Genomic DNA, 57,043 nt, shown 5'->3' with positions numbered 1-57,043 from the left:
CCGTCCGGCGCCGCTCCTGACGAGCGTTCAAGCAAGACGAAGGATTTCATGAAACGTTTCGCCATTTCCTCTCGCGCCATCCAGATGTCGGTGGTGGCGCTGGCGCTGGGCGCGCTCGCCGGCTGCGATACGCTGAACGACTACCTGGCCCCCGACCGGGTCAACTACAAGAACACCGGTTCGGCGCCGCCGCTCGCGGTGCCGAGCGACCTGAAGCCGGTGCCGACGACCCAGCAGTTCGTCGCGCCGCCGACCAACGCCGGGCTCGGCACGCTGCCGCCGCGGGCTACGACGCAGGCCGGCAACGCAACCGACGGCATCCCGAGCGCGCAGGATCCGCTCGGCATGCACATCGAGCGCGACGGCGATCGCCGCTGGCTCGTCGTCGATGGCCGGACGCCCGAGCAGTTGTGGCCGATCCTGAAGGAGTTTTGGCAGGAGAACGGTTTCTCGCTGAAGACCGACGCGCCGTCGACGGGCATCATGGCCACCGACTGGGCCGAGAACCGCGCGAACATTCCCGACGACTGGTTCCGCCGCACGATCGGCAAGGTCATCGATTTCGCGTATTCGTCCGGCACGCGCGACCGTTTCCGTACGCTCGTGAACCGCACGTCGGACGGCAACACCGACATCTCGATCACGCATAGCGCGATGGAAGAAATGATGGTCGGCCCGCAGGGCGGCACGTCGTCGCGCTGGGAAGAGCGTCCGCGCAACCCGGTGCTCGAAGCCGTGTTCCTGTCGAAGCTGATGCAGAAGTTCGGCCTGACCGACGCGCAGGCGAAGCAACTGCTGACCGATGCGCATCCCGCGACGGCACCCGCGCAGGTGAGCGACACGAGCAATGGCGCCGCGACGCTGCAACTGGCCGAGTCGTTCGACCGTGCGTGGCTGCGCGTGGGCCTTGCGCTCGACCGTACCAACTTCACGGTCGACAATCGCGACCGCGAGAAGGGCATGTACACCGTGCGATTTGCGAATTCGATGGAAGAGCTCAAGCGCGACGGCCTGTTCGGCAAGCTGTTCTACGGCGGTCCGGCAGCGGCGAAGCCGGGCAAGGAGTTCCTGGTCAACGTGCGTGCGCAAGGCAACGGCGGCACGCAGGTCGCGGTGGTCGGCGCAAACGGCCAGGTCGACAATTCGTCGGACGCGCAGCGGATCATTTCGCTGCTGCACGCGCAGTTGAACTGAGCGCGTGCGATTCGCCAGCCTCGGAAGCGGCAGCGAAGGCAACGCGCTGGTCGTCGAGGCCTCGAGCGGCACGACGACCACCCGCGTGCTGCTCGACTGCGGCTTTTCTGCCAAGGAGGTCGAGCGCCGGCTCGGCCGACTGAATCTCGGCATCGATGATCTCGATGCGATCCTCATCACCCATGAACACAGCGACCACGTCGGCAGTGCGCTGACGCTCGCCCGGCGCGCGTCGCTGCCGCTCTACATGAGTTGGGGCACCGCGCGCGCGGTAGGCGCGGACGAGGCCGATGTCGATCTCCACGTGCTGTGGGGCGATGAGACGGCCGCGATACGCGATCTGGCCGTCATGCCCTATACGGTCCCTCACGATGCGCGCGAGCCGCTCCAGTTCGTCTTTATGGACGGGGGCAGCCGGCTCGGCGTGCTGACGGACGTCGGCATGGCCACGCCGCACATCACGGCCGTCCTGAGCGGCTGTGATGCGCTGGTGCTCGAATCCAACCACGACACCGCGATGCTGGCCGCGAGCCGCTATCCGCAGTCGCTGAAGGCGCGGATCGGCGGCAACCACGGTCACCTGAGCAACGACGCGGCGGCCGACATCCTCGCGTCGCTCGAACGCAGCCGCCTCCAGCACCTGGTCGCGGCGCACCTGAGCCAGCAGAACAACCTGCCGGAACTGGCCCGTCAGGCGTTTGCCGGCGTGCTGGGGACGAGCGGAGAGGACGTGGTCGTGGCCACGCAGGACGCGGGGTTCGACTGGCTGATGCTCGGCTGAGCAGGGCGGGGCCGCGGTGGCGGCCCGGTGCGGTTGCCGGGTGATCGATCCGGAAAACGCAGACGTAAAAAAACCGGCCCTCGGGCCGGTTTTTTTTCAGCTGACGCTGAGGCTTACTGGCTTGCGCCCGAAGCCGGAGCAGCCGTCGCTGCCGAAGCAGCCGACGCCACTGCAGCAGCAGCGTCGCTCGCAGCAGCCGTTGCCGACGAAGCAGCGGCCGAAGCGTCGCTCGCTGCACCAGCAACTGCCGAAGCAGCCGTCGAAGCAGCAGCAGCCGCGTCGCTTGCAGCCGACGAAGCAGCTTGATCAGCGCTCTTGTTGCAAGCAGCCAGTGCAACAGCAGCCAACAGGGAAGCTACGAGGAGGGATTTCTTCATGATCACGTCCTTTTATGGTTAAAGGTAAGCAACAGCGCGAAACAATACCGGTAATGTGCTCCAACACCGACCTGGGCCGCTGGTGGAGATGCACTTCTAGAGCGTGAATCTTCCCTACGGCTTGGGCGGAAATTATATGCACTTTCCTATCGACCGTCGACAAATGCGGGGTCAATACGTTGTCTTTCCCATACAGAATTTGATCCGTACGGGCATACGGGGCGACTCACACTAATCCCGGCCTCCGACCCGTATCCAGCCCGCACAATACCACTCGTGCAACAAGGCTGTCATCGAGGGAGCCCGGGATAGTGTTACAAACCGTTTCGCCTCCATCTGACGTTGATTGGCCAGTTCGGGCAGCCATTCGCCGGCCTGCTCGAGCGGTCCTTCCTCGCCATTAATGAAGTACGAGCGCGCGTTATACATCAATGCGGCCCTTCTGTCGAGACTCACGCCACGGCGCGAGGCGTGCGCGACGAACGCGGCCTCGGACAGCGGACGCGCCGGCGGGTCGAATACGACGTTCGGCTTGGGCTCGCTCAGGTAGCAACCGAGGAATTCGGCGACGTCGCGCTTGCGCCAGCGGATGGCGTCGACGATCTCGGCGACGCGCTCGACCATCGCCGGAGGCAATTGCGCGGGCGTGTCGACGGCCGGCTGCTTCGGATCGCGGTAGAGGTCGTCGCCGCCGCCGTCGCGCAGGCCGCCGCGCTCCGCGAGATAGTACAGGAACTGGGCGCCCAGTTCGCCCGAGGACGGGGCCCGGAAGCCGATCGAGCAGGTCATGCATTCGCCTTCGGCGACGCCGTCGTGCGCGATGTGGGGCGGCAGGTACAGCATGTCGCCGGGCTCCAGCACCCATTCGTCGCTCGGCTCGAAGTTCTCGAGGATCTTCAGCGGCACGTTCGGCTGCAGCGACAGGTCCTTCTGTGCACCGACGCGCCAGCGGCGCCGGCCTTCGACCTGCAGCAGGAATACGTCATACGAATCGAAATGCGGGCCGACGCCGCCGCCGTCGGTCGCATACGAGATCATCAGGTCGTCCAGCCGCGCGTCGGGGATGAAGCGGAAGCGGTCGAGCAGCGCGCGCGCCGCATCGACGTGCAGGTCGAGCCCCTGCACGAGCAGGGTCCAGGACTTGCGCGTGACGGCAGGCAGCGAGTCGGGCTCGAACGGACCGTGCGACAGTTGCCACTTGTTACGAAAATGGGTGATCAGTCGCGATTCCGCGTCATAGTCGGATGCCAGCTCGAACAGCGCATCGCGCGTGACCGGCGACGCAACGCCGGGGATTGCCTGGCGGATCAGGAGCGGCTTCTTCTGCCAGTAACCGCGCATGAATTGCGCCGGCGTGAGACCGCCGAGCAGCGGTGTGGGAAGATCGGAAGGCGGCGCGCCGAGCGGGGCGTCAGCGGCATCCCGCGGTTCGGCTTGAGACCGGTTGCGCATCGTATAATGAGACTTGTATTTGGGAGAATTGGATGAAAATCGCAAAAAACACCGTCGTGTCGGTCACTTACAAGCTGTCGGATGCACAGGGCAATCTGATCGAGGAAAGCGACGAGCCGATGGTCTATCTGCACGGCGGCTATGATGGCACGTTCCCCAAGATCGAGGAACAGCTCGACGGTCAGGAGCCGGGCTACCAGGCACAGATTCAGCTCGAGCCGCAGGACGCGTTCGGCGACTACGATCCCGAACTCGTGAAGATCGAGCCGCGCGATCGTTTTCCCGAGCCGCTCGAAGTGGGCATGCAGTTCGAAGGCACGCCGGAAGACGGCGACGAGGAAGTCGATTCGCTGATCTATACGGTCACCGACGTCGCCGAAGACAAGGTCGTGCTCGACGGCAATCACCCGCTGGCAGGCATGGCGCTGCGTTTCGCACTCACGGTGAAGGACGTTCGCGAAGCCACCGAAGACGAAATCGAGCATGAGCATGCGCATGGCGCGGAAGGGCTCGAGATCGTCGACGAGGACGAAGACGAAGACGGCGAAGCGCCGTCAGGGCGCACCCTGCACTGAGCTCGCAGGCAGGCCGGGCGCCGGCCCCGATGCAGGGGGCGGTGCCGGCCACGACGCGCCGCCTGGTGCGGCGCCGTCACCCTGCAGCGGCGGCGCGACCGACGACGAGTCGGGCAGCGCCGGCAACGCGGGGATTTCCGGCATCTGCGGCAGCGGGACATCGTCGTGCGGTACGAGCGGCAGCGCGGGCGGCACGGGCAGGTTCTTCGGCACCTCCTGCAGGCTCACGTTGAAGATCGTCTGCCGCGCTGGCGACACACTCACCTTCACCCACTGATTCGCCGGATGGCGCGGTCCGATCGCGACGCGCGTCACGTTTCCTACCAGTTCACCATCGTCGGCCCGTAGCGGACGATCGATCAGAAAGCCGTTAGCAAGCGGTTCGCCGCTCGCGTGCATCACCAGTATCGGGCCGCGGAACGTCGCCGCCGCCTTCACCAGCGTTCGTTTCAACTCGCGGAAGCCGTCACGCACGCGCGGCCGGTTGAAACGCAGCCATGCGAACCGTTCCGAGCGTTCATAGCGTTCGAATTGCGGATCGCCTTCGAAAATCACCACCATCGCACGCGCCTCGCGCCGCTTCGCGTATTCGGCCGCGTGGTCGATCCAGAAACCGTTCGCGATGACGCGGTCCTCGAATTCGCCATTGCGGCCGCCGGCCGTCAGGAAGTGGTTGTTCGGCGCCGGTGCGTTGAGTGCGACGTAGACGATGTCGTCGCGCATCCAGCGTGCGTTTTCGCGATACGGCCGGAACCGCGCGATTTCGCTTTCCCGCGTGATCTGCAGTGCGCCGGGGTCGGGCAGCGCCGAATCGGCGAGCAGCGTCTGCCGCAGGAAGTCGAGCCGCTCGACCGGATCGTAGCCGCCGCCGGCCACCGTGTTGCACGACACCCAGTCGCCATGGCCGGGGATGAATACGAGCGGCACGCGTGCGGCGTCCAGGATCGCGCCGCGCTGCGAATACAGCGCATCGCGGCACGCTTCCTTCGAGCTCTTGAGATCGCCCGCATAGACGACGAAGGCCAGGTTGCGCTCGCGCGCGATCGAATCGAGCAGCCGCTGGGTCGCCGGTTCGTCTGCCGGTACGTTGATGACGCCCGACACGACTGCGAACGAGTAGGGCGCGGTGGCACGCTTCGGCGGCGCCGCCAGCGCGCCGGCCTGCGCGAGCGCGAGTACCGCTGCGCCGAGCGCGGCGGCGGCGCGCGCCGGCAGGCGCCGCGAGATGCGCTTACGCGTGCCCGTCGGCATCGTGCGACCGGACCAGCGTGCGCAGCTCGTACAGCAGGTCGAGCGCCTCGCGCGGCTTGAGATCGTCGGGATCGATGTCGCGCAGCTTCTCGAGCGCCGGATGCGGCGTGTCGGGCAGCGCAGGCGCGTCCGCGCATTCGAGATCGTCTGCGATGACCGGCTGCGCGCTGAACAGGTCGAGTTGCGGCGTGTGCTGTACCGCCGACTGCTGTTCGAGATAGGCGAGGTGCTTGCGCGCGGCGCGGATCACGGGCGCCGGGACGCCCGCGAGCTGCGCGACCTGCAGGCCGTAGCTCTGGTTCGCCGGACCTTCGTTGACCGCGTGCAGGAATACGATGCCGTGGCCGTGCTCGACGGCCGACAGATGGACGTTGGCCGCTTGCGGGAATTCGGCCGGCAGTTGCGTCAGCTCGAAGTAGTGCGTCGCGAACAGCGTGTAGCAGGCGTTGTGCGCCAGCAGGTGGCGCGCGATGGCCCACGCGAGCGCGAGGCCGTCGAACGTCGACGTGCCACGGCCGATCTCGTCCATCAACACGAGGCTTTGCGGGGTCGCGTCGTTGAGGATCGCCGCGGCCTCGGTCATCTCGACCATGAACGTCGAGCGGCCGCCCGCGAGATCGTCGGCGGCGCCGATGCGCGTGAAGATCCGGTCGATCGGACCGAAGCATGCCGACTTCGCCGGCACGTAGCTGCCGACGTATGCCATCAGCGCGATCAGCGCGGTCTGCCGCATGAACGTCGACTTACCGCCCATGTTCGGACCGGTGATCAGCAGCAGCTTGCGCTCGGTGCCGAACCGGCAGTCGTTCGCGATGAACTGCTCGACCTGCGCTTCGACGACCGGGTGACGGCCCTGTTCGATTTCGATGCCGATCTCGTCGGTGAAGGTCGGCGCGACCCAGTCGAGCGCGCGGGCGCGTTCGGCGAATGCGGCGAGCAGGTCGAGCTCGGCGAGTGCCGATGCGACGCGCTGGCACTCGGGGATGAACGGCAGCAGCGCCTGCAGCACCGCGTCGTACAGCGCGCGCTCGCGCGCCAGCGCGCGTTCCTGCGCGGACAGCGCCTTATCCTCGAAGGTCTTCAGTTCGGGCGTGATGTAGCGTTCGGCGTTCTTCAGCGTCTGGCGGCGGCGGTAATCGTCGGGCACCTTGTCGGTCTGGCCGCGCGTGACCTCGATGTAGAAGCCGTGCACCTTGTTGTATTCGACGCGCAGGTTCGCGATGCCGGTGCGCGTGCGTTCGCGCGCTTCGAGATCGATCAGGAACTGCCCGCAGTTCTCCGAGATGTCGCGCAGTTCGTCGAGCTCGGCATCGTAGCCGCGCGCGATCACGCCGCCGTCGCGCACCATGGCGGCCGGCTCGGGCGCGATCGCGCTCGTCAGCAGGTCGAGGCATTCGGCGGGCGGCGCGAGTGCAGCGTCGACACGGGTGAGTGCGTCCGCATTCGCGACGATCGCGCTGATGCGTTCGCGCAGGGCCGGCAGCGCGGCGAACGTGTCGCGCAGGCTCGACAGGTCGCGCGGACGCGCGGACAGCAGCGCGAGACGCCCGGTGATCCGTTCGACGTCGGCGATCTGGCGCAACGCGCTGCGCAGCGCGTCGAGGCTTGCATTCGCCGGCGCATCGAGTAGCGCGCCGATCGCCTGCTGGCGCGACTGCGCGGCGATCGACGCGCGCGGCGGGTGATGCAGCCAGTGACGCAGCAGACGGCTGCCCATCGTCGTGCAGCAGGTGTCGAGCAGCGAATACAGCGTCGGCGACTCGGTGCCGCGCAGCGTCTCGGTCAGTTCGAGGTTGCGGCGCGTGGCCGGATCGAGCCCGATGTATTCGGTTTCGTTCTCGACCTTCAGGCTGCGCACGTGCCGCAGTTGCTGGCCTTGCGTGGCCGCTGCGTAGAGCAGCAGCGCGCCCGCGGCGCCGCAGGCGCTCGTCAACGAATGCGCGCCGAAACCGTCGAGGCTCGCGACATCGAGCTGGTCGCACAGGCGTTGCGTGCCCGATGCGATGTCGAAGTGCCACGCCGGCACGCGCTTGGTTGCGCCCGTGCCTGCCGGTACGGCGTCGGTTGCGCCGTCCGCCGTCAGGATTTCGGCGGGCCGGATGCGCTCGAGCGCGGCGCCGAGCTGCTCGGGTTCGATTTCGGCGAGCCGAAGCGCACCGCTTGCGAGGTTGAGCCACGCGAGGCCGATGTTGACCGCGACGCCGCGCTTGTTGTGGCCCGTGCACATCGCGAGCAGGTAGACGTCGTTCTTGTCGGACAGCAGCGCGGCATCGGTCAGCGTGCCGGGCGTGACGACGCGCACGACCTTGCGCTCGACGGGGCCTTTCGACGTGGCCGGATCGCCGATCTGCTCGCAGATCGCGACCGATTCGCCCATCTTCACGAGCTTCGCCAGATACTGCTCGACCGCGTGATGCGGCACGCCGGCCATCTTGATCGGCGTGCCGGCTGTGGCGCCGCGCTGCGTGAGGGTCAGGTCGAGCAGGCGCGAGGCCTTTTCCGCATCTTCGAAAAACAGCTCGTAGAAGTCGCCCATCCGGTAGAAGACGAGCGTGTCGGGGTGGTCGGCCTTGATGCGGAGGTACTGCTGCATCATCGGGGTGTGGCCGGCAAAGGCCTCGGGCGACAGCGTGGTCATAGGTCAGGCATCAAGTTGTTGCTTTGGTTGCCCGAGTTTACCAGTGCGACTGGTGTTCAGGCCTGATCCTGGCCGTTTGGCTGGCTCACGTCGGGTACTCGAGGGTTGCGGATCGGCAGCACTCGATGAGTCGACGTCCACCTTCTGAGCCGACACAATCGATCACCGGATTGACCACGAAAGCGCAACCGTGAAACGGCTTTTGGCCAGCGCAGAAGCATTTTTCATGGCTGGGTAGGGAAGCATGCGACGAACTCGCGCCACGCGTGATTGACATGCTCGTCCCATTTGTCCGGGGCGATCTCACGAATTTTGTTGTCGGCAATGCCCATGAACTCGAAACCGCGGCGAGCGAATTCCGAAATGGCAGTCGTCGCGGCGGCTTCGTGATTCGTTCCAGGTCCGTTGGCGCGACGGACAAAAGAAAGGCCCGCGACGTGCGGGCCTGCCATCAACAGTTGCCTTTCTTGGCTTGTCCGGGTGGGCAGAAGCCGTTCCCCGGGCCACCTTGCGGCGCCACCACAACCGGTGCACCGGGAACGTATGCGACGCACCCGCCGAGCACGCCAACCATGCTTGCCGCTGCGAGCAGCGCGATAACCCCTTTCTTCACTTCGTTCTCCCGTTAGAAGAGAAGGAAAGGGCCGTTCGACCCTTTCCGTTATGCCGTTGGACCGTCAGAAATTGAAATTGACGTTTGTCTGGCTCGTCGTTGCGTTGACGTTCGTCGATTGCGTTGCACCCGACGCTGCGTCCGCTTCGATCGTATATTGGCCTGCCGCCGCCGGCGCGGCAGCCAGCGCGACAGGCAGCGAGCCCGAATACGTGCCGACGATCGGCGCGGCTGTCGGCAACGACAGCGCGTACGCGCCCGTGTCCATGTTTGCGTTGATCGACGTGATTTCGTATGCGTTCGCATCGATTGTCTGCAGCGCACGCACCAGCGCGTTCGCGCTCGCCGTCGCCGTGCCGCTGATCGTGCTCGTCGTCGAGGCAGGCAGCGTGATCGGCACGTTCGACGTCGACACGGCCGTGCTCGTGTTCACGACAACCGGCACCGAGCGGACGACACCCGACGCGACGTTGTTCTGCACGATCACGACGTCGTAATTGCCCTGCGTCGCGCTTTGGATCAGCGGCGACAGCACGAACTTGCCGGTGCTGTCGGCTACCGTGCCGCGCACGACCTTGCCGCCCTGTTCCGCATAGACCGTTGCACCCGCTTCGGCCTGCGCGACGTAGCCCGAAATCGCGCCGCTGACGATTGTCGGTGTTGCCGTCACGACGGGCTTGAGCCCGTAGGTGCCGTTTCCGCGCTGCACGATCGACTTGCACGCATTGAAATCGAGCACAAGGTCGACGAGCGTGTTTGGCTGGACCGTGAACGGCGTGATGATCTTGTAACCGCTTTGCGTCGCGCTCGGCGTCGCGAGCGCCTGCTCGGTGCCGCCCGTCGGCACGACCGAGTTTGCAAGCGTGTTGCCCTGGTTCTGCGCGAGCACGAGCCGGACCTGCTGGTACTGGCCGGCTGGCAGTGCGGTCTGGCCGAGGTCGGCGAGGGTGCCGTTGGTCAGCGACAGCAGGTCGATCTTCTGCGGCGTCGGCAGCGTGATCGTCGACCAGCCCGCGTCGTTGTCGCCCGCGTTCGAACTGGCGTTCACGCGCACCTGCGACACGGTGACGAACACATGATCGAAGCCGCACGACGGTGCATCGGTCATCGCGACGTGCAGCGTGCCGTTCTGCACGCTGCTGCTGCTGCCGCCGTCTCCGCCGCCGCAACCGGCGAGAACGAAGGGCACGAATGCAGCGCAAAGGGCACTTTTAATATAGGTATTCATATGTCACCCCCCATGGGCGTTATTGTTGGTGACCGAAGAATAGCGCCGCGTCAGCTTACTATTTGGGCATCTTTGAAACGAACGGTAACTCTTGGTTCGGTCGGTAAATTGTGTTCGAGATTGAAGCTGCTTCAGGAGGGGCGAAGCGGAACAGGGTGACGATTGCTGCGTCGGCGTGCGCAATGCGGGCTCGTGGGGCGCAGCGACTGCGACGCGAAAATAGTGCGAATGCGGCAGATGCCGCACGGCGATCGATCAGACCGGAGGTCTTTCGTCGGTGATGCGGCGTAGCTTCCGCGTAGGTTGTCTTCCGATGCCTTATGCCGCCGCCCGCAGGCGCTGCTGCATCATTGGAGCGTGGCCTGAAAGGGCCTCGGGCGACGGCGTGGCCGTGGATCGGGCATGAAGTTGTTGCTTTGATCGCCCGAGGTTTTTACCAGCGCCCCCGACGTGCAAGCTCGAAGGTCGCCGTTCGGCCAGTCACCGGAGATCACGACCGGCGGCTGTCGACCCTGTACGGTTATCCGACCTTGCTCTCAGGCGGGCATTCGACAGTCGGCTTCACTCGGCTCATCGAGCTTCGCGCGCCGATCCTGTCCGCACCTCAGGACGCCTGTGCCGACGTCATGCTGAGTGCCACCGCTTGCGCAACTTCGATGCCGTCGATGGCCGCCGAATAGATGCCACCTGCATACCCCGCGCCTTCGCCGGCCGGATACAGGCCTTCGACGTTCATGCTTTGATAATCGTCCTTGCGTCGAATCCGGATCGGCGACGAAGTGCGCGTCTCCACGCCGGTGAGCACCGCATCGTGCATCGCGAAGCCCGCGATCTTCTTGTCGATCTGCGGCAATGCTTCACGGATGGCTTCGATCACGTAGTCCGGCAGCGCGGTGCTGAGGTCGGTCGGATTCACGCCCGGCTTGTACGACGGCTCCACCGAGCCCAGCGACGTCGACGGCCGGCCCGCGATGAAATCGCCGACCAGCTGGCCCGGCGCACGGTAATCGCCGCCGCCGAGTTCGAATGCGCGCTCTTCCCATTTGCGCTGGAACGCGATGCCCGCCAGCGGGCCGCCGGGATAGTCTTCCGGCGTGATGCCGACGACGATGCCCGCATTCGCGTTGCGCTCTGCCCGCGAGTACTGGCTCATGCCATTGGTGACCACGCGGCCCGGCTCGGAGGTCGCCGCGACCACCGTGCCCCCGGGGCACATGCAGAAGCTGTAGACCGCCCGTCCATTGCTGCAGTGGTGGACCACCTTGTAGTCGGCCGCACCGAGTTGCTTGTGGCCTGCAAACTTGCCGAAGCGGCTGCGATCGATCAGCCCCTGCGGATGTTCGATGCGAAAACCCAGCGAAAACGGCTTGGCTTCGATATAGACACCGCGATCGTGCAACATCTGGAAGGTATCGCGCGCGCTGTGGCCCACGGCCAGCACCACGTGGTCGCACCGGAGCGTTTCCCCGTTCGAGAGCGTGAGCGAGCGCACCTTGCCCTGGTCGATTTCGATGTCGTCGACCCGGGTTTCGAAGCGCACTTCACCACCCAGTTCGTGGATGGAAGCGCGCATTTTTTCCACCATGCTGACGAGCCGGAACGTGCCGATGTGCGGCCGGCTCAGATACAGGATGTCTTCCGGCGCGCCCGCCTTGACGAATTCGTCCAGCACCTTGCGTCCATAGTGGTTGGGATCCTTGATCTGGCTATACAGCTTGCCGTCGGAGAACGTCCCGGCGCCGCCTTCGCCGAACTGCACGTTGGATTCGGGGTTGAGTACACTCTTGCGCCACAGGCCGAAGGTGTCCTTGGTGCGCTCGCGCACGGCCTTGCCGCGTTCGAGGATGATGGGGCGAAATCCCATCTGCGCGAGGATCAGTCCTGCGAACAGGCCGCATGGCCCCATGCCGATGACGACCGGGCGCAGGAAATCGGTGTGCTCCGGGGCCTTTGCGACGAAGTGGTAAGCCATGTCGGGCGTGGCGCCGCAATGCGGCTTACCGGCGAGTCGCTTCAGCACGGCCGCTTCGTCCTTGACTTCGACATCGACGATATACGTCAGCTTGATGTCGGAGCGCTTGCGTGCATCGTGCGCACGGCGGAACACGGTGTATCGGAGGAGCCCGTCTGCCGCCACGCCAAGCTCCTCGAGGCGCGCGCGAATCGCGGCTTCGAGAGCGCTTTCGGGATGGTCGAGGGGGAGTTTAACTTCGCTTAGCCGTAACATGGGTACTCGGATGCGGTTGCCACGGAGCCGAGCCGTGGCAGTGTTGAGACGGGCGGAGGCCGGCATGCGGGGGGGCGGCGTTGTTCGCTGCGCGGGTATCCCGGATGCAAACCGTTCATCGCTGGATCAAGCTGTGCAGGGGGCTGCGCACTGACCAGGCCGGACAACTCGGGCAACGCCAGGATCGGAGCGTGAAGCGACCGTTGCGAGGGGAGGATTGCCCATCCCCGAACAATTGGGCGGCGAAAGTCGCTCCATCGTGGCGGCGCCGGCGAGCGGCTGGTGCGAAAGCCGCGCCAGGCGGGCGCAAGCGTCCGTGTCGTTCATGCTGGCCAACATAGCACATCGATATCAATGCCACGCGGAAATGCGGCCGTCAGAGGAACAGTGCAGTAGCGACTTGCTGCGCAAGCAGCATGCGTTGCCGACGGCCCGTGTCGCATGAGGCGGACCCGGGCCGTCGAAGCGCGCCGCACAGGCGGGCGCGGCCGGCGTTATTCCGCCGCCGGATGCACGCGGGTGTAGCGATTCAGGATCGGGATCATCTGCGCGTAGATCTTCGGGTTCGCGGCGACGATCTCGTGGCGATGCAGGAAATCGGCGTCGCCTGTGTAGTTGCCGACGAGGCCGCCGGCCTCGGTGATCAGCAGGCTGCCCGCCGCCATGTCCCACACGTTGATGCCCTGTTCGAAGAACGCGTCGAGGCGGCCGGCCGCGACGTTCGCGAGATCGAGTGCCGCCGCGCCCGGGCGGCGCAGGCCCGTGCAGGCCTGCGTCATTTCGGTGAAGAGGCGCGCGTACGCGTCGAGGCCGTCCTTCTCGCGGAACGGGAAGCCCGTGCCGACCAGTGCGTCCGACAGGCGGTCGCGGCGGCCGACGCGGATGCGGCGATCGTTCAGGTACGCGCCGCGGCCACGCGTGGCCGTGAACAGGTCGTTCTTGTTCGGATCGTAGACGACGGCCTGCGTGACGACGCCCTTGTGCTCGAGCGCGATCGATACGCAGTAGTACGGGAAGCCGTGGATGAAGTTGGTCGTGCCGTCGAGCGGATCGATGATCCACTTGAACTCGGATTCGTTCTCCGACTCGCCCGATTCTTCCGCGAGGATCGCGTGGTCGGGGTAGGCGGTCTTCAGCGTCTCGATGATCGCCTCTTCGGCGGCCTTGTCCACTTCGGTGACGAAGTCGTTCTGCTGCTTCTTGCGGATCTCGATCAGGTCGAGATCGAGGGACGCGCGATTGATGATCTGTCCGGCGCGGCGCGCAGCCTTGACAGCAATATTGAGCATGGGATGCATGAGCCTGGATCCTGTAGCCGGCGGCACGGGCCGCCACGAAGTGGAACAACCGTCCGGAACGGCGCAAGCGTGCCGGGCGAGGTGAGACGCGAATTGACAAAGAGCGGGGTACGACCCGCGCCGCACGGAGCGCGACGCGTAAAGGCATGATTTTACCCGATTTTTGGCGGTTTCAGGCGACCGGAATGCGGGGAAACCCCCACCGTCCGTCCGGACGAGTGGGTTTGCCGGGGCGATGGCGCTACCATACGGCCATTCTGATGAACCGAGTCGCATCGTAGTGGAAACCCCGCAGAACACCGCCGCGCCGTCCGAGTCGGGCGCGGCCACGTCCCGGCCGCCCTCCGGCGGCTTTACGTCCACCCGCTTCGTGCTCGTCGAGCCGAGCCATCCCGGCAATGTCGGGGCGGCTGCCCGCGCGCTGAAGACGATGGGCTTCTCGCGTCTCGTGCTGGTCGCGCCGCGCGTGCCGCACGTGCAGAGCGACCCCGAGGCGATCGCGATGGCCAGCGGCGCGGACGACGTCCTCGCGTCCGCGCATGTCGTGCCGACGCTAGGCGACGCGCTGTCCGGCGTCCACTGGTCGATCGCGCTGACCGCGCGCACGCGCGAATACGGGCCGCCGCGCCTTGCGCCGCGCGCGGCCGCCACGCAGGCGTGCGCGCAGGTCGGCGCGGGCGACATCGCGCTCGTGTTCGGCAACGAGCGCACGGGCCTCGCGAACGAGCATGTCGAGCAGTGCAGCGCGCTTGCGCACATCCCGGCGAACCCTGCATACAGCTCGTTGAACCTCGCACAGGCCGTGCAGGTGCTCGCGTACGAGCTGCGCGTCGCGTTTCTCGAGCAGGCGAGCGAGCCTTCGCCGCAACCGTCGGCCGAGTCCGGCACGCTCGCGCAGAGCGACGAGATCGAGCGGATGTACGTGCACCTCGAGAACGCGCTCATTGCGCTCGATTTCCTCGACCCGCGCAATCCGAAGAAGCTGATGCCGCGGCTGCGGCGTCTGTTCGCGCGCACGGGCCTCGAGCGCGAGGAGGTCAATATCCTGCGCGGTGTCGCGAAGCACATCCTGCTGAAATCGGGCAAGCCCGACGGCGACGCGTAAGCGGCCGGCGCGCCGGCAACCGGGCGTTCGGGTGCCGCGTCACGGCCCGGTGGGCGCTTTGTCTGCCTTCGGAAGCGCCGGGCCTGGAGCGTTTCCGGCCGGCCGAACATTCCGCAAACACCGCGACAGCAAGCCTCCCGCCCGAATACCCGCGCCGGCGGCGGGGTGAACGCGCGGCCTCGTGCGGCCGTGTGCGACTGGCCCTACAATCGCCGGACGTCATAAGCAAATTACCCGGCGCGATAACGGCCGGTCATCGCCGGCGGTGCGCGCCGGCCTTTTCCCCGATCAGATCATGTTTACGAGACTGCGCGAAGACGTTGCAACGATTCGCGAGCGGGATCCCGCCGCTCGCAGTGCCTGGGAAGTGCTGACCTGTTATCCGGGGCTGCACGCGCTCGTGCTGCACCGTTTCGCGCATGCCTGCTGGCGCGCGAAGCGCTACTGGCTTGCACGTTTCGCGTCGCAGGCCGGGCGGTTCCTGACGGGCATCGAGATCCACCCCGGCGCGACGATCGGCCGGCGCGTGTTCATCGATCACGGAATGGGTGTCGTGATCGGCGAGACGGCGATCGTCGGCGACGACTGCACGATCTATCAGGGCGTGACACTGGGCGGCACGTCGCTCACGCGCGGCGCGAAGCGCCACCCGACGCTCGAGGCCGGCGTGATCGTCGGCGCGGGCGCGAAGGTGCTGGGCGGTTTCACGGTCGGCGCGGGCGCGAAGATCGGCTCGAACGCGGTCGTCGTGAAGCCGGTGCCGGCGGGCGGCACGGCGGTCGGCAATCCTGCACGCATCGTGATGCCGGCGCAGCCGAAGCAGCAGCCGGAACGCGCAGCGTTCTGCGCATACGGGATCACGCCGAACGCCGACGATCCGATGTCGCTCGCGATTCACGGCCTGATCGATCACGCAGCGAAGGAAAGCCGCCGTGTCGACGAGATCGTCGCGGCGCTCGAACGGCTCGGCACGCATCTGGAAACGCTGCAGGGCGCCGACGCGGCGCGCCTCGACCTGCGCCGGCTGTCGGCGGTGCTGGAAGGAAAGACGGTCGAGCGCCAGGCGTAATGCGAGGTATGCCGCCGGCTGCCGGTCGGTACGACGGCAGCGGCGGGCGGCGTCAGTCGAGCGGCATCGCGTGGATGCCTTCCGCGTCGACGCGCAGGTAGCCGCCGCGCGGCTTGCCGTGGTCGAGATCCCAGTCGGGCAGCACCCAGCGTATGCCGCCCGGTTCGGCGTGGCTCGCCGGACGGTGCGTATGGCCGTGAATGATCACGGCCGCGCGGCTCTTTCGGAACAGTGCGGCCACGCCTTCGCGCGTGACATCGTAGATCGCCGAAGCGGGGCGCATCCGGCCTGCTTCGCTGTTCGAGCGCATGCGTTGCGCGAGCGCGCGGCGCCAGCGCAACGGCCACGCGAGAAACAGCCATTGCGCAACGCGGTTGCGTGCGAAGCGGCGGAACACCTGGTAGCCGCGATCCGCCGTGCATTGCGCGTCGCCGTGCGCGAGCACGATGCGCTGGCCGAACGCCATGATCAGCGAAGGGTCGGGCAGCAGCATCGCGCCGGCAGCCTTCATGAAGCGCCTGCCGAGCAGGAAATCGCGGTTGCCGTGCATCACGTAGAGCGCGATCCCGCGTTCCGAGAACGTGTGCATCAGCGCGGCCATGCGTGCCGCGAACGGATCGTCGTCGAGGATGTCGTCGCCGATCCAGTATTCGAACAGGTCGCCGAGGATGAACACCGAGTCGGCGCTGTCGGCGGTGTATTTCACGAAATGCTCGAACGCGGCGACCGTCTTCGGAATCGCTTCGCTCAGGTGCAGATCGGAGAGAAACAGGAACGGGCGTGCGGCTTGCGCGTATTCGCGCTCGCCCGGCACGCCCGCGGAGACGCTTCGCGGCGGACTCTCCTGCAACATCGAAGTGCCTCCGTTACTTGCTGCGCGTCAGACGACGACGGCTTTCTCGATCACGACGTCGTCGGCCGGCACGTCCTGGTGGAAGCCGGCATTGCCCGTCTTGACGCCCTTGATCTTGTCGACCACGTCCTGGCCTTCGACGACCTTGCCGAATACCGCGTAGCCCCAGCCCTGCGGCGTCGGCGACGAGTGGTTCAGGAAGTCGTTGTCGTTCACGTTGATGAAGAACTGGGCGGTCGCCGAGTGCGGATCGTTCGTGCGCGCCATCGCGACCGTGTAGTTGTCGTTCTTCAGGCCGTTGTTCGCCTCGTTGTCGATCGGCGCGTCGGTCGGCTTTTGCTTCAGGCCCGGCTCGAAGCCGCCGCCCTGGATCATGAAGCCGTTGATCACGCGATGGAACACGGTGCCGTCGTAGTGGCCCTTCTTCACGTAGTTCAGGAAGTTTTCGACCGTCTTCGGTGCCTTCGCGGCGTCGAGCTCGAGCTTGATCACGCCGTGGTTCGTATGCAGTTCAACCATGATGAATTCCTTCGGTGAGGCGGTTTAAATGGCACGCGGCCGGTCGTGCGACGCGGCCGCGTGAGTCGCCGGACGTGCCGGCAGGTTCTTACTTCGAGACGATGCTGGCCGATTCGATCAGGATCGGTTGCGCGGGCACGTCCTGCATCGGGCCGCGCGAGGTCGTCGCCACGCCTTCGATCTTCTTCACGACGTCGAGACCCGACACGACCTTGCCGAACACCGCATAGCCGTTGCCGTCCGGGTTCGGGTAGTCGAGGCCGCCATTGTCGACCGTGTTGATGAAGAACTGCGCGGTGGCCGAGTTCGGATCGCTCGTGCGCGCCATCGCGATCGTGCCCGTCAGGTTCTTCAGACCATTGCGGCTCTCCAGCGGGATCGGCGCGCGGGTCGGCTTCTCCTCGAAGTTGGTCTTGTAGCCGCCGCCCTGGATCATGAAGCCCTTGATCACGCGATGGAAGATCGTGCCGTTGTACTGGCCGGCCTTCACGTAATCGAGGAAGTTGGCGACCGACTTCGGCGCCTTCTCCGGGTAGAGCTCGACGCGGATGTCGCCCTGCGAGGTCTTCAGCTGCACGACGGGGTGCGCGGTGGCCGTTTGCGCGAACGCGGGCGCAGTCGCGAGTAGGGCGGCGCCGCCAAGCGCCAGCAACAGACGTTTCATTGCGATCCTCAGGTTGGGAGGGAAAGGAGGCCGCGCCGCTTATTGCGACGGCGGCGCGACGTACGGCGCCGCCAGTGCGCCCGACGGACCGCTGAACTGGAACGTCGGCGACATCGGCAGCGTGGTGGTGCTCACGTTCGCGGCTGCGCGGTTGGTGTAGTCGCGCGTGGCCGGCGTCGTGACCGCGCGGGCATTCGGCGCGGCCTTCGGCGGCGACACGATCTTCTGCAGGTCGGCGAGGCGCTGCGCGGTCGCGCCGCTCGTGCGGCCGAGCGATTGCGCACGCTTGTACGATTCGGCCGCGAGGCGCAGGTACAGGTCGCCGAGGTTCTCGTACGCGAGCGAGTAGCCCGGGTTCGATTGCGTCGCCGTGACGAGTGCGGTGCGCGCTTCGTCGTAGCGGCCGTGCTTCGCGTAGAGCGCCGCGAGGTTGTTGTACGGCTCGGGCAGTTCGGGATACGCCTGCGTGATCGCGACGAACTGCTGGATCGCGTCGTCGTCGCGGTTCAGGCGGGCCAGCACGGTGCCGCGCTTGAACTGCGCCTGCACGTCGTGCGGGTTCGACGCGATGCGTGCGTCGAGCTGCGCGAGCGCCTGCTTCCACTGCTTGCCGGCGATCGACGCGTCGATTTCGGGGGTGCCGTCGGCGGTGGCCGGGGCCTTCTGCGCATGCGCTGCGGGGGCCGCGAACAGCGTCAGCGCGACGCCCATGACGGTGGTCGCTACGAGGGTCGCAGCGCTCGGCGCGCGGCCGCGATGAGGTTTCATAGGCGTAAATCGGAATGTTATACTCCGAGCCATTCTAACAAAACGTCTGCGCGTTCCGGCGAGCCGCAGGCAGTCTTTCTTAGCCTCTCGTGGCCGTCACCGCTGTGCTTGCAGCCTGACCGCCCCATGTGATAGCGAGGACGCTCGGCCTGGTGCCGCAGCAGATGGTCCGTCAGCTTCGCATGCTGGGCGAGCCTCGCCAGGGCGGTTTCCTTCGGCTCACGGTTCATCTCTATGGAATCACTGCGCATCTACAACACGCTCGCGCGTGACAAGCAAGTTTTCGTGCCGCGCCAGTCCGGCGAAGTGCGGATGTACGTATGCGGGATCACCGTCTACGACTATTGTCACGTGGGCCACGCGCGCATGCTGGTCGTGTTCGACCTCGTCCAGCGCTGGCTGCGTGCGATCGGCTATCGGGTCACGTACGTGCGCAACATCACCGACATCGAGGACAAGATCATCCGCCGCGCGGTCGAGAACGGCGAGACGATCAAGTCGCTGACCGACCGGTTCATCGGCGCGATGCACGCGGATGAAGACGCGCTCGGCATCCAGCGGCCCGACATCGAGCCGCGCGCGACGCAATTCATTCCGCAGATGCTCGGCATGATCGAGACGCTCGAGACGAACGGCTACGCATATCAGGCGACCGACGGCGACGTCAATTACTCGGTGCGCAAGTTCGCGAACTACGGGAAGCTGTCGGGCAAGTCGATCGACGATCTCCGTGCGGGCGAGCGCGTCGCCGCGAACGACGCGAAGGAAGATCCGCTCGATTTCGTGCTGTGGAAACGCGCGAAGCCGGAAGATCCGGAAGGCGCGTCGTGGGCGTCGAAGTACGGGATGGGCCGCCCGGGCTGGCACATCGAGTGCTCGGCGATGGGCTGCACGCTGCTCGGCGATCATTTCGACATCCACGGTGGCGGGCAGGATCTGCAATTCCCGCACCACGAGAACGAGATCGCACAGAGCGAAGGCGCGACCGGCCAGACATTCGTCAATTACTGGATGCACAACGGCTTCGTGCAGGTCGACAACGAGAAGATGTCGAAATCGCTCGGCAACTTCTTCACGATCCGCGAAGTGCTCGAGCAGTATGACGCCGAAGTCATGCGCTTTTTCATCGTGCGCACGCACTACCGGTCGCCGCTCAATTACAGCGACGTGCATCTCGACGATGCGCGTGCGTCGCTCACGCGTCTCTATACCGCGCTGAAGGATGTCGAAGCCGACACGCTCGCGCTCGACTGGAACGAGCCGCACGCGCAGCGTTTCGCGGCCGCGATGAACGACGACTTCAACACGCCTGTCGCGGTGGCAACGCTGTTCGAGCTGGCGGGCGAGGTGAATCGCACGCGCGACGCATCGCTCGCGCGGCAACTGAAACAGCTGGCGGGCCTGCTCGGCCTGCTGGGCCGCGAACCGCGCGCGTTCCTGCAGCAGGCGTCCGGCGCCGCGCAGGCGGGCGGGGTCGCTGCCGACGAGATCGAAGCGAAGATCGCCGCGCGCGTCGCGGCGAAGCAAGCGAAGGACTATGCCGAAGCGGACCGGATCCGGGCGGAACTGCTCGAGGCCGGTATCGCACTTGAAGACAAACCGGGCGGATCGACCGAATGGCGTCGCGTATGAGCGCGGTGCGTTCCACTGACCGATCCGTCAGGTAGGAGGCAGGATGGCAACGGCCAGAAAAGCGCCGGTCAGGCGCGCGACCCCGGTCGCCGCGCGTCCGGCAGCCAAGCGCGTGCCGGCGGCGAAGGCGGACGCGTCGCGCGCCGCGCCGAACGGCGCGCTCAACGGTCATGCGCAGCCGGCGGCCGCGCTGCCGGCCGCCGACGCGGCCCGCAAGACGCGTGTGTCCGAAGCGGACGGCGTGGAGGTCGTCGTGCGTCCTGCGTACTGGGACAAGGCGTGCGCCGACCTCGTCAAGCGCGACCGGATCCTGAAGAAACTGATTCCGAAGTTCGGTCCCGCGCATCTCGTGAAGCGCGGCGACCCGTTCGTCACGCTCGCGCGCTCGGTCGTCGGCCAGCAGATTTCGGTGCCGTCCGCGCAGTCGCTGTGGGCGCGCATCGAGGATGCCTGTCCGAAACTCGCACCGCAGCCGGTGATCCGGCTCGGCGCGGACAAGCTGATCGCGTGCGGGCTGTCGAAGCGCAAGACCGAATACATCCTCGATCTCGCGCAGCATTTCGTGTCGGGCGCGCTGCACGTCGACAAATGGACGTCGATGGACGACGAGGACGTGATCGCGGAACTCACGCAGATCCGCGGCATCAGCCGCTGGACGGCCGAGATGTTCCTGATCTTCAACCTGTCGCGGCCGGATGTGCTGCCGCTCGACGACCCGGGCCTGATCCGCGCGATCAGCGTCAATTACTTCAGCGGGGAACCCGTCACGCGCAGCGAGGCGCGCGAAGTCGCGGCCAACTGGGAACCGTGGCGCACCGTCGCGACCTGGTACATGTGGCGCAGCCTCGATGCGCCCGACACCGATGCCTGAACATCGGCTATCGGGTTTTAAACATCAATAGATGAGAGCCGGTTTTGAGCGTCGCCCGCGCGGGTAGAATACGCGCTGCCGCAAGACCCAAGGATTCGAACACATGAAGACCACGTTTCTGGATTTCGAACAGCCGATCGCCGAACTCGAGGCCAAGATCGAAGAGCTGCGATTCGTGCAGGACGACTCGGCTGTCGATATTTCGGAAGAAATCGAGCGGCTGTCGAAGAAAAGCCAGCAACTGACGAAGGACCTCTACGCGAATCTGTCGCCGTGGCAGGTGTCGCAGATCGCGCGGCACCCGCAGCGTCCGTACACGCTCGATTACGTCGCGGAACTGTTTACCGATTTTCACGAGCTGCACGGCGACCGTGCATTCGCGGACGATCTGTCGATCGTCGGCGGTCTCGCGCGCTTCGGCGGCCATCCGTGCATGGTGATCGGTCACCAGAAGGGCCGCGACACGAAGGAGCGCGCCGCGCGCAACTTCGGGATGCCGCGTCCGGAAGGCTATCGCAAGGCCGAACGCCTGATGCGTCTCGCCGAGAAGTTCGGGCTGCCGATCTTCACGTTCGTCGACACGCCGGGCGCGTACCCGGGTATCGGCGCGGAAGAGCGCGGCCAGTCGGAGGCGATCGGCCGCAACCTGTACGTGATGGCCGAGCTGAAGACGCCGATCATCACGACGGTGATCGGCGAGGGCGGTTCGGGCGGCGCGCTCGCGATCGCCGTGGCCGACACCGTGATGATGCTGCAGTTCTCGACCTACTCGGTGATCTCGCCGGAAGGCTGCGCGTCGATCCTGTGGAAGAGTGCCGCGAAGGCGCCGGAAGCCGCGGAAGCGCTGGGCCTGACCGCGCACCGCCTGAAGGCGCTCGGCCTGATCGACAAGATCATCAACGAGCCGCTCGGCGGCGCGCATCGCGATCCGAAGGGCATGGCGGCGCTGCTGCGCCGGGCGCTCGCCGATTCGCTGCGCCAGTTCCAGGGCATGAGCATCGATGCGCTGCGCGAGCGCCGCTTCGAACGCTTGATGGCCTACGGCAAGTTCAAGGAAACCACGCCGGGCGCATGACCGGCCGCGTGTTCAATCCGCGCGCGGCTGCGCGCGCGTCCCTCTCGTGATCCCACCGACCGAATTCTCCGCCGACCGAGTCGTACTCGACGCGGTCGGCGTTGCGCTTTCCGGCATGCCGTCCGATGCGCGCATCGCGATCGCCTACAGCGGCGGCCTCGATTCGACGGTGCTGCTCGACGCGGCCGTGCGTGTCGCGGGCGCGTCGCGTTGCGTCGCGCTGCACGTGCATCACGGCCTGAGCGCGAACGCCGACGCATGGGTCGCGCATGCCGAAGCGGAAGCGGCGCGGCTCGGCGTCGAATTCGAATCGATGCGTGTCGACGTGCCGCGCGACAGCGGCCTCGGTATCGAGGCGACGGCCCGCGAGCGTCGTTATGCCGCGCTCGACGCGATGTGCGAGCGCCATGGCGCGGTCACGCTGTGGCTCGCGCAGCATGCGGACGACCAGGCCGAGACCGTGCTGCTGCAACTGCTGCGCGGCGCGGGGATCGCGGGGCTCGCCGCCATGGCGCCGCGCTACCGTCCCGACGGCGTGAGCGTCGAGCGCGTGCGTCCGTTGTTGCGATTGTTGCGCGCGCAACTCGAGCGCTATGCGACGCAGCACGCGCTCGGATGGATCGACGACGAATCGAACAGCGACACGCGCTACGCGCGCAATGCGCTGCGCATCGACGTGCTGCCGGCGCTGGCCGTGCATTTCCCGGGCTTTCGCGACGCGCTCGGTCGCGCGGCCCAGCATGCGGCCGCCGCGCAGCGGCTGCTCGACGATCTGGCCGAACTGGATTTCGCCGTCGCCGCACGCGATGACGGGCGTGCGCTGTCGCGCGAGTCGCTGGTCGCGTTCGACGACACGCGCGGCGCGAACCTGCTGCGCTTCTGGATGCGCCGGCTCGGTTTGCCTGGCGCGTCGGCCGCCCGGCTCGCCAACATGATGAAGCAGTTGCGCGCCGCGCACGACGCGCATGCACTGCGCGTCGATCATGCGGGGCAGTGCCTGCGGCTCTATCGCGACGTCGTCTACTGGGAGGCGGGCGACAGCGCCGAACCGGCCGACGACGGCACGGGCACGCCGCATCCGGAATCGGCGCTCGCGTGGGACGGGCAGGAAGTCTGGCCTCTGCCGGGATGGCGCGGCACGTTCGTGTTCGCGCCGGCCGAGGCGGGCAGCGCCGGCGCGGTGCCGGAGGCGCTGCTGCGCGGCGCACGGCTCGCCGCGCGCGCCCGGGCGGGCGGCGAGCGGATGCGCACCTCGCCGGGCGGCCCGGGCCGGACGCTGAAGAACCTGTTCCAGGAGCGTGGCGTGCCGGCATGGCAGCGCGACGTGCCGCTGCTGTTCGCGGGCGACCGGCTGATCTACGTGCCGCGACTGGGCGTGAACTGCGACGGCGAGTTGTTCGGCAGCGGGCCGTCCGGCGGCGGCGCGTGGCGCCGGATCGAATGGCGTCCCGACCTGCTGATCGCGTAACGGCGGACGGGCTCCAGGCGGCGCGATGGCGCGCCCATTTTCACCATTTGGTAAACAGCGCCGGAACGGCCGCGGACACGGCGGGCGGCTTGTCAAGCGGGCTTCTATCGGGTACGCTCGGTCGTTTGCTCGGCTCGATTTTTGAGCGATTTGTGCAGGTTTTCCGCGTGACGTACCCGGTTTGCGCGGCCTGATCGGCCTTCCGGGCAAAATCCGTCACGCTTGCGTGTTGCGGTCCCAGCCGTCCCCCTCGTCGTCCGTCCACAGCCACAAGCCGCGTGACCGAACGGCTACGCGGCCTGCCCAGCGCGCCCGTGCGGTTTCTCCTCCAGTTCAGAACGACAATGGCACTCATCGTACACAAATACGGCGGCACTTCGATGGGCTCGGTCGAGCGCATCAAGAACGTCGCGAAACGCGTCGCAAAATGGCATCAGGCCGGGCACCAGATGGTGGTCGTGCCTTCGGCGATGTCCGGCGAAACCAACCGTCTGCTCGGTCTTGCGAAAGAGATTTCGAGCCAGCCGAGCCCGCGTGAGCTCGACATGATCGCGTCGACCGGCGAGCAGGTCAGCGTCGGCCTGCTGTCGATCGCGCTGCAGGAAATCGGCGTCGAGGCCGTGAGCTACGCCGGCTGGCAAGTACCGATCAAGACCGACAGCGCGTTCACGAAAGCGCGCATCCACTCGATCGACGACGAGCGCGTGAAGGCCGATCTGAACGCAGGCAAGGTCGTGATCATCACGGGCTTCCAGGGCGTCGATCCGGACGGCCACATCACGACGCTGGGCCGTGGCGGCTCGGACACGTCGGCAGTGGCGGTCGCGGCTGCGCTGGGTGCCGAAGAGTGCCTGATCTACACGGACGTCGATGGCGTCTACACGACCGATCCGCGTGTCGTCGAAGAGGCGCGACGCCTCGATCGCGTGACGTTCGAGGAGATGCTGGAAATGGCCAGCCTCGGCTCGAAGGTCCTGCAGATCCGCTCGGTCGAATTCGCCGGCAAATTCCAGGTGAAGACGCGCGTGCTGTCGAGCCTGACCGATCCGCTGATTGCGCTCGACGAAGAAATGCGCTCGGGCACCCTGATTACTTTTGAAGAAGACGAGACCATGGAAAAGGCAGTCATTTCCGGCATCGCGTTCCAGCGCGACGAAGCACGCATTGCTGTGATGGGCGTGCCCGACAAGCCGGGCATCGCGTATCAGATCCTCGGCCCGGTCGCCGATGCGAACGTCGACGTCGACATGATCATCCAGAACCAGAGCGTCGAAGGCAAAACCGACTTCACGTTCACGGTCGGCCGCGGCGACTACCAGAAGGCGATGGACATCCTCACCAACCAGGTGAAGGGCCACGTGAACGCGGAGCAGGTGCAGGGCGACCCGAAGGTGTCGAAGGTGTCGGTCGTCGGCGTCGGCATGCGTTCGCACGTGGGCGTCGCGAGCAAGATGTTCCGCACGCTGTCGGAAGAGGGCATCAACATCCAGATGATCTCGACGTCCGAAATCAAGATTTCGGTGCTGATCGACGAGAAATACATGGAGCTGGCCGTCCGCGCGCTGCACAAGGCATTCGAACTCGACCAGGCATGATGAAATTTTCGTGATGCGTTGACGAAAATGCATCACGGAAATTGACGCGCGGTTCGAAACCCTATACTATCTCGTTCTCGTCGCACTGCCTCCCTGGTGCGAGCGAAAGTTTGGGAGACGTGGCCGAGAGGTCGAAGGCACTCCCCTGCTAAGGGAGCATCTGGGCCAAAACCTGGATCGAGGGTTCGAATCCCTCCGTCTCCGCCAGCTTATGGCGGTGGAACCCCGGAAGATTACGGTCTTCCGGGGTTTTGTTTTTGGTAGGCCGCTTACATAACTATCAACGCGGCTATCAAAACAGTCGGTGCCACATGGGCTTGTCGCAGGGTGTGAAATCCTGTTGTCCAGCGAGTTCCAAGGCTGAAGCATACGCCGGGTCGAACAAATCGGGGGCCGTGCGTGCCGTATTGCTTCATGACGCCGCTCCGCTAATCGGATGCCATACGAACCCATCTGGCGATGTGCCAGGGTTCTGCGGAGTTCGATCATGCCCCAGCAAGCTTCCCCAATTCACCATGCTCACCCGAGCGACGCGGCGACGCAGGATGGCGCTCGATCCGTGCCTACTGTCGGTGTGCCGCTCGCGCTGTTGCGCGACAAACGCCTGACGCCGATGGAGCGCAATCTGTACTTGGTGTTCCTGGCGGCGGCCCGGGAAGGTAGCCTGCCGCCCAATCTGGAATGGCAGCGCCGGCTGCTGGCCTGCGCCGAGACTCAATCGCTGGTGTCGCCGTCCACCGCCAAGCGCTGCGTGTTCTTGCTGCGCCTGACGCGCTGGATTCACCAGGAGCCGCTGCGGCACGATCCCATCACGGGGCAGCCGCTCCCGCCCGCTTATGTGGTTCACGACACGCCCGCGAGCTGCGCGACCGTGTGCGCAGCAGACCCCGGCTATGTCGATCTGCTGCGTGATGCGCTTTGCGATACGCACCCGGCGACGCAGGCCGTGGCCACGAGCGTGCTAGTCGAACTGGCGGCCGATCCGACGGTGCCGGCGGTCTTGCGGCCGCTCGTTGTGCAGGTGCGTCTGGCCTCGCAGGGTAGCTCTCGGGACGATGAGCGTGATCCTCCGGCGCCACCATCTTTGTCAGTGCCTACAGCATCCGACGAGACGCCACCTCGTTCGCAGGATGTGGACCCTACGTCCCCGAGTGCCTCCCTGCGCGCCGCGCCCTTACGTACGTATAAAGAAACTTCTAAAGAAGTACGTACGTACCGCGCAGGCGCGCGCGAGGGAACGGCCGATGCAGTTGCGTCAGCCTGGCCATCCTGCCTGCAACGCATCACGCAAGACCAGCATCGCGATCTGCGCCTGGCCCTGCATCGGTTGCCGGATGAGCAACGGCAGGAGGTTCTGGCAGAACTGGAAGCACGCAGTCGGCTCGGCACCGTGCGCAATGCGGTGGCTTACCTGCTTAGCTTGATTGCGCGCGCATTGAGGGGCGAGTTCCGTTTGTGGGCTGGCCGCCGGCCTGGGACGACAACACCGGTGCTGGCTCAAGCTTCGCCGGCAGCTTCCTGCGTTGCGATGCCGCCCGAGCTGTCACGGGCACACGAGCGGCGGACGACGTCTGCTGATCCCGAGTCGGTACGTGTCCATCTCGCTCGCATTCGCGACTTGTTGAACCTGCCAGCGAAGTCAGGCCATTGGTCGCACATGTCCAACAGTTAGCTGCATGTCCTATCGTCAGCTTCGTGTCGTGGTTCTGGTGGTGAGGTGGGGCCGTCAGGACCGCCTCTCGATCCTCCCATGTCAAAGCCATTCTCAAATGTCCGCGTCTCGGCTAAGTTGAAATGTCCGGGTTTACGGGCTTGAGGTTTGTTTCTCTTGGGTTACAGATCACGCAGTGTCGAAGAGCGGATCCTGAACGAGCAGGGTGCTTACGCTTGCGTCACTGCCCCTTGCAGACCGGCGGCCAGATTTGCGCGCGGGCTGTTGGACCTGTCTGCGTTCGGCAAGATCCACGATCACTTTCTCGACATCGGCCTGCGTGAACTCACGCTGCTTCTTTTTGTTCGGCTGAGTGGTGTTGCGGTTCGTCTTGGTCGAGTCGCCTCGATGCGTTCGAGACGGTGCCTTACCGATTCGGCTGTTATCGCGTTGCGCCTGAAGCGCTTGCGCGATCTGCAGCACATGACTCAGGCGCTTGTGTTCGACGATGGCACCTTGATCGATTTCGGCCAGCCGGTCGTACTGCCTGCAGGGCAACACGCGGCCCTCTGCTCGGAGTTCGATGCGCTCATCCGGGTACTCCCAAACCTCGATCGTTCGATCAATCAGTTGCCGATTCTCCGGTGTATCGTCCAGCAAATACATCACTCGGTCGTACTGCACCGTGAGCGACTTCGTCACTTTCCGCGGCTCGCGCCACGTCAGCACCAAGTCAAGATTCTCATCGGCGCGCAGCGGTCGGTGCGCATTGAACTCGCTCTTCGGTGGCTTCGCAAAACGTGCGTTGTAAGCGGCCATGAAGGAGGGCGCGTAAGCGTTGGCATCGGCCACCGTGTTGATCCCGCGCAGTCGCATCTCCTTGACCAAGCGATCCTGAAGCGTCAGATGTGCTCGCTCGACTCGCCCCTTGGCCGGACTGCTGTTTGCGCAAAACGCGTCGATGTTCAGCTCGTACATCGCGCGACCGAAGTGCGTCACCCGATTACCAGTCTTGCCTGGCGTTACGTTGCGGAACACACTGTACTTGTCGCTATAGAACGCCCCCGGCTTGCCGTGGCGCTCGATGTACGCCCGCGTCGCCTCGAAGTAGCTGAAGGTCGATTCGGTTCGCGTGAAATGCAGCATCATCAGCCGGCTCGTCGCGTCGTCCACATACACCAGCAGCGTGCAGGCCGGCGCCCGTTCCTCGAACCACCGATGATCGCTGCCGTCGATCTGGATCAGTTCACCCAGACATGCCCGGCGTGCACGCGGCTGGTAGACCTTCGGCGGCCGCTGCCGGCGCGGCACCCACAAGCCAGCCTCCGTCATCAGCTTCCTGACCGTTTCCTTGGCCAGCCGGATGTCGTGGCATTCCCAGAGCTTCTCGCAGGCCAGCGTCGGGCCGAAGTCCGCGTAGCGATCCCGAATGATCGACAGCGCCCGATCAGCCGTCATGCTATCCAATCGGTTGTTGCTGGGCTTCGCGCGCCGTTGCGACACGAGACCTTGCGGCCCGTGCTCACGCAATCGGCCGACCAGTCGCCGGATCTGCCGTGTCGTCAGTTCGAGTCGCTCGGCCGCGCGCCACGGCTGAAGCTTGCCGTCTGCGACGTCCTGGATGACCTTAAACCTGTCCAGCTCGTGCATCGTCATCGTGATCCGTTCCGTTGCAGCCACCTGATCCAACCGCCCATCCAGATGCTGGGACTTGTCGGCGTTGGTGACGTGTTGGCGCTCCGGAATGCCCAGGCGCGTGTTATCGGCCGGAATAACCCCGGCCTTGCCCACCTTCTCGGCCCACCAGCGCAGATGCGCCAACCGATTCTTGAGTGTGCCGGCGGACAGGCCCTCGGCTTGCCATCGGTCCACCAGGGCATCCACATGCTTGCCCTTGAGGGACGTGGCCGTCATGCGTCGAAATCCCGCCTCGCTCAGTTGGCGAGCCACCAGCGTTAGGCCACGCAAGCGGTCAGCCTGGGTGGCATGGCTGCCGTCACGGTTGCGCCGGCACAGTTGCCGCAGGGTGTAGGTCAGATCGTCCATCGTGGCCCTGGTCGTTGATGTGTTGTTGTGCACTCTGAGGTGGAAGCAGGTAAGTGAAATTGCCGACTCGCCAAGGCGAGGCTCCCGAAGGACGAGGGCGTGGTGCTCAGAACACCGGTTTGCCTCCGATGAGGCATCTGCTGCGCTCCCTGTAGGAAGACGAGGCAGAGGTACGGCAAGACAAGGCAACGCTGACAGCGGTGATGAAACCTCCTTTGAACGTGGGTGGGATGAGTGGCGGGTGGTCGCGAGCGTTGCGCTCGAAACGTGACCGAGAGGAACAGCGCGCCGTGGGCGCAGAAAGGACGAATACGACGGGAGAAGGAAGGCTCTGCCCCTTGGGTAGGAGCGGCATGCGGGGGAGCCGGGACACGCCTGGGGATGGTTCCGCCCTGGTCGGGTGACGCTTGCAGGAACCCACGTCTTTGGGGTGCCGATGTACAAAGCCCATCGACGACGGCTTGATGCCAGGTCAGTGTAGACAGGCATCGTCACGCATGCCGCAAACAATAGGAACGCGCGCAAGCCCATATTCCACGGGTAGGGCAGGGGGCCGTCACTGCGGTCGCAGTGACGGCCCCCCTTGGCGCAGCGAGTGGGTGCAGCAACAGATCCGGAGGCCCGCTGTTGCGCATATGGGGTGGCCGCTCCGTGGGCCCACCCTCTTGCGCAATCTGTCGCATGGATATTTGTGGCACGCGACAGGAAGTGCACACGGGGTAGGTCGGCGAGTGGTAGGTCGGCATCCCGATGTGGGGTTTCCCTGCTTTTGCTGCGCCAGGAAAAGCTGTTTGCTTCATCTATCCCACGGGGATTAGGTGCAAACGGTCGGGCCGATCCTGTTGCCGAGAGCGGCCGTCTAGAGCATCAGCCTCGCTCAGCGCTGGCGAGATAATCCGCCCAGGTCTGCATGAGGCCGGTACGCTTGGCAAACAGATCGCCGCGCGCGTAGGCGGCTTCCGTCTGGTCGCCGATCACATGAGCGAGCGCGGCCTCGGAGACTTCCCGTGCATAGTCGGTGGTTTCCCGTGCCCAATCCTTGAAGGTTGAGCGGAAACCGTGAACTGTCAGGTCGCTGCGCCCCATGCGTTTGAGCAGTTGAAGCATCGCCATGTTCGACAGGTGCTTGTCACCACTCTTGCCGCCTGGGAACAGGAACGGACTCGCCCCTACCTCAACGAGCGGCGTGACGATTTGAAGCACCGACGTGGACAACGGAACGCGGTGCTCGCGCTTGGCCTTCATGCGCTCGGGCGGAATGGTCCAGATCTTCGCTGTCAGATCGAATTCTTCTTTCCGTGCACCAGCCACTTCAATGGTGCGGCTCGCCGTCAGGATGATGAGTTGCAACGCGAGGGCTGCGCTCCCGTCTTCGCGTTGCACGCGCGCCATGAAAGCGGCGGCTTCGCCATACGGCAGGGCGGCATGGTGTTTGGGCTTGCGGATGCGCGAAGGCTTGGCCAGCAACTGGTCGAGGTGCCCTTTCCAGCGCGCAGGATTCAGGCCGGAGCGGTACCGCTTCACGGTCGCCCACGCCAGGATCGACTCGATGCGACCGCGCAACCGTGTGGCGGTTTCCGTCTTGCTGCCCCAGATGGGTTCCAGCACCTTCATGATTTCGTCGGTATCGATGTGCGAAACATCGTGGTCGCCGATCACCGGGTTGGCATAGGTCTCAATGGTGCTTTCCCATTGCGCGCCGTGCTTCCCGTTCTTCCATGAATCGCGATGGGCTTCGATGTACTGGCTGGCGCAGTCCCGGAACGGCAGGGATTTCGTGTGCGCAAACTGAGCGGCCTTATGCTGGGCGCGGCGGTGATCCAGCGGATCGATGTTCTCCGCGAGCTGGCGCCGGCATTCCATGGCCTTGATACGGGCCTCGGCGAGGGAGATGGCATGGATTGGGCCAAGCCCCATGCCCCTGGCGCGTCCGCGGCGCATAAACCGGAACAACCATGACTTGGAAAGCGTCTTGGTCACTTGCAGGTAGAGGCCGCCGCCGTCGCTGTACAGGCCATGTTTTTTGACGCGTGCCACTTGCAGCACGGTGAGTCGGTTGAGAGTCCGCATCCAAAGCTCCTGACTAGCGAAATCGCTATCAAATGGTTCCTGGAACCCTTCGGATTCGGCTGGAAGAATGCGGCATGGGTTGCACCCGCATAGATTTCCAACTTTTTGAATCTAAAGGCTTTTTGGAACTCAGTAGAGCTGCATGGATTTCACAATATGGGACACTCTCTCCGCCATTCCGACTCCGTCTCCGCCAAAAGCGGTGACAAAGCCCCGCAAGTTCTCGGACTTGCGGGGCTTTTTCTTTTTCCGGCGCACCACGCGCAAAACATTCGATGGCTTCCACCGGATCTCGTTCGCGGACGGACTCGGTCGTGGCAGCGAGTCAGGCAATGAGTGCTCGACTTGAGCAGCGGTAATGCGCTACATATCGCGTATCGATTGGCGCGACTCAAGGTGATGCTCTTGGCCAGCCCGCATTCCGTTCTGACTGTTCTCTCTCATCGACCTGTCGACGGACTGGTCGACAACCACGAGCGTTACGCGCGGCAGCACGGCTACCGCCATGCGACGGTCGACGGCATGCACGTGTATGGCGAGCGCCAGCAGGTCCTGCACAAGTACCACGCGATCATCGCGCAACTCGTCACGATGGAGCCGGGCGCATTGCTGCTCGTGCTCGATCCGTTCTCCGTCGTATTCGACCCGCACGCGCTGCCGGATGTCGCGCACGGTTACGATGCGATCGTCACAACGCAGGCGCCGAAGTCGGCGCTGCCCGCCGCAAGCGGCATGATCTTCCGCAACGTGCCCGACGTGCGGGAGCGGTTGCGCAAGCTGGCGGTCGAACTGGGCAAGTGGGCGATGCACCTTCCGGAGCGGCAACACGCGTGCGAGGCGACGCTGCTTGCGGAGTACTTTCCGCCGCTGCCGTTCGACGTGCCGCTCGCGAATGGCCATTTCGCGTCGGTCCAGACGGTCTGGAGCGACGGCATCACGATCGATTCCATCGCCGGCGCCCGGCCGCTCGTGGCGCACCAGGCGCCCGAGTGGCGGCAGGTGGAGGGCGTCTGGGTGCCGGCCGCCGACTATGACTTCCGCTATGTGGTCGCACTCGTCGACGATGCCGAACGGGTCCAGCGCGGCGATCCCCCGCACGCAATGGACGACTGGCGTGCCGCGCAGCAGCGAACGCGCGACGCGGAGCGGCATGTGAATCCCCAAGCGCGTGTTGCGTTCGTGAGCCTGCATACGTCGCATATCGCGGGCTATGGTGACCTGCACGAGGAGAACTTCGTTCGCTACTGTACGCGGCACGGTTATGCGTACCACGCGTATCGCGAGGCGCCCGCATTCCTGCCGGGCGGCATCGATGCGAACTGGGCGAAGCTGCATCTGATTCGAGAGCATCTGCCGCATCACGCGTTCGTGTTCTGGGTCGATGCGGACATCCTGGCGATCGATCAGAGTCAGGCCATCGACAGCATGATCGACGGCCGCGACTTCGTGATCGGTACCGATCACACGGCCTGGGCGATCAACTCGTGCATGATCGGCGTGCGCAACGTCGCGCCGATGCGCGAACTGGTCGAGCGCATCTGCGCGCGCATCGAGAATTTCGGCGATCGTTCGTCGGTCTACGCGAGCGGCGGCGACCAGCAGGCGATCTATGTGGAACTGCTGCAGTCCGGCATGATCGATGCGCACCATATCGTCGATGCGATGACGCTCGCGTCATCGCCGGTCTATGCCACGCGCGACAGCCGCTTCGTCCATTTTCCCGCGCAACACGGCCACTATCGCGCGGTGACGATGCGCGTATGGGACCGTCTGAGTCATCAGCGTTAGCGGCCGGGAGCATGAACGATAGCGGTGCTTGCGGCCACGCCGATCGGTGGAATGGTCATTCGCCCGATTTGCATCGAGCAAGACAAATTGAAATAAAAATGAAGGGAATGGTGTAAGGCTGGAAGCGCCGCGCGATCACCATCCGGCGCGGCTTCAACCATCGTGCTCCGGCCCTTGGAAATGATGCGTCGGCGTCAAAATTGCGGCACTGCGTCGATTTTCACGACGGACCTCACCGCGCAATACAAAAAATTACTCATAAAAATCAGCATTCTGCGCCTAAGCAGAAAATCGATGCGCTGCTGCGCTGCAAAAAATAATCGATCACCTTATGCTGGTTAACCCGATTGCGCTTGAGCGGCATCAAGTTTTTCCGTGATGCCGCTTTACATTTAGCCAACATTGGCGATTCACGAAATCTATCTGTCGATTTGATTTCGTTCCTTTCGTCTCGCCTGTCACCGATGCAGCGCGCGACCTTCCTCAAGGCCTTGTTGACATGCATGATTTCCCTTTCCTGAGCCTGGCCATCTGGGTTCCGATCGTGTTTGGCGTGTGCCTGCTGCGCGCCGGTTCCGACCATCATCCACGCCGGACGCGGCTGATCGCGCTCGCCGGCGCGCTGGCGGGGCTTGTCGCCGTCGTCCCGCTGGTCGCCGGTTTCGACGCGCATTCGGCCGCGATGCAGTTCGTCGAAAGCCGCAACTGGCTGGCGGCGTTCAACTCGGGATGGCGGGTCGGCATCGACGGCGCGTCGCTGTGGCTCGTCGTGCTGACCGCATTCACGACGCTCGTGGTGGTGGTCGCGTCGTGGGAGTCGGTCACGGTGCGCGTCGCGCAGTACTACGCGTCGTTCCTGATCCTGTCGGGGTTGATGGTCGGCGTGTTCGTCGCACAGGACGGGCTGCTGTTCTTCATCTTCTTCGAGGCGACGCTGATCCCGCTTTACCTGCTGATCGGCACGTGGGGGCGCGAGCGCCGCGTGTACGCGGCCGTGAAGTTCTTCTTCATCTCGTTCGCCGGCTCGCTGTTGCTGCTGATGGCGATGCTGTACCTGTACGCGCAGTCGCATACGTTCGACATGGCCGTGTGGCGCACGCTGCAGCTCGGTTTCGCACCGCAGTTGCTGGTGTTCCTCGGCTTCTTCGCCGCGTTCGCGGTCAAGGTGCCGATGTGGCCGGTTCACACGTGGCTGAGCGACGTGTACACGGATGGCCCGACGGGCGCCGCGCTGATGCTCGCGATGCTCAAGCTCGGCGGCTACGGTTTCCTGCGCTTTGCGCTGCCGATCACGCCCGACGCGAGCCACTTCTTCGCACCGGCCGTGATCGCGCTGTCGCTGTTCGCGATCGTCTATGCGAGCCTGATCGCGCTCGCGCAGACCGATCTCGGCAAGCTGCTCGCGTACTCGACGGTCGCACACATGGGTATCGTCACGCTCGGGTTGTTCCTGTTCAACCGGATCGGCGTCGAAGGCGCGATCGTGCAGCTCGTGTCGTACGGCTTCGTCGCCGGCGCGATGCTACTGTGCGTGAACGTGCTCGTCGATCGCACGAAGCAGCGCGAGATTGCCGCGTACGGCGGGGTGGCGGGCGTGATGCCGCGCTTCGCGACCTTCACGCTGCTGTTCGCGATGGCCAACGTCGGCCTGCCGGGCACGTCGGGGTTCGTCGGCGAGTTCATGGTCATCATGGGCGCGATTCGTTTCAACTTCTGGATCGGCGCAATCGCCGCGCTGACGCTGATCCTCAGCGCGTCGTACACGCTGTGGATGCTCAAGCGCGTCGTGTTCGGCAAGGTTGCGAACCAGCGGATCGCGAAGCTCGCCGACTTGAACCGTCGCGAGATCGTGATGTTCGCGTCGCTCGCGCTGATCGTGTTGGCGATCGGCATCGATCCGAAACCGTTCACCGACGCGATCGACCCGACCGTCGGCAAGCTGATCGACGAAGCCAGCCATTCGAAAGTGCCGGCCGCGGACGGCCCCGTGCCCGCGCAACCGTCGTACATGGCGTCGACGCACGGCTGATCGCGGCACGCCGCGAGGGCGGGGCGCATCGTACGGGATTAAGTCGTTGCGCACACATCGATTGCGGTCCGGCGCATGCGGTGCCGGACCCGCTTCCGGCTGCGTGAAATTGCCCCGCGACAATGTGACTCACGGCAGATTTTGCAATGATGATTTGCCGCATCCACCGGTTTTTCATCGCACCCGCGCGACGTATGATTCGGCCACTTTCGTGGATCGAATGCGCATCGGGCATACGCAAACGGATTCAATGACCCTCGGGCTGTGTGATGAAAACAAGAGCTTCAAGAGGCTGGTCGGCGCTGACGTCAATCGGCGCGGCGCTGAGCCTGTCAGGTTGTAATTTAGATGTACTAAATCCGAAAGGAAGCGTGGGCGCCGCCGAAAAGGCGCTGATTGCGACGTCCACCTGGGCGATGCTGATCGTAGTCGTGCCGGTGATCCTGCTGACGCTTTACTTCGCGTGGCGCTACCGCGCGTCGAACCGCAACGCAGCCTACGCGCCGAACTGGTCGCACTCGACCGCAATCGAAGTCGTGATCTGGACGGTGCCGACGCTGATCATCCTGTTCCTCGGCGTGCTCACGTGGAAGACCACGCACGAGCTCGACCCGTACAAGCCGCTCGAGTCGTCGGTGAAGCCGATCGACGTCGAGGTCGTCGCGCTCGACTGGAAGTGGCTGTTCATCTATCCGGAACTCGGCATCGCGTCGGTGAACCAGCTCGCGATTCCGGTGGGCACGCCCGTGAACTTCCGCATCACGTCGGATTCGGTGATGAACTCGTTCTTCATCCCGCAGCTCGGCGGCCAGGTCTACGCGATGGCCGGCATGCAAACGCGCCTGCACCTGATTGCCGACGAGCCCGGCAACTACGCGGGCACGTCCGCCAACTTCAGCGGCCGCGGCTTCTCCGACATGAAGTTCCGCACGCTCGCCGAGCCGCGCGAACAGTTCGATGCATGGGTGCAGAAGGTCAAGGCGTCGCCGGATCGGCTCGACGCGACCGTGTACGGCACCGTCGCGCAGCCGAGCGAGAAGGCGCCGGTGCGCTACTTCTCGTCGGTCGATCCGCGGCTCTTCCACAACATCATCGCGAAATACAACGATGGCCACGTCCTCGACCTGAAGGACGCCGCCTGCGGCACGAAGGGGTAACGCATGTTCGGCAAACTCACACTCTCGGCGATCCCGTTCGATCAGCCCATCATCATGGTGGCCGGTGCCTTCATGGGGCTGGCCGTGCTGGGCATTCTCGCCGCACTGACGATCACCGGCCGGTGGAAATGGCTGTGGACGGAATGGCTGACGACGGTCGACCACAAGAAACTCGGCGTGATGTACATCATCGTTGCGCTGATCATGCTGCTGCGCGGCTTCGCCGACGCGATCATGATGCGCATGCAGCTCGCGCTCGCGTACAACGCGCCCGGCTACCTGCCGCCGCACCACTATGACCAGATCTTCACGGCGCACGGCGTGATCATGATCTTCTTCATGGCGATGGTGTTCATGGTCGGCCTGATGAACCTGATCGTGCCGCTGCAGATCGGCGCGCGCGATGTCGCATTCCCGTTCATCAACTCGCTGAGCTTCTGGATGACGGCGGTCAGTGCGATCCTGATCAACATCTCGCTCGTGATCGGCGAATTCGCGCAGACGGGCTGGCTCGCGTACCCGCCGCTGTCGGAGCTGCAGTACAGCCCGGGGGTAGGGGTCGACTATTACCTGTGGGCGCTGCAGATCTCGGGCGTCGGCACGCTGCTGACCGGCGTGAACTTCTTCGTGACGATCATCAAGATGCGCGCGCCGGGCATGACGCTGATGAAAATGCCGGTGTTCACGTGGACCGCGCTCTGCACGAACGTGCTGATCATGGCGTCGTTCCCGATCCTGACCGCGACGCTCGCGCTGCTCGGCCTCGACCGTTACCTCGGCATGCACTTCTTCACGAACGAAGCCGGCGGCAACGCGATGCTGTACCTGAACCTGATCTGGGCGTGGGGCCACCCGGAGGTGTACATCCTGATCCTGCCGGCGTTCGGCATCTTCTCGGAAGTCATCGCGACGTTCGCGAAGAAGCCGCTGTTCGGCTACAAGACGATGGTGTACGCGACCTGCGCGATCATGGTGCTGTCGTTCCTCGTGTGGCTGCATCACTTCTTCACGATGGGCTCGGGTGCGAACGTGAACGCGTTCTTCGGCATCATGACGATGATCATCGCGATCCCGACCGGCGTGAAGGTGTTCAACTGGCTGTTCACGATGTATCGCGGCCGGATCGAATTCACGACGCCCGTGCTGTGGACGATCGGCTTCATGGTCACGTTCACGCTCGGCGGCATGACCGGCGTGATGATGGCGATTCCCGGCGCGGACTTCGTGCTGCACAACAGCCTGTTCCTGATCGCGCACTTCCATAACGTGATCATCGGCGGCGTGCTGTTCGGTTATCTCGCGGGCTTCAACTACTGGTTCCCGAAGGCGTTCGGCTTCAAGCTGAACGAGAAGCTCGGCAAGGCCGCGTTCTGGTTCTGGCAGGTCGGCTTCTACGTCGCGTTCGTGCCGCTCTACGTGCTCGGCTTCATGGGCATGACGCGCCGGCTCAACCACTACGACAACCCGGCATGGCATCCATGGCTGCTGGTTGCCGCGTTCGGCGCCGTGCTGATCGCGATCGGCATTGCGTGCCAGTTGCTGCAACTGGTGGTCAGCATCCGCAACCGCAACCTGCCCGAATACCGCGACACGACGGGCGACCCGTGGGGCGGCCGGACGCTGGAGTGGGCGACCTCGTCGCCGCCGGCCGACTACAACTTCGCGGTGATCCCGCAGGTGCGCACGCTCGACGCGTACGCGGACATGAAGGCTCGCGGCGAAGGCCGGCCGAACCCGGCGTCGATCCGCGACATCCACATGCCGTCGAATACCTGCGCGGGCCTTGTGGTCGCGATTTTCAGCCTGGTGCTCGGTTTCGCGCTGGTATGGCACATCTGGTGGATGGCGATCGGCGGGCTCGTCGGGATCGTCGCGACGCTGGTGATCTACAGCTCGCGCGATAACGACGGTTATTACATCCCCGCGTCGACGGTGCGGAAGATCGAAGGCAAGCAGCCGACCACGCGCGTGGCCGCGCGTGTCGACGACGTGGAACTGGAGGCCAACTGATGTTGCAGAAAACCTTGAGCGCAACCCTGCTCGAGCACGACGACCATCCGCCGTCGCATTCGGTGTTCGGTTTCTGGCTGTACCTGATGACCGACTGCGTGATCTTCGCGGCGCTGTTCGCGACGTTCGCGGTGCTCGGCCACCAGTATGCGGGCGGGCCGACCGCGAAAGACCTGTTCGACATTCCGGGTGTCGCGGTGGAAACGGCCGCGCTGCTGCTGTCGAGCATCACGTACGGTTTCGCGATGCTCGCTGCGTACAAGCAGCGGCGCGGCGCGCTGCTCGCGTGGCTCGCCGTGACGTTCGTGCTCGGCGCGGCGTTTCTCGCGATGGAACTGCGCGAGTTCTCGCACCTGATCGCGGTAGGCGCCGGCCCGCAGCGCAGCGCGTTCCTGTCGGCGTTCTTCACGCTGGTCGGCACGCACGGGCTGCACGTGACGGCCGGCCTGCTGTGGATGATCGTGCTCGCCGGGCAGATCGTGTTGCGCGGCGGCGACCTGACCGATCGCGACCTGCGGCGCCTGACGTGCCTGAGCCTCTTCTGGCACTTCCTCGACATCGTGTGGATCTGCGTGTTTTCCTTTGTTTATCTTGCGAGCGTGATCTAAATGGCCCATTCGCATTCGTCTCAACTCGAAGAAGGGCACGGCAGTGTCGGCGGCTACGTCGCCGGCTTCATCCTGTCGGTGCTGCTCACGGCCGCGTCGTTCGGCCTCGTGATGGGCGGCGTGCTGTCGCCGCATGCGTCGCTGATCGCGCTCGCCGTGCTCGCGTTCGTGCAGATCGTCGTGCACCTCGTGTACTTCCTGCACATGAACGGTTCGTCGGGCCAGCGCTGGAACGTGATGGCATTCAGCTACACGGTGCTGACCGCGGCGATCCTGATCGTCGGCACGCTGTGGGTGATGCACAACGTCAGCATGAACATGATGTCGCGCTGAGCGGCGTTGCGGCGCCGGGTTCGATATCCGCGCGCGTTGATGAAAAGAAGGCGGCACGCGAGTGCCGCCTTTTTGTTTTGTTGCAGTGCGCGCCGCGCAAGGCGGTCGACGGCAAGACGACGATGAGCGCATCGGGGCGCACGAGCGGGAGCCGGACGGGTTTCGGCAGCCGGCGAGGGCAGGGCCGGCGCCGATTGTTACAAGACGTTAGCGCACCCTTCCCGTTGCGATGCCGCGCATCAGTTCTTACAAACGTGAAATATGCGGAGACCACGCTTGCCGCTATAGTCGAATCACACATGACACAACCAGAAGAGGAATCCATGAAGACCTTGCGTGTTGCCTCGCTCTTGACCGGTATGGCGGCCTTGCTCGTGTCGGGCGCAGCAATGGCGGGAGTCAATGTCGGGATCAACGTCGGCGTGCCGGCACCGGTTTACGTCGCGCCCGCGCCCGTGTATGTGCCGCCGCCTCCGCCGCCGGTCATCTACCAGCCGGCGCCCGTGTATGCACCTGCACCCGTCTATGTGCCGGGGCCGGCGATCGTGATCGGCTGGCATGGCGATCGTTACTGGGACGGCCGTCGCTACTGGGGCCGCGACGAGTGGTATCGCCATCATGGCCGCGGCTGGGGCGGCGATCGTGATCGTGGTCACTGGGATAATGGCCGCCACAACGGCTGGCGCTGATCGACACGCGGCGCACGCGTGATGCGTGCGTCCGCTCATGAAGAAACCGCCCGCGTGGCGGTTTTCTTTCGGCTCGAAGGATTGAATGGGTAGAATCGTCCCACGTTACACCCCTCATTCAACCGACAGGGCCTCTATGACGAAGGGTTCGCCCCGGGCCGCCGCCGCGCGCGTCCGCTTCGCCGCGCTGCGTGCCGCACGGGCCGCCGGCCGCGTTGCCGCGGTGTTTGCGATGCAGGCGGCGTTTGCCGCGACGGCCGCGCACGCGGCCTACGCCATTGCGCAGTACGGCGAGCCGAAGTATCCGCCGGGCTTCAAGCATTTCGACTACGTCAACCCCGATGCGCCGAAGGGCGGCACGCTCGTGCTCGCGAACCCGAGCCGGCTGACGTCGTTCGACAAGTTCAATCCGTTCACGATGCGCGGCAACCCCGCGCCGGGCATCGACATGCTGTTCGAGAGCCTGGCGACGGGCAGCTCGGACGAACCGGCGTCCGCGTACGGGCTGCTTGCCGACGATATCGACATCGCGCCCGACCGCCGTTCGGTCACGTTCCACCTGAATCCTCGCGCGCGCTTCTCGAACGGCGATCGCGTCACGGCCGACGACGTCAAGTTTTCTTTCGACACGCTGAAGAGCAAGCTGGCCGCGCCGCAGTTCGGCGCGTATTTCGCGGAGATCGCGAAGGCCGTGGTCGTCGACCCGGCCACCGTGCGCTTCGAGTTCCGCAGCGCGAATCGCGAGCTGCCGCTGATCGCCGGCGGCGTGCCGGTGTTCTCGCGCAAGTGGGGATTGCGCGCGGACGGTTCGCGCATCCCGTTCGACCAGCTCGCGTTTGAGCAGCCGATCGGCAGCGGCCCGTACCTGATCGAGCGCTATGACAACGGTCGCACGATCACCTACCGGCGCAACCCCGCGTACTGGGGCGCCGACCTGCCGGTGCGGATCGGTACCCACAACTTCGAGCGGATCGTCTACAAGCTGTACGGCGACGGCGTCGCGCGGCTCGAGGCGTTCAAGGCCGGCGAATACGATGTGCTCGTCGAATACATCGCGCGCAACTGGGCGCGACGCGACGTCGGCAAGCGTTTCGACAGCGGCGAACTCGTCAAGCGCGAATTCCGCCAGCACAACGGCGCGGGCATGCAGGGCTTCTTCATGAACCTGCGCCGGCCGCTGTTCCGCGACGTGCGGGTGCGCCAGGCGCTCGATCTCGCTTTTGACTTCGAATGGCTGAACCGGCAACTGTTCTACAGCGCCTACACGCGTCTCGACAGCTATTTCGCCGACACCGACCTGCAGGCGACCGGCACGCCGGGCGCAGGCGAGCTGAAGCTGCTGGAGCCGCTGCGCGTGCAGCTCGACCCGGCCGTGTTCGGCCCGATGGTCACGCAGCCGGACACGAACCCGCCGGGCTCGCTGCGCGCGAACCTGCTGAAGGCGCGCGCGCTGCTCGCACAGGCCGGCTGGACCTATCGCGACGGCGCGCTGCGCAATGCGAACGGCGAGCCGTTCACGTTCGAGATCCTCGACGATGCGGGCGGCGCGATGGAAGGTGTCGTGACCGCGTACCAGCGCAATCTGGCGAAACTCGGTATCGAAGCACGCTTTCGCACGGCCGATTTCGCGCTGTTGCAAAAGCGTCTCGATGCGTTCGACTACGACATGACGACGGTCCGCTTGCCGGGCGTGCAGGTGCCTGGCGCCGAGCAGTTCTCGCGCTACGGCAGCAAGTTCGCCGACGAACCGGGCTCCGACAACATCGTCGGGCTGAAGTCGCCGGCCGTCGACGCGCTGCTGCACGCGCTCGGAGCCGCGCAGACGCGCGACGAGCTGCTCGACGCGACGCACGCGCTCGACCGCGTGCTGATGCACGGCTACTACGCGGTCCCGCAGTGGTACAGCACGACGCACCGGATCGCGTACAAGCGCACGCTCGCCTATCCGCAGACGCTGCCGCTGTACTATTCGGCCGAGGGCTGGGTCGTGTCGACCTGGTGGGCGACGCCCGCTCACTGACCCGCGCCGGCCCTTCGTCCAACCCAGCCTACCGATCACGAGTCGACGCCCTATGTGGAGCTACATCCTCAAACGCCTGCTGCTGATGATCCCGACGCTCATCGGTGTGCTGACCCTCACGTTCGCCGTGATCCAGTTCGTGCCGGGCGGCCCGGTCGAGCAGGCCGTGCAGGAATTGCGCAAGGGCGCGACGGAGCAGGGCGCGGTGCCGTTCGGGATGCGTGCGCACACCGGCGTCGACGCGCAGCAGCTCGCGCAACTCAAGGCGCTGTATGGTTTCGACAAGCCGCCGCTCGAGCGCTACTGGCTGATGCTGAAGCGCTTTGCGCGCTTCGATCTCGGCGACAGCTATTTCCGCCACCAGAGCGTGTGGACGCTGGTCGTGCAGAAGCTGCCCGTGTCGATCAGCATCGGGCTCTGGACATTCTTCCTCACGTACCTCATATCGGTGCCGCTCGGCATCGCGAAGGCGGTGCGCAACGGCTCGCCGTTCGATGTCGCGACGAGCCTCGTCGTGCTCGTCGGTTATGCGATCCCGGGCTTCGTGCTCGGCGTGCTGCTGCTCGTGCTGTTCGGCGGCGGCTCGTTCTGGCAGCTCTTTCCGCTGCGCGGGCTCACGTCGGACAACTTCGCCGGGCTGTCGCTTGTCGGCAAGGTGCTCGACTATCTGTGGCACATCGCGCTGCCGATCACGGCGTCGGTCGTCGGCAGCTTCGCGGTCATCACGATGCTCACGAAGAATGCGTTCCTCGACCAGATCCGCCGGCAATACGTGCTGACCGCACGCGCGAAGGGGCTCTCCGAGCGCAGCGTGCTGTGGAAGCACGTGTTCCGCAACGCGATGCTGCCGCTGATCGTCGGCTTCCCGGCCGCGTTCATCGGCGCGTTCTTCACCGGCAGCCTGCTGATCGAGACGCTGTTCTCGCTCGACGGCCTCGGGCTGCTGTCGTACGAGTCGGTCGTGCGGCGCGACTATCCGGTCGTGCTCGGCACGCTGTACCTGTTCACGCTGATCGGGCTCGCGACCAAGCTGATTTCCGACCTCTGCTATGTGTGGGTCGACCCGCGCATTCAATTCGACAACCTGGAGCGCTGACATGAAACAGTCCGTCCGCATGCCCGGCGTCATCGGGCGAGGGTCGCGATGAACCGGGCCGTCGTGTCGTCCCGCATCGACGCCGCGCGTGCGCGCGTGTCGCCGTCGCCCGCGCGCCGCGTGTGGCAGCGCTTCACGCAGCAGCGCCTCGGCTACTGGAGCTTCGTGATCTTCGTCGTCGCCTTTGCCGCGAGCCTCGCGGCGCCGCTGTGGTCGAACGACAAGCCGCTCGTCGTGCGCTACGACGGCCAAACCTATTTCCCGTTGTTCCAGACGTACCCGGAGACGACCTTCGGCGGCGACTTCCCGACGCCGGCCGACTATCTCGATCCGTATGTGCGCAAGCGGCTCGAGGCGCCCGGCAACTTCGTCGTCTACCCGCCGAACCGCTATTACTACGACACGCTGAACTACTTCTCGAACGTGCCGAACCCGGCGCCGCCGTCGCGCGCGAACTGGCTCGGCACTGACGCGCAGGGGCGCGACCTGCTCGCGCGGCTCGTGTACGGGTTCCGCATCTCGGTCGAGTTCGGGCTGATCCTGACCGTGATCGGCACGCTGCTCGGGATCGCCGCCGGCGCCGTGCAGGGCTTCTTCGGCGGACGCATCGACATCGTCGGGCAGCGGCTGATCGAGATCTGGAGCTCGCTGCCCGAGCTGTACCTGCTGATCATCTTCGCGTCGATCTTCGAGCCGAGCTTCCTGCTGCTGATTGTGCTGCTGTCGCTGTTCGGCTGGATCGGGCTGGCCGACTACGTGCGCGCGGAATTCCTGCGCAACCGCACGCAGGACTACGTCCGCGCGGCGCGCGCGATGGGGCTCACGAACTGGCAGATCATCTGGCGCCACGTGCTGCCGAACAGTCTCACACCGGTAATCACGTTCCTGCCGTTCCGGATGAGCGGCGCGATTCTCGCGCTGACGAGCCTCGATTTCCTCGGGCTCGGCGTGCCGCCGCCGACGCCGAGCCTCGGCGAGCTGCTCGCGCAGGGCAAGGGCAACCTCGACGCGTGGTGGATCTCGCTGTCGACGTTCGGCGTGCTGGTCGCGACGCTGCTGCTGCTAACGTTCATGGGCGACGCGCTGCGCAACGCGCTCGACACGCGGATCGCCGATTCGGTGCGCGCGGCGGGAGGCCAGCGATGAGCGAAACGGGCGTATCGAAGCCGGACGAGCCGCTGCTGTCGCTCGAGCGTCTGCATGTGCGCTTCGGCGACACGGTCGCGGTGGAGGACGTGACGCTCGCGATCGGCCGCGGCGAGCGCGTCGCGCTGGTCGGCGAGTCGGGGTCTGGCAAGAGCGTGACCGCGCTGTCGATCCTGCGTCTGCTGCGCGACGCCGACGTGAGCGGCGCGATCCGCTTCGCGGGGCAGGACCTGTCGGCCAAGAGCGAGCGCGAGATGCGCGGGCTGCGCGGCTCGGACATCGCGATGATCTTCCAGGAGCCGATGACGGCGCTCAACCCGCTGTATACGATCGGCGTGCAGATCGGCGAGACGATCGTGCTGCACGACGGCGTATCGGCGGTCGAGGCGCGCAAGCGCGCGATCGTGCTGCTCGCGCGCACGGGCATCGCGGAACCCGACAGGCGTGTCGACAGCTACCCGCACCAGTTGTCGGGCGGCCAGCGGCAGCGCGCGATGATCGCGATGGCGCTCGCGTGCCGGCCGCGGCTGTTGCTGGCCGACGAGCCGACCACCGCGCTCGACGTGACGATCCGCGCGCAGATCGTCGATCTGCTGCTGGAACTGCAGCGCGAGGAAGCCGAAAAGCGCGGGATGGCGATCCTGCTGATCACGCATGACCTGAATCTGGTGCGCCACTTCGCCGACCGCGTCGCGGTGATGGAGCACGGCCGGCTCGTCGAGAGCGGGCCGGTCGAGCGGATCTTCGCGGAACCCGAGCATCCGTATACTCAGCGGCTGCTGAACAGCCGGCCGCAACGCGCGGTCGCGCCGGTGATGCCGATCGCGCCCGTCGTGCTCGACGCGCGCCATGTGAGCGTGCAGTTCGCGCGCAAGCGGCCGGGCTTCGCGGGCTGGTTCGGTACGGTGCCCGTGACGGCCGTCGCGGACGTGTCGGTGTCGGTGCGGCAGGGCGAGACGCTCGGCATCGTCGGCGAATCGGGTTCCGGGAAGTCGACGCTCGCGATGGCGCTGCTCGGGCTGCAGAAGACGGTCGGCGGCGAGATCGAATTCCAGGGGCGCGCGCTGTCGACTTATCGCGGCCGCGAACAGACGGCGCTGCGTTCGAACATGCAGGTCGTCTTTCAGGATCCGTTCAGTTCGCTTTCGCCGCGTCACACGATCGAGCGGATCGTCGGCGAGGGGCTCGAGCTGCATCGCCCGGATATGACGCCCGATGCGCGCCGCGCGAAATCGCTCGCGGTGCTGCGCGAAGTCGGCCTCGACCGCACGGTGCTGCACCGTTATCCGCACGAATTCTCGGGCGGGCAGCGCCAGCGGATCGCGATCGCGCGCGCGCTGGTGCTGGAGCCGCGCATCCTGATCCTCGACGAGCCGACTTCCGCGCTCGACGTGTCGATCCAGCAGCAGGTGCTGAAACTGCTCGCGAATTTGCAACAGAAATACAACCTCGGCTACGTGTTCATCAGCCACGACCTCGAGGTGATCGGCGCGATGGCGCACCGCGTCGCGGTGATGCAGGAGGGCGCCGTCGTCGAGTCGGGAGACGTGACCGACATCTTCACCAGGCCGTCACATCCTTACACACAAAAGCTGTTGAAAGCGGTCTGGAAAGCGTGATAGACGTCCAATGGTCTGACCATCTCGATTGTATTTTTTAATTTGTTTTGACAAACGATTACGCGCTGGCTAGTATCGACCGAAATTTTCCGCCAATCAGCTGATTTTTAAGCACATTCCATCGACCAATGCAGCATCGATCCCTGACCCAGGCATGCGCGCGCACCATCGCAGGGCTGTTCATCGGCGCCCTGTTCGCAGCAGCTCCCGGCGCGTTCGCCGACGAAGTCAGCAGTTTTAACCAGAATGTCACGAATTCGACTCAAAACGGGTCGGGTTCCTCCCTCCAGCAGACCAGTGCCCAGCCGTCGAGCGGCGGCGCGAAGTCGTTCCTCGCCGGCATGGCGGGCAAGGCCGGCGACGTCGTCGTCGGCGCGCTGAACATGATCGGCGTGCGCTATCGCTGGGGCGGCAACTCGCCGGATTCGGGCCTCGACTGCAGCGGTTTCGTCCGCTACGTGTTCCAGGACACGCTCGGCATGTCGCTGCCGCGTCGCGCGGAAGAGATGAGCCGGGTCGGCGAGAAGGTGAGCATGAGTAACCTCAAGCCGGGCGACCTCGTGTTCTTCAACACGATGCGCCGCACGTTCTCGCACGTCGGTATCTATATCGGCGACAACAAGTTCGTGCACTCGCCGTCGACGGGCAGCACCGTTCGCGTCGACGATCTCGATAGCGGCTACTGGGAAAAGCGTTTCACCGGTGCGCGCCGGGTCGAATCGCAGTTCCCGATGAAACCCGAAGACCTGCGCCAGCGCGTGCGCGCAACGCTCGGCGACGATTCGGCGAACGGCAACAACTGACGTTCGCCGGTCAGTCGGACCGGATCGAAAAAACCCTGTCACCGAAAGGCGGCAGGGTTTTTTGTTTTGGGGCCTGCGCAGGCGATGAGGCGGAAGTCGTTTCGTCGGTCACGGGGCGGCGGCGCATGCCGTCCCGTCCCGCGAATGGCGTGCTTCTTACGCGGCAGCCGTGCCGCGCGCCGCCGCGAGCTTGCGCTGCAGTTCCGGCATGATGCGCGCGACCGCTTCCTCTCCCGCGAGGATCGCCGCGTTGCGCTGGTTGAAGTCGCTGCCGCCCATGGCCGCGAGGTTCGGGCGAATCACGACGTCCGCGTATTTGTCGAGTTCGTAGGTCTTGATCGTCTGGCCCATGATCGTGAAGGTCTGCAGCAGCATCTCGATCGGGTTGTTGGTCGCCGCGCCGTCCGGCCGGGCCGAGATGTCGACCGCGATCACGAAGCTCGCGCCCATCTTGCGCGCGTACGACGCGGGCACCGGGCTCACGAGGCCGCCGTCGACGTATTCGCGATTGCCGATCTTCACCGGTTCGAACACCGACGGCACGCTGCACGACGCGCGCACCGCGAGCCCCGTGTTGCCTTGCTGGAACAGGATCGGCTGGCCGCTCTGCAGATCCGTCGCGACGATGCCGAGCGGCTTTGCCATCTTCTCGATCGGCCGGTTGTTGAGCGTCTTGTTCAGGAAGTTCTGCAGCGCGACGCCCTGCAAGAGGCCGCGCGAGCGGAACGGCAGCGCCCAGTCGCTGATCGCCGCCTGGTCCATGTCGAGCGCGATCTTGTTGATCTGCAGCGCGCTCATGCCCGACGCATAGAGTGCGCCGACCACCGAGCCCGCGCTGGTGCCCGCGACGATCTCGATCGGGATGCCGCGCGCCTCGAGCGCCTTCAGCACGCCAATGTGCGAGAAGCCGCGCGCGGCGCCGCCGCCGAGCGCGATGCCGATTTTCACGGGCTTCTCGTTCGGCTGCGCGGGGTTGGATGCGTTGTCGGGACGGGACTTGCCGCCGAACGACGTACAGGCGGCGAGGCTGGCGGACGCGCACGCGATCGTGAAGTGGCGGCGCGACAGGCGAGGGGACGACATCGAATGGTTCTCCGGCGGCTTGGCGGCGGGTTACACGGCCCGCGGCGGCGATAGGTTCCGAGCGGCCGCGCGGCAGGTTCCGTGCGGCCGGCGCCGTGCCGGCTGGCGGCTGCGGCGCGCACATCATAAAGCAAGCGGTGCGCTTGGCGCGATGTCAGGCGCGAGTATAATTCCGGCTTCTTTCCCGTTCCGGGCGTCGCCGGCCCCGTTGCTGTCCGGGCTGCCGCCGTCGATCCCGCGTCGAATCATTCATGCGCCCCAGGCGTTCGAGTTACCGTTTATGACCCGTCCTGTCCGTACCCGCTTCGCGCCGAGTCCCACCGGCTTCATCCACCTCGGCAACATCCGCTCTGCGCTCTATCCGTGGGCGTTCGCCCGCAAGATGAAGGGCACGTTCGTGCTGCGCATCGAAGATACCGACGTCGAGCGCTCGTCGCAGGAAGCGGTCGATGCGATCCTCGAAGGGATGCAGTGGCTCGGCCTGGATTTCGATGAAGGCCCGATCTACCAGATGCAGCGGATGGACCGCTATCGCGAGGTGCTCGCGCAGATGCTCGAGAAGGGTCTCGCGTACCCGTGCTACATGTCGGCCGAGGAACTCGACGCGCTGCGCGAACGCCAGCGCGAGGCCGGCCTGAAGCCGCGCTACGACGGTACGTGGCGTCCGGAGCCCGGCAAGGTGCTGCCCGAGCCGCCGGCAGGCGTGAAGCCCGTGCTGCGCTTCCGCAATCCGCTGGCCGGCACGGTCGTGTGGGATGACGCCGTGAAGGGGCGCGTCGAGATCTCGAACGAGGAACTCGACGACCTCGTGATCGCGCGCCCGGACGGCACGCCGATCTACAACTTCTGCGTGGTGGTGGACGACATGGACATGGGCATCACGCACGTGATCCGTGGCGACGACCACGTGAACAACACGCCGCGCCAGATCAACATCCTGAATGCGCTCGGCGGCGAGGCACCCGTCTATGCGCACCTGCCGACCGTGCTGAACGAGCAGGGCGAGAAGATGAGCAAGCGGCATGGCGCGATGAGCGTGATGGCGTATCGCGACGCGGGCTTCCTGCCTGAAGCCGTCGTCAACTATCTCGCGCGTCTCGGCTGGTCGCACGGCGACGCGGAGATCTTCTCGCGCGAGCAGTTCGTCGAATGGTTCGATCTCGAGCATCTCGGCAAGTCGCCCGCGCAGTACGACCACAGCAAGCTGAGCTGGCTGAACGCGCATTACATCAAGGAAGCCGACAATGCGCGCCTCGCCGTTCTCGCGAAGCCGTTCCTCGACGCGCTCGGCATCGACGACGCGGCGATCGCGACGGGCCCGGCGCTCGACACCGTGGTCGGCCTGATGAAGGACCGCGCGACGACGGTCAAGGAGATCGCGGAAGGCGCCGCGATGTTCTACCGTGTGCCGGCGCCGGAAGCCGACGCGCTCGCGCAGCACGTGACCGATGCGGTGCGGCCGGCGCTGGCCGATCTCGTCGTTGCGCTGAAGGCGGCCGACTGGACGAAGGAAGCGGTGTCCGCTGCGCTGAAGGCGACGCTCGGCACGCACAAGCTGAAGATGCCGCAACTCGCGATGCCGGTGCGCCTGCTGGTGGCGGGCACCACGCATACGCCGTCGATCGATGCGGTGCTCGTGCTGTTCGGTCGTGACGTCGTGGTGTCGCGTATCGAGGCCGCGCTGGCCTGAGTTCGTGCGTGAGCGAGGCTGTCTGCGCGTGAGATCGCGGCAGCTTCGCAAAAAATTTCGCTCGAATCGCAAAAAGGGTATTTACAAGTTCAAAGTCGGTCCATATAATCTCATTTCTGTTCTGCAAGGGGGTATAGCTCAGCTGGGAGAGCGCTTGCATGGCATGCAAGAGGTCAGCGGTTCGATCCCGCTTACCTCCACCAACAGAACAAATTGGATTGGTTTGCGAAGCAGCAGTGGTAGTAATAAATGCTTCACAGAATGATCTAAAGCAGTTAGAATTCCGGCCTTCGCTGTTGATGAGAAGTGAATAGCGAAAGTCAGACAGATCTGAAAAGATTTTGTCCCCTTCGTCTAGAGGCCTAGGACATCACCCTTTCACGGTGAGTACAGGGGTTCGAATCCCCTAGGGGACGCCAGATTCAGCGGCGTTTCGTAGAAGTGTCGCGAGGCTTGCAGGAACGTAACCGACGTCCTGCGGGTTGGGTAAGAAAGCTGGAGCGGTAGTTCAGTCGGTTAGAATACCGGCCTGTCACGCCGGGGGTCGCGGGTTCGAGTCCCGTCCGCTCCGCCAGAACGAAGCCCGTTCAAGACGTTTTTGAGCGGGCTTTTGCATTAAGGATGTAAGCAGTACGTTGTCCCCTTCGTCTAGAGGCCTAGGACATCACCCTTTCACGGTGAGTACAGGGGTTCGAATCCCCTAGGGGACGCCAGATTCAGCGGCGTTTCGTAGAAGTGTCGCGACGCTTGCAGGGCGTGAACGATGTCCTGCAAGTGGGGTAAGGAAAGCTGGAGCGGTAGTTCAGTTGGTTAGAATACCGGCCTGTCACGCCGGGGGTCGCGGGTTCGAGCCCCGTCCGCTCCGCCAGAACGAAGCCCGTTCAAAGAACGTTTTTGAACGGGCTTTTGCATTAAGGATGTAAGCAGTACGTTGTCCCCTTCGTCTAGAGGCCTAGGACATCACCCTTTCACGGTGAGTACAGGGGTTCGAATCCCCTAGGGGACGCCAGATTTCGGCGTCGTTCGAACAAACGATGCGCCGGCAGGAAGCAACCGACGCCTGCCAGGCAAGCAGCAAGACTGGAGCGGTAGTTCAGTCGGTTAGAATACCGGCCTGTCACGCCGGGGGTCGCGGGTTCGAGTCCCGTCCGCTCCGCCAAAAAATGAAGAAGCCCGCCTTGCGCGGGCTTTTTCATTTGGGTTTCCGGTTGCGCCCGCTGGCGGGCGCGTGACTGCGGAGTGGAGGAAGCCGCCTGCGCGGCTTCCGGCGGGACTCGAAGGGCTGCGCGTGCAAGCGCAGCCGCGGCCTGCGGGATGTAGGCGAGTCCCGTCCGCTCCGCCAAAAAATGAAGAAGCCCGCCTTGTGCGGGCTTTTTCATTTGGGCTTCCGGTTGCGCCCGTTGCGCACTTCGATCCTGGCATCAGGCGCCGCACTGCTACGAGAAATCCGCGATTGCATCCGCACGCGACTGCGCTATCGTGGCGGGATGCGTTCTTGACCCCTGCGCGATGCTCGATCCCACCGACCTGCGACTCCTGTATCAGCTCCGGCCCGCGGAGCCCGGCGATTTCCCGTTTGCCGAAGCGCTGACGCACGGCAACATGGGTGGCTACTACAAGCGCCATGGGCTCGTATGGCGCAGCGACCTGTTCTATGCAAGCTGGCGCGAATCCGAAAACTTCATCCTCGAAGCCGACGGCGAGCGCATCGGCGTGCTGCGCGTGACCGAGGAAGGCGACTCGCTGCATATCCGCGACGTCCAGATCGCGGCCGGCCATCGCGGGCAGGGCGCCGGTACCTACATGCTCGACATGTCGCACCGCTGGGCGCGCGCGCGCGGGCTGCACGAACTGCAGTTGCGTGTGTTCGTCGACAATCCGGCCGCGCGTCTCTACCTGCGCATGGGCTACCGGATAGCCGGGTCGCGGCTCGCGCAGCTCGGCTCGATTCGCCACATGGTGCGGCCGGTCTGAAGGGCCGACGAACCGGAGCGCAGCGGTCAGCGCTTAGCGTCGATCGCGTCGTCGTCCGGCATTTCGTCGTCCACAAGGCGACCTTCCGCGCCGCGATGCTCGTAGCCGCGCAGCATGAACGCGCGCGGGCTTTCGCCGAATGCGCGGCGGAACATCGCCGAGAACGCGCTCTGGCTCTGGTAGCCGAGTTCGCGCGCGATATGCGACAGCGGGCGTCCCTGGTTCAGCAGCGGGATGGCCCGCGCCAGCAGCGCCTGCTGGCGCCACTGCGAAAAGCTCACGCCCAGTTCCTGCTTGAAAAGCCGCGAAATCGTGCGCGTGCTCGCACCGACCTCGCTTGCCCAGTGTTCGAGCGATTCCGCATGCGCCGGTTGCGCGAGTACCGATTCGCACAGCATGCGCAGTCGTTTCTCGTCGGGCATCGGCACCGCGAGCGGCAACGGCTCGGCATGGCTCAGTTCGTCGAGCACGAGTCCGCACAGCAGGTGCTCGCGCACGGTGCTCAGGTCGCGCGCATCGAGTGCGACGATCAGTTCGCGCAGCAATCCTGTCACTTCGACCACGCGGCATGCGTCGAGCCCGTCCGGCACGATCGATTCGTCGATATACAGCGTGCGCAAATACGCTTCCTCGACGATCACGACCTCGTGGGTCACGCGCGGCGGCACCCAGATCGCGCGGGACGGCGGCACCATCCACGTCGTGCCGGTCGTCGCGACGCGCAGCACGCCGCGTGACGCGTACGCGAGCTGCGCCCACGCATGCGTGTGCAGCGGGATGCGGCGGCCGGCGTCGACCTGCCGCGCACGTACGCGCATCGGGTGGACGGCGGTCGGCGCGAATTCGGGCGGGATGTCGATGACGTCGTATGGGTTCGATGCGTCGGCTTGGACGGGCGGATTCATGGACGGTTCGGGCGGCGCGGCGGCGATGCGTTATTTTAGAAGGCGCCGCGCAAGCGCATGCGGCGGTTTTTCTGCCGATCATGCCGTGGTCAAATGAACTTTGTATGGGGCCGGGCGAATTCGGCGCGACTTCTCGGGGCCGCGCGCTTGCCGGTCAGAACCATCGGGCCGATCCCGTGGTCTATCGATGCGTGCGCCATTTCGCACGCATCGCGTACGAGTCGCGCCCGCGTCGCGCGCACGCACTGGCGGCGTGCTCGTCAGCGCGGTCATGCTGACCTGACACGGCAACACACGAATCGAAGAGGAGAACCACGATGCGCCACGTATTCGTCTACGGCACCCTGAGAGCCGGAGAGACCAACGACATCAGCCATGCGGCCGCACGGCACGGAATTGCCGCGCCGACGCTGCTTGGTGCGGTCGCGCTGCCGGGCGAACTGTACGATTTCGGCACGTATCCGGGGATGATCGTCGGGCCGGCCGGCAAGTCGCTGGTCTGGGGCGACGTGTACGAGGTCGACGAGCGGCTCGTTCCCGTGCTCGACGAGATCGAGCGCGTTTATCCGGGCGTCGACACGCTGTTCAAGCCGGAAGAGGTGACCGTCGAGCTCGGCGGACGCCAGTACGCATGCCTGTATTATCCGGTCGCCGCCCATGCGGCAAACGGGCGTCCGCGCATCGCGTCGGGCGACTGGGTCCAGCACCGGCGCGAGCGGGCAGCTGCCTGAGTGTCGGCGCGGCAGCTGGTCTTGCCGCAAAAGAAAAAGCGCCCCGCGGGGCGCTTTTTTCATGCCGTCACCGCGTGCGACTGCCGACGGCACGTGGCCGGCCGACGATCGCAGCGCTCGGCTTCGTCAGATTTCCTCGTACAGCGGCAGCGTCAGGAATTCGGTGAAACCTTCCGACGTCGACATCTTCTCGAAGATCGCCGCGGCGCGCTCGTACGGCTGCGTGTTGCCGCCGACCGACCGCTTCACGTTGTCGAGCTCGACCTTCGCGTATTCGCGCACGAGTTCGGCCGTGACCTTGCGGCCGTCGTCGAGCACACCCTTCGGCGAGCGGATCCATTGCCACACCTGCGAACGGGAAATCTCGGCGGTCGCCGCGTCTTCCATCAGGTTGTGAATCGGCACGCAGCCGTTGCCGTCGAGCCACGCGCCAAGGTAGTGGATGCCGACGTTGATGTTGTTGCGCAGGCCGGCTTCGGTGATCGGCGCTTCAGGCTGGAAGTCGAGCAGGTTCTTGCCTTCGACCTGCACGTCGTCGCGCTGCTTCGCGATCTGGTTCGGCTGGTCGCCGAGCACCTTGACGAACTCTTCCATCGCGATCGGCACGAGGCCCGGGTGCGCGACCCAGCCGCCGTCGTAGCCGTCGGTCGCGTCGCGTTGCTTGTCCGAGCGCACGCCGCCCATGGCCTTGTCGTTCGCTTCCGGATCGTTCTTGATCGGGATCAGCGCGCTCATCCCGCCGATCGCCGGCGCGTTGCGCTTGTGGCAGGTCTTCAGCAGCAGCAGCGCGTACGCGCGCATGAACGGCACCGTCATCGTGATCTTCGAACGGTCGGCGAGGCAGAACTCGCGGTCGTTCTTGAACTTCTTGATCGCCGAGAAGATGTAGTCCCAGCGGCCGGCGTTCAGGCCCGAGCTGTGCTCGCGCAGTTCATACAGGATTTCGTCCATCTCGAACGCGGCGAGGATCGTCTCGATCAGCACCGTCGCGCGGATCGTGCCGCGCGGCACGCCGACCGCTTCCTGCGCGGCGACGAAGATGTCGTTCCACAGGCGCGCCTCGAGATGGCTTTCCATCTTCGGCAGGTAGAAGTACGGGCCCGAGCCGCGCGCGATCAGTTCCTTCGCGTTGTGGAACAGGAACAGCGCGAAATCGAAGATGCCGCCGGACACGCGCTGGCCGTCGACCGTCACGTGCTTCTCGTCGAGATGCCAGCCGCGCGGACGCACGATCAGCGTCGCGACCTTGTCGTTCAACTGGTACGACTTGCCGTTCTGCTCGAGCGAGATCGTGCGGCGCACCGCGTCCTTCAGGTTGATCTGGCCGTCGATCTGGTTCGTCCAGCTCGGCGCGTTCGAATCCTCGAAGTCCGTCATGTACGAATCGGCGCCCGAGTTCAGCGCGTTGATGATCATCTTGCGCTCGACGGGGCCCGTGATCTCGACGCGGCGGCATTGCAGGTCGGCCGGCAGCGGCGCGACCTTCCAGTCGCCTTCGCGGATCGCCTTGGTATCGGCCAGGAAGTCCGGGCGCTCGCCTGCGTCGAGGCGTTGCGTGCGCTCGACGCGCGCCTGCAGCAGCGCCTGGCGGCGCGGTTCGAACGTGCGGTGCAGCGCTGCGACGAGTGCGAGCGCGTCGGGCGTCAGGATCGCTTCGTAACCCGGCTTGATTTCGCCGGTGATCGTCATGCCTTGCGGCAGCGTGATCGGGGTGCTCATGAGTCTCATCTCCTTGGTCGGTCAGTTGCGGTTTCGGTGAAGGGGGAAGGCGGCAGCTGCGAGCGTCATGCACCCGGGCCGGGGCGCGTGCGGTTTGCGTGTCTGCCGGACGGAGCCGGGGTGGCGAGGAATGCGAGCAGGTCGGCCATGCCGGTGCCCGTGCCGTCGGGCGGCGCGCCGAGTTCCTCGGCGGGCGCACCCGTGCGGTTGAGCCAGAACGTCGTGTAGCCGAACCACGCGGCACCGGCGACGTCCCAGGCGTTCGACGACACGAACACGATGCCGCGCGGGTTCGGCCCGAACGCAGCGGTGCCGAGCGCGTAGACGGCCGGACTCGGCTTGTACGCGCGCACGGTGTCGGCCGACAGCACGCGATCGAACAGCCCGGACATGCCGGCGCTCTTGATCGCGATGTCGAGCATCTGCGGGTTGCCGTTCGACAGGATCGCGAGCGGCGGGCGCGGCGCGAGCGCATGCAGCTTGCGCAGCGCGGGCACCGTATCGGGATAGGTGGACAGGCACGCGTATTCGTCCATCAACCGCTTCTCGGCCGCGCTGTTCAGCGCGAGGCCGAGCGCGCGCGCGGCGAACCGCAGCGCGTCGAGCGTGATGTCCCGGAACGGGCGATAGCGGGCGCCGGCCGGATCGGCGAGCGTGCGCAGCTGCGAGTATTCGATTTGCTTGCGTCGCCACAGCTGCGACAACCGTTCCCCGTGACCGGGAAACATCTGCTCTGCCGCGGCCACGACCGCATGCACGTCAAACAACGTGCCGAATGCGTCGAAGAGGATTGCGTCGGGAGAGGAGAGTGTCGTTGTGGCCGACATAGCCTTGCGCTCCAGTTTCAGAGGTCGAGTCGATTCTATTCGTGATCGTAGGTACTAAAAAAGACGCTAATCATCACTTGATCTTTTACTTTCATATACCTAATCTTGAGCGGCTTAAGCCATTTGAAGGACGGCAGCGCCGTCCCTGCGAGTCATGGACCGGTTCAAACAGATCGAAACGTTCGCTGCGGTCGCGGCGAAAGGCAGCCTGTCGGCGGCCGCGCACGCGGAAGGCGTCGCGCCGGCGATCATCGGCCGCCGCCTCGACGCGCTCGAGGAGCGGCTCGGCGTCAAGCTGCTGGTGCGCACGACGCGCAAGCTCACGCTGACGTTCGAGGGGTCGGCATTCCTCGAGGATTGCCAGCGGATCATCAACGACATGCAGAACGCGGAGGCGAGCGTGTCCGCCGGCGGCGTCAAGGCGAGCGGCCACCTGCGCATTTCCGCGCCGGCCGGTTTCGGCCGGCGGCACGTCGCGCCGCTCGTGCCCGAATTCAGCGTCGGGCATCCGGACGTGTCGGTCACGCTCGACCTGTCCGACCGGATGGTCGACCTCGTCAACGAGGGGTTCGATTGCGCGGTGCGGCTCGGTGAACTGCCCGACTCGTCGCTGGTGTCGCTGAAGCTCGGCGAGAATCGCCGCGTGTGCGTCGCGTCTCCCGCGTATCTCGCGCGGCGCGGCATGCCGCTCACGCTCGCGGAGCTGGCGCGGCACAACTGCCTCGCGCTCGCGGCGAACGCGAACCAGCAACGCGGCTGGGCGTTCCAGGAGGACGACAAGGTCGTGTCGATCCGCGTGAACGGCACGATGGAGTGCTCGGACGGCGCGGTGCTGCACGAATGGTGTCTCGCCGGCCACGGCCTGGCATGGCGCTCGTGGTGGGAAGTCGGCGAGGACATCGCGGCCGGCCGGCTCGTCAGCGTGCTCGACGCGTTCGCCGCGCCGCCGATCGGCATCCACGCGGTATTTCCGCAGCGTCGGCACCTGCCGTTGCGCGTACGCCTGTTTCTCGATTACCTGAAGCACACGTACGAGCGGCCGGGTTATTGGGGCGAATAGGCCGCGCGTGCCCGCGCGTTTCCGATATGAGGGCGAACCCGCTGCCGGTGCCGGTTGCGCGGTTTCGCACACTACAATCGTAAGAGGCACGCGCGACGCATCGCGGTCGGCCCGGACGGGATCGCGGCGCGCGGAGTGCGATTGACGAAGGAGGGCGCGATGTTCCGGCACATCCTCGTTCCAACCGACGGTTCCGAACTGTCGCAGAAAGCGATCGACGGCGCGATCGACCTGGCTCGTGCGGTCGGCGCGCGCGTGACGGCCTACGCGTGCCTGCCGCAGTATCCGTACTCGCCGTTTTCCGAGGTGATCATCGAGCCGCCCGCCGATTTCCGGGCGCGCAGCGAGCGCGAGGCGCGCGCGCATCTCGACGAGGTCGAATCGGCCGCGACGGCGGCCGGCGTCGTCTGCGACACGTGGACCAGCGTGCATCCGTCGCCGTATCTCGGCATCATCGAGGCGGCCGAACGCGGCGGTTGCGACGTGATCTTCATGGCGTCCCACGGACGTCGCGGGCTCGGCAGCCTGCTGATCGGCAGCGAGACGCAGCGCGTGCTGACCCATACGAAAATTCCGGTGATCGTCTATCGGTAGGGCGGTGCCGGTTGCAGCCGCGCAGATGGCAGCAGGATCGGCATCGCAGAAAAAGGGCGCGCCGGACGAAAGCCGGCGCGCGTCGTTGCTGGCGGCCCGCGGGCCGCGCGGCCGGTCGCGCAATCTGCATCGCGCGCCTGCC

The 57,043-nt window shown here is 65.3% G+C and carries 48 protein-coding genes, 8 tRNA genes and 1 pseudogene; 37 read left to right on the top strand and 20 right to left on the bottom strand.

Annotated features, from left to right (window positions below):
- The first annotated feature begins 48 nt into the window (after positions 1-48).
- Genes bamC through R9B84_RS10970 form a run of 3 tightly spaced genes read left to right on the top strand, consistent with a single transcriptional unit; the run spans position 49 to position 2,354 of the window.
- Positions 49-1,194, top strand: coding sequence for an outer membrane protein assembly factor BamC (bamC, locus tag R9B84_RS10980; protein ID WP_423757977.1), 1,146 nt, complete (start codon positions 49-51; stop codon positions 1,192-1,194).
- Positions 1,195-1,198: 4 nt separating this feature from the next.
- Positions 1,199-1,975 (top strand): MBL fold metallo-hydrolase, encoded by a 777-nt coding sequence (locus R9B84_RS10975; RefSeq protein WP_423757976.1) that lies wholly within the window; start codon positions 1,199-1,201, stop codon positions 1,973-1,975.
- A 40-nt stretch (positions 1,976-2,015) separates the two neighbouring features.
- Positions 2,016-2,354, top strand: coding sequence for a hypothetical protein (locus tag R9B84_RS10970; protein ID WP_423760015.1), 339 nt, complete (start codon positions 2,016-2,018; stop codon positions 2,352-2,354).
- Here the strand turns inward: R9B84_RS10970 and R9B84_RS10965 are convergent.
- Positions 2,282-2,527, bottom strand: coding sequence for a hypothetical protein (locus tag R9B84_RS10965; protein ID WP_075122947.1), 246 nt, complete (start codon positions 2,525-2,527; stop codon positions 2,282-2,284). The two genes, R9B84_RS10970 and R9B84_RS10965, sit on opposite strands and share 73 nt — an antisense overlap.
- A 56-nt stretch (positions 2,528-2,583) precedes the next feature.
- Complete coding sequence (locus R9B84_RS10960; RefSeq protein WP_423757975.1) at positions 2,584-3,804, bottom strand: JmjC domain-containing protein; 1,221 nt, start codon at positions 3,802-3,804, stop codon at positions 2,584-2,586.
- A gap of 32 nt (positions 3,805-3,836) precedes the next feature.
- Between R9B84_RS10960 and R9B84_RS10955 the strand changes: the two genes are divergently transcribed.
- Positions 3,837-4,379: an FKBP-type peptidyl-prolyl cis-trans isomerase gene (locus tag R9B84_RS10955; protein WP_047898466.1), complete on the top strand. Its 543-nt coding sequence runs from the start codon at positions 3,837-3,839 to the stop codon at positions 4,377-4,379.
- Here R9B84_RS10955 and R9B84_RS10950 read toward each other — a convergent pair.
- From R9B84_RS10950 to R9B84_RS10925, 6 genes are all read right to left on the bottom strand, one after another.
- Positions 4,359-5,630 carry a hypothetical protein gene (locus tag R9B84_RS10950; RefSeq protein ID WP_423757974.1) on the bottom strand — a complete coding sequence of 424 codons (1,272 nt, stop codon included), beginning with the start codon at positions 5,628-5,630 and terminating at the stop codon, positions 4,359-4,361. The genes R9B84_RS10955 and R9B84_RS10950 overlap by 21 nt on opposite strands.
- Positions 5,611-8,268, bottom strand: a complete 2,658-nt coding sequence (gene mutS / locus R9B84_RS10945; RefSeq protein ID WP_423757973.1) for a DNA mismatch repair protein MutS — start codon at positions 8,266-8,268, stop codon at positions 5,611-5,613. Before mutS ends, R9B84_RS10950 begins: the two co-directional genes overlap by 20 nt.
- A 224-nt stretch (positions 8,269-8,492) precedes the next feature.
- Complete coding sequence (locus tag R9B84_RS10940) at positions 8,493-8,720, bottom strand: hypothetical protein (protein WP_423757972.1); 228 nt, start codon at positions 8,718-8,720, stop codon at positions 8,493-8,495.
- Positions 8,721-8,945: 225 nt separating this feature from the next.
- Complete coding sequence (locus tag R9B84_RS10935; RefSeq protein WP_423757971.1) at positions 8,946-10,109, bottom strand: DUF4382 domain-containing protein; 1,164 nt, start codon at positions 10,107-10,109, stop codon at positions 8,946-8,948.
- 604 nt (positions 10,110-10,713) lie between these two features.
- Positions 10,714-12,336 carry an NAD(P)/FAD-dependent oxidoreductase gene (locus tag R9B84_RS10930; protein ID WP_423759992.1) on the bottom strand — a complete coding sequence of 541 codons (1,623 nt, stop codon included), beginning with the start codon at positions 12,334-12,336 and terminating at the stop codon, positions 10,714-10,716.
- A 494-nt stretch (positions 12,337-12,830) separates the two neighbouring features.
- Entirely contained in the window at positions 12,831-13,634 is an 804-nt protein-coding gene (locus R9B84_RS10925; protein WP_047898462.1) for an inositol monophosphatase family protein, read from the bottom strand.
- A 280-nt stretch (positions 13,635-13,914) separates the two neighbouring features.
- On the opposite strand from R9B84_RS10925, the gene R9B84_RS10920 reads away from it, so the two are divergent.
- Positions 13,915-14,739: an RNA methyltransferase gene (locus tag R9B84_RS10920; protein WP_423757970.1), complete on the top strand. Its 825-nt coding sequence runs from the start codon at positions 13,915-13,917 to the stop codon at positions 14,737-14,739.
- A gap of 295 nt (positions 14,740-15,034) precedes the next feature.
- Entirely contained in the window at positions 15,035-15,808 is a 774-nt protein-coding gene (cysE, locus tag R9B84_RS10915; protein ID WP_423757969.1) for a serine O-acetyltransferase, read from the top strand.
- A gap of 52 nt (positions 15,809-15,860) precedes the next feature.
- Here the strand turns inward: cysE and R9B84_RS10910 are convergent, their stop codons facing one another.
- From R9B84_RS10910 to R9B84_RS10895, 4 genes are all read right to left on the bottom strand, one after another.
- On the bottom strand, positions 15,861-16,661 hold the full coding sequence (locus R9B84_RS10910) for a UDP-2,3-diacylglucosamine diphosphatase (protein WP_047898460.1): 801 nt from the start codon (positions 16,659-16,661) through the stop codon (positions 15,861-15,863).
- Between the two features lie 27 nt (positions 16,662-16,688).
- The gene (locus R9B84_RS10905; protein ID WP_011352518.1) at positions 16,689-17,180 is read right to left on the bottom strand and encodes a peptidylprolyl isomerase; all 492 of its coding nucleotides are present in this window, start codon (positions 17,178-17,180) and stop codon (positions 16,689-16,691) included.
- Between the two features lie 88 nt (positions 17,181-17,268).
- The gene (locus R9B84_RS10900; protein WP_321792286.1) at positions 17,269-17,844 is read right to left on the bottom strand and encodes a peptidylprolyl isomerase; all 576 of its coding nucleotides are present in this window, start codon (positions 17,842-17,844) and stop codon (positions 17,269-17,271) included.
- A gap of 39 nt (positions 17,845-17,883) precedes the next feature.
- The gene (locus R9B84_RS10895; protein ID WP_423757968.1) at positions 17,884-18,612 is read right to left on the bottom strand and encodes a tetratricopeptide repeat protein; all 729 of its coding nucleotides are present in this window, start codon (positions 18,610-18,612) and stop codon (positions 17,884-17,886) included.
- 234 nt (positions 18,613-18,846) lie between these two features.
- Here R9B84_RS10895 and cysS point away from each other — a divergent pair, with 234 nt between their 5' ends.
- From cysS to R9B84_RS10860, 7 genes are all read left to right on the top strand, one after another.
- The gene (gene cysS / locus R9B84_RS10890; protein ID WP_423757967.1) at positions 18,847-20,244 is read left to right on the top strand and encodes a cysteine--tRNA ligase; all 1,398 of its coding nucleotides are present in this window, start codon (positions 18,847-18,849) and stop codon (positions 20,242-20,244) included.
- 43 nt (positions 20,245-20,287) lie between these two features.
- Positions 20,288-21,115, top strand: coding sequence for a DNA-3-methyladenine glycosylase family protein (locus R9B84_RS10885; protein WP_423757966.1), 828 nt, complete (start codon positions 20,288-20,290; stop codon positions 21,113-21,115).
- Positions 21,116-21,218: 103 nt separating this feature from the next.
- Complete coding sequence (locus tag R9B84_RS10880; protein ID WP_006478433.1) at positions 21,219-22,190, top strand: acetyl-CoA carboxylase carboxyltransferase subunit alpha; 972 nt, start codon at positions 21,219-21,221, stop codon at positions 22,188-22,190.
- 46 nt (positions 22,191-22,236) lie between these two features.
- On the top strand, positions 22,237-23,658 hold the full coding sequence (tilS, locus tag R9B84_RS10875; protein WP_423757965.1) for a tRNA lysidine(34) synthetase TilS: 1,422 nt from the start codon (positions 22,237-22,239) through the stop codon (positions 23,656-23,658).
- A 344-nt stretch (positions 23,659-24,002) separates the two neighbouring features.
- Entirely contained in the window at positions 24,003-25,253 is a 1,251-nt protein-coding gene (locus R9B84_RS10870; RefSeq protein WP_048248705.1) for an aspartate kinase, read from the top strand.
- Between the two features lie 113 nt (positions 25,254-25,366).
- Positions 25,367-25,460 (top strand) — tRNA-Ser (locus R9B84_RS10865).
- Positions 25,461-25,740: 280 nt separating this feature from the next.
- Complete coding sequence (locus tag R9B84_RS10860) at positions 25,741-26,925, top strand: STY4528 family pathogenicity island replication protein (protein WP_423757964.1); 1,185 nt, start codon at positions 25,741-25,743, stop codon at positions 26,923-26,925.
- A 168-nt stretch (positions 26,926-27,093) separates the two neighbouring features.
- Here R9B84_RS10860 and R9B84_RS10855 read toward each other — a convergent pair whose 3' ends face one another.
- The 3 genes and pseudogenes from R9B84_RS10855 to R9B84_RS10845 form a co-directional block, all read right to left on the bottom strand.
- Positions 27,094-28,584 carry an ISNCY family transposase gene (locus R9B84_RS10855; RefSeq protein WP_423759991.1) on the bottom strand — a complete coding sequence of 497 codons (1,491 nt, stop codon included), beginning with the start codon at positions 28,582-28,584 and terminating at the stop codon, positions 27,094-27,096.
- Positions 28,582-28,950: pseudogene (locus R9B84_RS10850) on the bottom strand (phage integrase N-terminal domain-containing protein); the annotation flags it as partial. The gene R9B84_RS10855 and the pseudogene R9B84_RS10850, both read right to left, overlap by 3 nt.
- Before the next feature lie 867 nt (positions 28,951-29,817).
- Positions 29,818-31,020 (bottom strand): tyrosine-type recombinase/integrase, encoded by a 1,203-nt coding sequence (locus R9B84_RS10845; RefSeq protein ID WP_423757963.1) that lies wholly within the window; start codon positions 31,018-31,020, stop codon positions 29,818-29,820.
- A gap of 399 nt (positions 31,021-31,419) precedes the next feature.
- Between R9B84_RS10845 and R9B84_RS10840 the strand changes: the two genes are divergently transcribed.
- Positions 31,420-32,808, top strand: coding sequence for a hypothetical protein (locus R9B84_RS10840; RefSeq protein WP_423759990.1), 1,389 nt, complete (start codon positions 31,420-31,422; stop codon positions 32,806-32,808).
- A gap of 265 nt (positions 32,809-33,073) precedes the next feature.
- Here the strand turns inward: R9B84_RS10840 and R9B84_RS10835 are convergent, their stop codons facing one another.
- Positions 33,074-33,313 carry a hypothetical protein gene (locus tag R9B84_RS10835; RefSeq protein WP_423757962.1) on the bottom strand — a complete coding sequence of 80 codons (240 nt, stop codon included), beginning with the start codon at positions 33,311-33,313 and terminating at the stop codon, positions 33,074-33,076.
- Here R9B84_RS10835 and R9B84_RS10830 point away from each other — a divergent pair.
- The 11 genes from R9B84_RS10830 (at position 33,308) to R9B84_RS10780 (ending at position 46,318) form a co-directional block, all read left to right on the top strand.
- Positions 33,308-34,837, top strand: coding sequence for a complex I subunit 4 family protein (locus R9B84_RS10830; RefSeq protein WP_423757961.1), 1,530 nt, complete (start codon positions 33,308-33,310; stop codon positions 34,835-34,837). The genes R9B84_RS10835 and R9B84_RS10830 overlap by 6 nt on opposite strands.
- A 269-nt stretch (positions 34,838-35,106) precedes the next feature.
- The gene (cyoA, locus tag R9B84_RS10825) at positions 35,107-35,994 is read left to right on the top strand and encodes a ubiquinol oxidase subunit II (protein WP_423757960.1); all 888 of its coding nucleotides are present in this window, start codon (positions 35,107-35,109) and stop codon (positions 35,992-35,994) included.
- A gap of 3 nt (positions 35,995-35,997) precedes the next feature.
- The gene (gene cyoB, locus R9B84_RS10820; protein ID WP_423757959.1) at positions 35,998-38,004 is read left to right on the top strand and encodes a cytochrome o ubiquinol oxidase subunit I; all 2,007 of its coding nucleotides are present in this window, start codon (positions 35,998-36,000) and stop codon (positions 38,002-38,004) included.
- Positions 38,004-38,612, top strand: coding sequence for a cytochrome o ubiquinol oxidase subunit III (cyoC, locus tag R9B84_RS10815; protein WP_423757958.1), 609 nt, complete (start codon positions 38,004-38,006; stop codon positions 38,610-38,612). The genes cyoB and cyoC overlap by 1 nt, the downstream gene beginning before the upstream one ends.
- On the top strand, positions 38,613-38,945 hold the full coding sequence (cyoD, locus tag R9B84_RS10810; protein ID WP_011352504.1) for a cytochrome o ubiquinol oxidase subunit IV: 333 nt from the start codon (positions 38,613-38,615) through the stop codon (positions 38,943-38,945). It begins immediately after the preceding gene.
- Positions 38,946-39,268: 323 nt separating this feature from the next.
- Positions 39,269-39,634, top strand: a complete 366-nt coding sequence (locus tag R9B84_RS10805; protein WP_423759989.1) for a hypothetical protein — start codon at positions 39,269-39,271, stop codon at positions 39,632-39,634.
- 136 nt (positions 39,635-39,770) lie between these two features.
- Entirely contained in the window at positions 39,771-41,654 is a 1,884-nt protein-coding gene (locus R9B84_RS10800) for an extracellular solute-binding protein (protein WP_423757957.1), read from the top strand.
- 52 nt (positions 41,655-41,706) lie between these two features.
- Positions 41,707-42,750 (top strand): microcin C ABC transporter permease YejB, encoded by a 1,044-nt coding sequence (locus R9B84_RS10795; protein WP_423757956.1) that lies wholly within the window; start codon positions 41,707-41,709, stop codon positions 42,748-42,750.
- Positions 42,751-42,798: 48 nt separating this feature from the next.
- On the top strand, positions 42,799-43,896 hold the full coding sequence (locus tag R9B84_RS10790; RefSeq protein WP_423757955.1) for an ABC transporter permease: 1,098 nt from the start codon (positions 42,799-42,801) through the stop codon (positions 43,894-43,896).
- The gene (locus R9B84_RS10785; RefSeq protein ID WP_423757954.1) at positions 43,893-45,515 is read left to right on the top strand and encodes an ABC transporter ATP-binding protein; all 1,623 of its coding nucleotides are present in this window, start codon (positions 43,893-43,895) and stop codon (positions 45,513-45,515) included. Before R9B84_RS10790 ends, R9B84_RS10785 begins: the two co-directional genes overlap by 4 nt.
- 128 nt (positions 45,516-45,643) lie before the next feature.
- Positions 45,644-46,318, top strand: coding sequence for a C40 family peptidase (locus tag R9B84_RS10780; RefSeq protein WP_423757953.1), 675 nt, complete (start codon positions 45,644-45,646; stop codon positions 46,316-46,318).
- 156 nt (positions 46,319-46,474) lie between these two features.
- On the opposite strand, the gene R9B84_RS10775 is transcribed toward R9B84_RS10780, so the two are convergent.
- Positions 46,475-47,401 (bottom strand): patatin-like phospholipase family protein, encoded by a 927-nt coding sequence (locus R9B84_RS10775; RefSeq protein WP_047898442.1) that lies wholly within the window; start codon positions 47,399-47,401, stop codon positions 46,475-46,477.
- A gap of 280 nt (positions 47,402-47,681) precedes the next feature.
- On the opposite strand from R9B84_RS10775, the gene gltX reads away from it, so the two are divergent.
- The 9 genes from gltX to R9B84_RS10730 all read left to right on the top strand — a co-directional run bounded on the left by gltX (position 47,682) and on the right by R9B84_RS10730 (position 51,065).
- A complete protein-coding gene (gltX, locus tag R9B84_RS10770; RefSeq protein WP_423757952.1) occupies positions 47,682-49,091 on the top strand; it encodes a glutamate--tRNA ligase in 1,410 nt (469 codons plus the stop codon).
- 127 nt (positions 49,092-49,218) lie between these two features.
- A tRNA-Ala gene (locus tag R9B84_RS10765) sits at positions 49,219-49,294 on the top strand.
- A gap of 140 nt (positions 49,295-49,434) precedes the next feature.
- Positions 49,435-49,510 (top strand) — tRNA-Glu (locus tag R9B84_RS10760).
- Between the two features lie 78 nt (positions 49,511-49,588).
- A tRNA-Asp gene (locus R9B84_RS10755) sits at positions 49,589-49,665 on the top strand.
- Between the two features lie 63 nt (positions 49,666-49,728).
- Positions 49,729-49,804 (top strand) — tRNA-Glu (locus tag R9B84_RS10750).
- A gap of 78 nt (positions 49,805-49,882) precedes the next feature.
- Positions 49,883-49,959, top strand: a tRNA-Asp gene (locus R9B84_RS10745).
- A 65-nt stretch (positions 49,960-50,024) separates the two neighbouring features.
- Positions 50,025-50,100 (top strand) — tRNA-Glu (locus R9B84_RS10740).
- Between the two features lie 73 nt (positions 50,101-50,173).
- Positions 50,174-50,250, top strand: a tRNA-Asp gene (locus R9B84_RS10735).
- 350 nt (positions 50,251-50,600) lie between these two features.
- On the top strand, positions 50,601-51,065 hold the full coding sequence (locus R9B84_RS10730; protein ID WP_423757951.1) for a GNAT family N-acetyltransferase: 465 nt from the start codon (positions 50,601-50,603) through the stop codon (positions 51,063-51,065).
- A gap of 26 nt (positions 51,066-51,091) precedes the next feature.
- Here R9B84_RS10730 and R9B84_RS10725 read toward each other — a convergent pair whose 3' ends face one another.
- Positions 51,092-51,970: an AraC family transcriptional regulator gene (locus R9B84_RS10725; protein WP_423757950.1), complete on the bottom strand. Its 879-nt coding sequence runs from the start codon at positions 51,968-51,970 to the stop codon at positions 51,092-51,094.
- A 317-nt stretch (positions 51,971-52,287) separates the two neighbouring features.
- Between R9B84_RS10725 and R9B84_RS10720 the strand changes: the two genes are divergently transcribed.
- Complete coding sequence (locus R9B84_RS10720; RefSeq protein WP_423757949.1) at positions 52,288-52,701, top strand: gamma-glutamylcyclotransferase family protein; 414 nt, start codon at positions 52,288-52,290, stop codon at positions 52,699-52,701.
- 126 nt (positions 52,702-52,827) lie between these two features.
- On the opposite strand, the gene aceB is transcribed toward R9B84_RS10720, so the two are convergent.
- Both aceB and R9B84_RS10710 read right to left on the bottom strand, forming a co-directional pair.
- A complete protein-coding gene (gene aceB / locus R9B84_RS10715) occupies positions 52,828-54,420 on the bottom strand; it encodes a malate synthase A (RefSeq protein ID WP_423757948.1) in 1,593 nt (530 codons plus the stop codon).
- A gap of 65 nt (positions 54,421-54,485) precedes the next feature.
- Positions 54,486-55,247, bottom strand: a complete 762-nt coding sequence (locus R9B84_RS10710; RefSeq protein WP_423757947.1) for a haloacid dehalogenase type II — start codon at positions 55,245-55,247, stop codon at positions 54,486-54,488.
- 154 nt (positions 55,248-55,401) lie between these two features.
- Between R9B84_RS10710 and R9B84_RS10705 the strand changes: the two genes are divergently transcribed.
- Together R9B84_RS10705 and R9B84_RS10700 are read left to right on the top strand one after the other, a co-directional pair.
- Positions 55,402-56,307, top strand: coding sequence for a LysR family transcriptional regulator (locus R9B84_RS10705; RefSeq protein WP_047898436.1), 906 nt, complete (start codon positions 55,402-55,404; stop codon positions 56,305-56,307).
- Between the two features lie 159 nt (positions 56,308-56,466).
- Positions 56,467-56,901 (top strand): universal stress protein, encoded by a 435-nt coding sequence (locus tag R9B84_RS10700; protein WP_047901012.1) that lies wholly within the window; start codon positions 56,467-56,469, stop codon positions 56,899-56,901.
- The last annotated feature ends 142 nt before the right edge of the window (positions 56,902-57,043 follow it).

Source organism: Burkholderia sp. NLJ2, assembly GCF_049487195.1.
Classification (GTDB): domain Bacteria; phylum Pseudomonadota; class Gammaproteobacteria; order Burkholderiales; family Burkholderiaceae; genus Burkholderia; species Burkholderia pyrrocinia.
This window is presented reverse-complemented; position numbering and strand designations above follow the sequence as displayed.

Excerpts from the sequence above, each read along its gene's own strand:
- R9B84_RS10930 (WP_423759992.1), bottom strand. The coding sequence starts at position 12,336 with ATGTTACGGCTAAGCGAAGTTAAACTCCCCCTCGACCATCCCGAAAGC.
- R9B84_RS10785 (WP_423757954.1), top strand. The coding sequence starts at position 43,893 with ATGAGCGAAACGGGCGTATCGAAGCCGGACGAGCCGCTGCTGTCGCTC.
- R9B84_RS10790 (WP_423757955.1), top strand. The coding sequence starts at position 42,799 with ATGAACCGGGCCGTCGTGTCGTCCCGCATCGACGCCGCGCGTGCGCGC.
- R9B84_RS10870 (WP_048248705.1), top strand. The coding sequence starts at position 24,003 with ATGGCACTCATCGTACACAAATACGGCGGCACTTCGATGGGCTCGGTC.
- R9B84_RS10710 (WP_423757947.1), bottom strand. The coding sequence starts at position 55,247 with ATGTCGGCCACAACGACACTCTCCTCTCCCGACGCAATCCTCTTCGAC.
- R9B84_RS10895 (WP_423757968.1), bottom strand. The coding sequence starts at position 18,612 with ATGAAACCTCATCGCGGCCGCGCGCCGAGCGCTGCGACCCTCGTAGCG.
- R9B84_RS10925 (WP_047898462.1), bottom strand. The coding sequence starts at position 13,634 with ATGCATCCCATGCTCAATATTGCTGTCAAGGCTGCGCGCCGCGCCGGA.
- R9B84_RS10845 (WP_423757963.1), bottom strand. The coding sequence starts at position 31,020 with ATGCGGACTCTCAACCGACTCACCGTGCTGCAAGTGGCACGCGTCAAA.
- R9B84_RS10840 (WP_423759990.1), top strand. The coding sequence starts at position 31,420 with ATGCTCTTGGCCAGCCCGCATTCCGTTCTGACTGTTCTCTCTCATCGA.
- R9B84_RS10940 (WP_423757972.1), bottom strand. The coding sequence starts at position 8,720 with ATGGCAGGCCCGCACGTCGCGGGCCTTTCTTTTGTCCGTCGCGCCAAC.
- cyoD (WP_011352504.1), top strand. The coding sequence starts at position 38,613 with ATGGCCCATTCGCATTCGTCTCAACTCGAAGAAGGGCACGGCAGTGTC.
- cyoB (WP_423757959.1), top strand. The coding sequence starts at position 35,998 with ATGTTCGGCAAACTCACACTCTCGGCGATCCCGTTCGATCAGCCCATC.
- cyoC (WP_423757958.1), top strand. The coding sequence starts at position 38,004 with ATGTTGCAGAAAACCTTGAGCGCAACCCTGCTCGAGCACGACGACCAT.
- R9B84_RS10900 (WP_321792286.1), bottom strand. The coding sequence starts at position 17,844 with ATGAAACGTCTGTTGCTGGCGCTTGGCGGCGCCGCCCTACTCGCGACT.
- cysE (WP_423757969.1), top strand. The coding sequence starts at position 15,035 with ATGTTTACGAGACTGCGCGAAGACGTTGCAACGATTCGCGAGCGGGAT.
- R9B84_RS10860 (WP_423757964.1), top strand. The coding sequence starts at position 25,741 with ATGCCCCAGCAAGCTTCCCCAATTCACCATGCTCACCCGAGCGACGCG.
- R9B84_RS10905 (WP_011352518.1), bottom strand. The coding sequence starts at position 17,180 with ATGGTTGAACTGCATACGAACCACGGCGTGATCAAGCTCGAGCTCGAC.
- R9B84_RS10725 (WP_423757950.1), bottom strand. The coding sequence starts at position 51,970 with ATGAATCCGCCCGTCCAAGCCGACGCATCGAACCCATACGACGTCATC.
- cysS (WP_423757967.1), top strand. The coding sequence starts at position 18,847 with ATGGAATCACTGCGCATCTACAACACGCTCGCGCGTGACAAGCAAGTT.
- R9B84_RS10960 (WP_423757975.1), bottom strand. The coding sequence starts at position 3,804 with ATGCGCAACCGGTCTCAAGCCGAACCGCGGGATGCCGCTGACGCCCCG.
- R9B84_RS10885 (WP_423757966.1), top strand. The coding sequence starts at position 20,288 with ATGGCAACGGCCAGAAAAGCGCCGGTCAGGCGCGCGACCCCGGTCGCC.
- R9B84_RS10805 (WP_423759989.1), top strand. The coding sequence starts at position 39,269 with ATGAAGACCTTGCGTGTTGCCTCGCTCTTGACCGGTATGGCGGCCTTG.
- R9B84_RS10935 (WP_423757971.1), bottom strand. The coding sequence starts at position 10,109 with ATGAATACCTATATTAAAAGTGCCCTTTGCGCTGCATTCGTGCCCTTC.
- R9B84_RS10780 (WP_423757953.1), top strand. The coding sequence starts at position 45,644 with ATGCAGCATCGATCCCTGACCCAGGCATGCGCGCGCACCATCGCAGGG.
- R9B84_RS10700 (WP_047901012.1), top strand. The coding sequence starts at position 56,467 with ATGTTCCGGCACATCCTCGTTCCAACCGACGGTTCCGAACTGTCGCAG.
- R9B84_RS10830 (WP_423757961.1), top strand. The coding sequence starts at position 33,308 with ATGCATGATTTCCCTTTCCTGAGCCTGGCCATCTGGGTTCCGATCGTG.
- R9B84_RS10705 (WP_047898436.1), top strand. The coding sequence starts at position 55,402 with ATGGACCGGTTCAAACAGATCGAAACGTTCGCTGCGGTCGCGGCGAAA.
- cyoA (WP_423757960.1), top strand. The coding sequence starts at position 35,107 with ATGAAAACAAGAGCTTCAAGAGGCTGGTCGGCGCTGACGTCAATCGGC.
- R9B84_RS10910 (WP_047898460.1), bottom strand. The coding sequence starts at position 16,661 with ATGTTGCAGGAGAGTCCGCCGCGAAGCGTCTCCGCGGGCGTGCCGGGC.
- bamC (WP_423757977.1), top strand. The coding sequence starts at position 49 with ATGAAACGTTTCGCCATTTCCTCTCGCGCCATCCAGATGTCGGTGGTG.
- gltX (WP_423757952.1), top strand. The coding sequence starts at position 47,682 with ATGACCCGTCCTGTCCGTACCCGCTTCGCGCCGAGTCCCACCGGCTTC.
- R9B84_RS10880 (WP_006478433.1), top strand. The coding sequence starts at position 21,219 with ATGAAGACCACGTTTCTGGATTTCGAACAGCCGATCGCCGAACTCGAG.
- R9B84_RS10950 (WP_423757974.1), bottom strand. The coding sequence starts at position 5,630 with ATGCCGACGGGCACGCGTAAGCGCATCTCGCGGCGCCTGCCGGCGCGC.
- R9B84_RS10730 (WP_423757951.1), top strand. The coding sequence starts at position 50,601 with ATGCTCGATCCCACCGACCTGCGACTCCTGTATCAGCTCCGGCCCGCG.
- R9B84_RS10720 (WP_423757949.1), top strand. The coding sequence starts at position 52,288 with ATGCGCCACGTATTCGTCTACGGCACCCTGAGAGCCGGAGAGACCAAC.
- R9B84_RS10835 (WP_423757962.1), bottom strand. The coding sequence starts at position 33,313 with ATGCATGTCAACAAGGCCTTGAGGAAGGTCGCGCGCTGCATCGGTGAC.
- R9B84_RS10800 (WP_423757957.1), top strand. The coding sequence starts at position 39,771 with ATGACGAAGGGTTCGCCCCGGGCCGCCGCCGCGCGCGTCCGCTTCGCC.
- R9B84_RS10775 (WP_047898442.1), bottom strand. The coding sequence starts at position 47,401 with ATGTCGTCCCCTCGCCTGTCGCGCCGCCACTTCACGATCGCGTGCGCG.
- R9B84_RS10955 (WP_047898466.1), top strand. The coding sequence starts at position 3,837 with ATGAAAATCGCAAAAAACACCGTCGTGTCGGTCACTTACAAGCTGTCG.
- R9B84_RS10795 (WP_423757956.1), top strand. The coding sequence starts at position 41,707 with ATGTGGAGCTACATCCTCAAACGCCTGCTGCTGATGATCCCGACGCTC.
- mutS (WP_423757973.1), bottom strand. The coding sequence starts at position 8,268 with ATGACCACGCTGTCGCCCGAGGCCTTTGCCGGCCACACCCCGATGATG.
- aceB (WP_423757948.1), bottom strand. The coding sequence starts at position 54,420 with ATGAGCACCCCGATCACGCTGCCGCAAGGCATGACGATCACCGGCGAA.